Here is a 56,666-nt window from a genome sequence, read left to right on the forward strand (position 1 = left end):
GCCCTGAGGGGCGGGCGGCTGCTGAGGCTGGCTCCACTGCTGCTGCTGGGGCTGCTGGGGCTGCTGGGGCGGCGGCTGCTGAGCCGGGAACTGTGCGGTCGGCTCCTGGCCCCTGATCTGGGTCTGGCCCTCGTCAGGGGTGGGCGCCTCAGCGGCCGGTGCGAGGGTTGCCCCACACGCACCGCAGAAGGGCTGGCCCACCGTCGTCGCCGTACCGCATTGCGGGCACTGGCTCATGGTGATGACTCCGATCGTTGTGTCTCTCGCGACAACTGTTCAGTGACAGCACCCTAATGGTCCCCGGGTGCGGGCGCGCGCAGGCGCTGTCGTCGCGTCCGCGATACCCGGATCCGCGGGATTCAAACAACCAGGAGCAGGAGTCAGTCGGTGCTGCCCCGCAGCACGACCTCGCTGATCGCCGTGACGTCCCACAGCGGCGGACCCTTGTGGCCGCTCACGGACACGATGCGCATGCGGATCGTGCCGGTGACGGCGTCGTCGATGCGCATCACCTGCATGTCCGTGGTGTCGCGCAGCGTCTGCTCGACGGTGGTGCCGTCGTCGAAGAGCCACTCCACCTTGGTGATCTTGCGGTTGCGGTCGTACCAGTTGGCGCCGGGGTCCAACTTGGCGTAGCCGTTGATCATGCCGACCTCCTTGATCGTCGCCTCCTCGGGCAACGAGAAGGTGACGGTCCGGCCGGAGGCGTCCCCGGCGATGCGGTACGCCGTGGTGGGCGAGCCGTCGAACATGTTCGTCAGGGGGTAGGCGACCCGTTTGCCGTTGACGTCGGTGCCGGGACGGCGCGGCTTGGGGCCGGAGGCGGTCGCTCCGGCGCCGAGGTCGACCGCGTCGGCGTCCTCGGGCGGCGGAATCGTCGGGGAGGGGTCCGTGCTCTCGGGAGCCGAGGGGGAACCGCCGTCAGTGGCGGCCTGCGACGAGTCGTCGTTACCGCTCGTGTCGGTCGAGTCGTCGCCGCGGGTGCCGAGCCAGACACCGATGCCGGCCGCGATCACCATGGCCAGCAACAGCGGCACCATCCAGACCAACGGTGAGCGTTTGCGGCGGTCGGTCCCGGAGCGGTGGCTGCCACCCGCGTCGGCAGGCTCGGCGGGCGGTTGCCAGTCAGGAGCGAACGTCTGGTCGGTGTACGCCCGATCGGCGAACGGCTGCACCGCTGGGGTCTCGTCGTCGCGGATCCGGGTGGCGTTCTGCTCGGGCGAACGCGTCGGCACCTCGTCGGCGAACAATGGCGGGGGAGACGGGGCCTGCGGAGGAGGCGGAGGCGTCGAGTACAACGGGAAGCGCGAGCCGGTCGCGGCATCGGGTTGTACGGCGGGCAGGCGCACCGACGTCTTCTCTGCAGGGGACTCGTCGCCGTGTCCGCCGGCCGCCGGTGACGGGGCGACAGGCGCGCCACAATTCGTGCAGAAGCGGCCCGGGCCGAGGCCCGCGCCGCAGTTCTTGCAGAAATTCATGTCTCTCCCTCGGACTGTCGCGCCGAGAATCCTAACCGAGGACGCCGCTCAGGCCTCTCGTCGGGCCAACTCGGACTTCCACTCGCGGAAGCCCTCCTCGGTGCGACCGCGGCGCCAGTAGCCGGAGATCGAGACGTCTGCCCTGGGAATTCCGCGCTCCTTGAGGAGCAGCGGGCGGAGGCCGTGCATGACGGCGGCGGCCTCTCCGTGCACGAAGGCCTGCACCGTCCCGGGCAGCCATTCGAGGTCGCGGACCGCCTCGACGAGGGGTGCCGCCGTGCCGGCGCGCTCGTCGGGTACGTCGTGGGACGGCGCGCCACGGAGCACCCACGTCACCTCGACGTTCTCACCCTCACCGAGCTCGATGACGTCGTCCTCGGCGGCGACCTCGACCAGGACCCGGGCCACGGCGTCGGGCGCCAGCGCGTCGAGCGCTGCCGCCACCGCCGGCAGGCCGGCCTCGTCGGCGACCAGGAGGTGCCAGTCGACGTCGGCCCGGGGTGCATAACCGCCGCCCGGTCCGTTGGCGAGCAGTTCGTCGCCGGCTGATGCGGTGGCCGCCCACGGACCGGCCACACCCTCGGTGCCATGCACGACGAAGTCGATGGACAGCGTTCCGGCCGGTACGTCGAGGGTGCGGACCGTGTAGGTGCGGACGACGGGCTGGTCCTCGGCCGGCATCGACCGGACCACCTGCATGTCGAAGGGTTCGGGGTAGACCACGCCGGGCTTGCGGAAGACCAGCTTCACGTAGCGGTCGGTGTCGGTGCTCTCGGCGAAGTGGGCCAGGTCGCCGGTGAAGTGGACCCGCACCAGGTGCGGGGTCAGCTGCTCGGAGGTGGTGACGGTGAGCAGGGTGGGGGCTGGCAAGGGATCTCCTGGGGCGAGCGTGCGACGCCTCGACGTGACCGGGTCACGGGGCGTGGGGACACCCTCGTTCTATCCGACCGGGCGAAACCTGTCGGGCAGAGGTCAGCGGATCATCGTGCTGGCGTCGACCCGGCCGACGACCTTCGGCAGCTTGCGCACGGCCTGGGCCAGCTCGCGCAGGTCGTTGCCCAGCAGGGCCTGCGGACCGTCACAGAGCGCGACCTCGGGCTTCGGGTGGACGTCGACGATCACGCCGTCGGCGCCGACCGCGATGCCGGCCCGGGCGAGGGGTACGACGAGGTCCTTGCGCCCGGCGGCGTGGGACGGGTCGATGATGATCGGCAGGTGACTGGTGGCCTGCACCACCGGGACGGCGGAGATGTCGAGGGTGTTGCGGGTCGACGGCTCGAACGTCCGGATGCCGCGCTCGCAGAGCACGATGTCGAGGTTGCCGCGCTGGGCGACGTACTCGGCGGCCATCAGCCACTCCTCGATTGTCGCGTTCATGCCGCGCTTGAGGAGCACCGGCTTGCCGGCCTCGCCGACCGCCTGGAGGAGTCCGAAGTTCGCGGCGTTGCGGGTGCCGATCTGCAGCATGTCGGCGTACTCCGCGACCACGGGGACGTCGCGGGCGTCGACCACCTCGGTCACCACCGGCATGCCGGTCGCCTCACGCACACCGGCGAGGATCTCGAGGCCGGCCACGCCCAGGCCCTGGAAGGCGTACGGCGAGGTGCGCGGCTTGAACGCACCGCCCCGCAGGATCGTGGCGCCGGCGGACTGGGCCATGCGGGCCGCCTCGACGGTCTGCTCGGCGGACTCGACGGCGCAGGGGCCGGCCAGGAACGTGAACGAGTCGGGGCCGATCGGGACACGCCTGCCCTCGGGGCCCACCCAGACGGTCGAGCGTTCGGCGTGGTGCTGCCGGCTGACCAGCTTGTAGGGGTCGGAGATGCGGTGCACGTCGGCGACACCCCGGAGGGTGCGCAGGTTGAGGTGGTGGAACGACTCGATGTCGCCGACCAGGCCGATGATGGTGCGCACGACACCCTTGGACACGAAGGCCTCGCCACCGACGCCTTCGACCCGCGAGACGACCCGCGCGATGTCTTCGTCGGTGGCGTCGGGGGACATGACGACAACCATGAACTGAGAGTAGTGGCGGGCCCCGGTGCCGTCAGGGAGTATTCAGGATGCGGAACCGAGTCGTGACCTGCCGCCGATGCGCTGCTCGGCCTCGGCCTTGATGTCCTCCAGGTCGTGGGTGAGCATCCGCCGGGTCGCGTCGAAGCTGAAGCCGCCCCAGATGTTCCACATCAGGGACTCGGCCCGGTTGCGCTCGCCGATGTCGATGTTGGCGGTCAGCAGCAGCTTGGTGCGCTCGCCGGTGTGCGACTGCAGCGAATAGGCGGTGCGGATCCGGTCGTGGCCCAGCCTCGTCTCGTGGATCGTGCGGTGTGGCGCCTCGGCCACGGTGACCTCCAGCTCCTCTACGCCGTGGTGGCCGAACATCGTCCGCTTCTCGCGCCACGTGGTGCCAGCGGCGTACGGGCCGTCGCTGGTCAGTTCGACCGAGTCGACGCTGCGGAGGATGTGGTCGGCGTGGACCAGGTCGGTGAGCACTTGCCACACCGTGTCCGGATCGGCCTCGACCTCCGTGTTCAGGTGGATCACGTGTCCAGTCATGATGACCTCCTCGTGACTCCCATGGTCCTCTTCGGGCACCGGGCTGTCGAGGCCACGGCGACCCTGCCGGCCCCTGCAGCCACCGAACAGTCAGCAGGTTCTGGGGCACCGAAACATGCGGACTGTTCGGTAACGGGGGTCAGACGGCGATGTGGGTGACCTCGGCCTCGATCTTGCGGCGCGGCATCAGCTCGACCACCAGCATCGCCGCGAAGACCAGCAGCCCGCCGGAGAGAAGTCGCGCGGTGAGGTGCTCGCCGCCGGCCAGCACCGCGAAGACCGCGGCAAAGACCGGCTCCATGCTCATGATGATCGCGCTGCGCGTGGGAGGCAGGTGGGCCTGCGCCCAGGTCTGGCCGGCCATCGCGAAGGCGCCCGCGCCGAGCGCCATGTAGACGATGCTGAGCCAGTCACGGCCGTTGTCCGGCAGGGTGATCCCGTTCGGCACCGCGCCGAGGAAGCAGACCGCCGAGATCACCGCGAGCTGCACGATCGCCATGCCCATCGCCTCGTCGGCGTTCGACCAGGCACCGAGCCCGACGATGTGGAGCGCGTAGATCAGGGCCGCGATCAGCGTGATGCCCTCGCCGTACCCGAAGGCGAGCCCGCCGGGCTGCAGGGTCAGCAGGGCGATGCCGCCGATCGCCATCGCGACCGCCACCCAGGTCAGCCTCCCGATGCGGGTGCGGAGCAGTACGGCGGCCAGCAACGGCGTGCACACGACGTACAGCCCGGTGATGAAGCCGGAGACCGACGCGGCGGTGTGGGCCAGCCCGACGGTCTGCAGCACCTGTGCGCCGGCATAGAGCACACCGAGGACGACGGCCTGCCGGCGTGACTGCGCGGAGAGGCGGCCGAGCGCCTTGGGGAAGATCAGCAACAGCGCGACCGTGGCGATCGGGAAGCGCACCGCCAGGAAGTCGAGGGCACTGATCCGCTCCGAGAGGTCCTTGATCAGGAAGAACGTCGAGCCCCACATGGCCGTCATCGCCAGCAGGACGACGGTGGCCAGCCGGGCGGTTCGGGTCTCGTTCACGCCCCGTCCCCGGCGCGGGCCTGCTCGCGCAGCTTCTTGAGCAGGTCGGCGTCGGGGTTGCCCGGGTCGCGGGAGCCGGGGGTCTCCAGGATGAACGGCACGCCGGAGGTGGCGGGGTGCGCGAACAGGTCGCGGAAGGAGTCCTCGCCGATGTGTCCGGCGCCGATGTTCTGGTGGCGGTCCTTGAAGGCTCCGCGCACGTCCATGGAGTCGTTGGCGTGGATCAGGCGGAGTCGGCCGGGCCCACCGATCTCGACGATGCGGTCGACGGTGGCCGCCGTACCGCCCTCCTCGTCGAGCGGTGCCCCGGCCGCGAAGACGTGGCAGGTGTCGAGGCAGATGCCGGCCTTGGGATGGAAGTCGAGTGCGGCGAGGTAGGGCTGGAGGTCCTCGACGCCGGCGCACAGGGAGCGGCCCTGGCCGGCCGTCGGCTCCAGCAGCAGCCACGGGGCGTCGTCGTCCTCGATCGCCTCGAGCAGGGGGAGCAGGCCCTCGCGGACCTGGCGCATCGCCGCGTCGTACTTGTCGCTGCTGTCGGTCGGGTCGACGAACGAACCTGTGTGCACCACGACGCCCTCGGCGCCGATCTCGGCGGCCCGCTTCAGGTTGTGGGCCACGGTGGCCACCGACTTCTCGTACGTCGCGAACGTCGGCGAGCCGAGGTTCACCAGGTAGGGAGCGTGGATGAACGAGCGCGTGCCGCTCTCGGCGCAGGCCTCCCGGAACGCCTTGTCCTGTGCCGGATTGCCGGCGCTGGCGGCCCAGCCCCGCGGGTTGCCGACGAAGACCTGGAGCGTCTCGTAGCCGAGCTCACGGGCATCGGCCAGGGCTCCCGCGGCGAGGCCCTTGCCGACCGCGACATGGGAACCGACGGGGTTGCGAAGCGCGGCGTCAGACATGCGGCCAAGGCTATCCGTGGGCCCACCACGCTGGTTGAGGAGGTTGCGGTCCCCGGTGGTTGAGGAGATTGCGCAGCAACCGTTTCGAAACCATCAGGGCGTCAGACGATGGTGATGGTGACCGTGCTGCCCCTGGGGACCATCACGCCGCGGCCGGGCGAGGTGCTCAGCACGTAGCCCAGGCCGATGTAGTTCTCGTGGTGCTCGACGTTGACCTTGAACCCGGCGTCCTCGAGGGTGTCGCGGGCCGCGTCCTGGCCCATGCCGACCACGCGGGGGACCTCGATCAGCTCGGGCCCCTTGGAGACCTTCAGCTCGACCGTGTCGTCCTTGAAGAGCTCGCCGGTGCTGGGGCTCTGCGAGATGACGTTGCCCTCGGGCACGTCGTCGTCGTACTCCTCGGACCGGTCGACCTTCAGGTCCCTCTTCGAGAACCAGGCCTCGGCCTTGTCGGCGTCCTTGCCGGTCCAGTCGAGCAGCTTGATCGGCCGCGGTCCCTGGCTGAGGTAGATGTCGACGGTCGCGCCGGGCTTCTGGGAGGTGCCGGGCTTCGGGTTGCTGCTGATCGCCTGGCCCGCGGGGATGGTCGGGTGGTAGCGCGGGATCGACCGGCCGAACTCGAGATGCGCGTCCTGGATCGCCGCCTGGGCGTCGTCCTCGGACCTGCCGCGCACCTTCGGGACGTCGTACCGCTCCTTGCCCAGCGACAGCACGACCGTGACCGTGCCGTCGTCGAGCACCCGGTCGCCGGGGCCGGGGTCTGTGCTGATCACCGCGCCCTTGGCGACGCTCTCGGAGTATTCGGGGTCGCCCTCGGCGTACTCCAGGCCAGCCTTCTCGATCTTCTGCTTAGCCTCGGCGGCGGTGAGCTCGAGCACCCCGGGCGCCGTCGTGTAGCGGGCGACGCCGAACCAGTACGCGCCTCCGCCGATGACCAGTGCGGCGACCAAGGCGAGCACCAGCAGCAGTGGACCGCGTCGCCGGCGCGGCCGGTCTCCGTCGTCGTCCCGCTCGCCCTCGTTCCACGGCGGTACGCCGGACGGGTCGGCCGGTCGAGCAATGGGGGGCTGGCCGCCGGCTTGAGCGGCCATCACCTCGTCGCGGTCGATGTGGCTGGTCATCGGGAACTGCTCGACGGGCTGCGCCGGCCGGATCTGGGTGTCGGTGGCGCTCGGACCGGCCTGCTCCAGCGGGTCCTGGGCGGTGTCCTCGCGGAACTGGTCCTCCTCGAGCGCGCGCGCCGACGGAGGTGCGAGGTCGGCGACCAGCTCCGGGTCGTCGACGACGCCCTCGGCCAGCGCCTGGGCCACCCGGTGCACCTGGTGCAGCAGCACCCGGGCGTCCGCTGGCCGGTGCGAGCGATCGCGTGCGGTGGCGCGGGCCACCAGCGCGTCGACGTACGCCGGGATGCCGGGCACGCTGCGCGACGGTGGAGGGACGTCCTCGTGCACGTGCTTGTAGGCGACCTGGATCGGCGACTCGCCCTCGTGCGGCTTGCGGCCGGTGAGCAGCTCGTAGAGCACGACCCCGGCTGCGTAGACGTCGGCGCGGGTGTCGGCCCGGCCGTCGACGACGAGCTCGGGGGCGAGGTAGGAGACGGTCCCGATCAGCACCCCGCCGGTCGCCGTGTGCTGCGTGTCGGCGCTGATCGCCTTGGCCAGGCCGAAGTCGGCGACCTTCACCCGGCCGTCGTCGGAGATCAGCACGTTCTCGGGCTTGATGTCGCGATGGATCAGCTGCGCCTGGTGCGCGGCGCTGAGCGCGGAGAGCACCGGCTCGATCAGCGCAAGCGCCTTGCGCGGGGCCATCGGCGCTTCCTTGCGGATCACGTCACGCAGGGTGTGGCCCGGGACGTACTCCATGGCCAGGTAGATCGTGCCATGGTCGCGGCCCTGGTCGTAGACGCCGACGACGTGGGGGTGCGAGAGCTTGGCGGCGTGCCTGGCCTCGCGGACGAACCGTGCCGCGAAGTCCTCGTCGTCGCCCATGCCGGGGTGCATCACCTTCAGCGCGACGGTGCGGTCGAGGCGGTCGTCGTGGGCCTCGTAGACCGAGGCCATGCCGCCGCTGGCGATGCGCGGCCCGACGCGGTAGCGGTTGTCGAGGAGTCGCCCGATCAACGGGTCGCTGAGGTCCCGTTCGTTGCGTGGCTCCACTGCTCGACCTCCGTGCACGGCTGGATGGGGAAGGATCCGCCGCACCCAATCCTACGGAACCCGGCGTGATCCGCCCCGCCACCGCTCATTCCGGCGTGGCGATGTCAGGGGTTGCCGGACCTCTCGAGGCGTCGCTGGATGGCCTGCACGTTGTCGACGTACGCCTTGGTCTCGCCGTACAGCCCGTGCTCGCGGACCGCTCCGAGGCCCTGGTAGTAGGCCCCGACCTGCTGCCGCCGGGTCTTCGTCATGTCGTCGAGAAGGTCGAGCAGGAGTACGCCGGCCAGCACGTTGTCGTGGGTGTGGCGCAGCTTGAGCGGGCGCCCGGCGTAGAGCGACATCCACTCGCCGGTGTCGGGGAGGACCTGCATGGCGCCGATCGCGTCCGCGCTCGAGACGTGGTGCATCTGCCAGCCCGACTCCTGCCAGGAGACGGCCAGCGCGAGGTGCGGGTCGACGCCGTGGTTGCGGGCGGTGCGCTCGATGATGTCGCGCACCTTCGCGCGGCTGGGATGCCCGGGCCTCGCGGTGCTCTTCCGGGGAGTGGCCCTGGCGGGCTTCCCGGCCTTCTTCGCGTGCTTCGTCTCGTGGGTGCCGGAGGTGGACTTGCCCGCCTTGGGCCGCTCGCCCTTGGGCAGGGCAGCGAGTACGACGGGGATCCGGATGCGGTCACCGACCTGCAGTGCGGCGGAGGGTCCGAGGTCGTTGAGCGAGATCAGCTCGGCGGTCCAGGCGTGGTACCTCACCGCGAGCTCGGTGGCGGTGTCGCCGGAGCGCACCGTGTGGCCCACGACCTTGCGACCGGCCGGAAGGTCGTCGTCGGCCAGCGCGGGGGCGGCGGTCGCGATGAGTCCGGCGGTGACGGCTCCGGCGGTCAGGCGGGAGAGCCAGCGCAGGGGACGGCGGGAGGTGCGGACGGGGAAACGGAACGTGGGTCGCAGGCGACTTCGGGCGGGGGTGGGGAAGGTCATGACGACTGGTCCCTTCGTCGAACTGCCCGGCGCCCGGAGCTCCGAGTGCCCCGTGGGTGGCGGTCGGGCAGCCACACGACGGTAACCGCAGGTATCCAAGTTACTCAAGTGGCAGGTGTGACTGGTGGGTCGAAATCGCGGAAGGGATTTCCGTCAACCCACCCGGGATGGAAGAGTTGGCGGAATGAACGACGCCGCCGCTTCCGGACCTGAGCTGGACACCCTCGTCGACGCCTGGCTGGACTGGTCGGAGACCGCCACAGCCCTCGGTGTCAGCGTCAACAAGGTCCGCACGATGATCCGCGAGCACGAGCTCGCCGCCGCCGTACCCACGCCGGGTGCCGGCCAGCAGGTGCCCGCCGCCTTCGTGCAGGAGGGCGAGGTCGTCAAGGGCCTGCCCGGCCTGCTCACGATGTTCCACGACGGTGGCTGGGACGACCGGGAGTGCATCGAGTGGATCTACACCGACGCCGACCTGCCCGGGCGCCCGATCGACGCACTTCGTGAGAACCGCGGCTCCGAGGTCAAGCGCCGCGCCCAGGCCATCGCCCTCTGAGAGGTAGACCCGTGCGGCTGAGCAGGTCCCAACGGCAGATTCTCAGCCTGATCGCGTTCGTGGTGGTCGCCGGGCTGTGGTGGTGGTCGCAGCAGGGTTCGAGCGACACCGACAATGACGGCGGTACGACGACCGGCCGCGACTCCCAGACGTCGAGCTCGCCGCGCAGCACCCCGCGGGCCGACAGCAGCGGGGCCGACAACGGCTCGGGCACCTCGTCGGAGGTCGACCCCGAGTCGGGCCTGCACTGGATCAGCGCGAGCGACCTGCCCGCCGAGGCGCAGCAGACGCTGGACCTGATCGACGACGGCGGTCCCTACCCCTACGACCGTGACGGTGTCGTGTTCGAGAACCGCGAACAGATCCTGCCGCAGCAGCAACAGGGCTACTACCACGAGTACACCGTGCCGACGCCCGGTGAGGACGACCGCGGCGCCAGGCGCATCGTCACCGGTGACGACGACGAGTTCTTCTGGACCGCCGACCACTACGACTCGTTCGAGAGGATCGACCGATGAGCGGACTGCACTCATGAGTGGCTTGGCAGGAATTCTCGCCGGTCACCACGCGACCGGGGTGTTCACCTGGCACGCGGGCTTCGAGGTCGACGACGTCAGGCACGCGGTCGAGCACGCCGGCTGGCAGTTCGGGCACGTCGACGGCTGGGTCGCCACCACGAAGGCCGAGGTGCTCATCGCGCTGGGGGAGTCCCTGGCCTTCCCCGACTACTACGGCCGCAATTTCGACGCGCTGGCCGACTGCCTGGCCGATCTCGACCGCGACGTCGTGTTGCTCTGGGACGGCTGGAGCACCCTGGCCCGCGCGGACTCCACGGCCTTCGACATCACGCTCGACGTACTCACCGAACGTGCGCAGGCGCCTGGGAAGTTCGTCGTGCTGCTCCGCGGCGAGGGACCCGAGCTGCCAGCCGACATCGCGTCGCTCGACTAGCTCTCGCGGCGTCCCTTTGCTGGTTGAGCAGGGCGTTCTGCGCCCGGTGCCTCTCGGTGGTTGAGGAGGGCGTTCTGCGCCCGTCTCGAAGCCGTCGTGCGCCGATCGCCTCGCGGCGACTAGTGCGCGCGCTGCGTGACCGCCGACGACAGGTCCCGCAGGGCGACCTTCGCCTCGTCGAGCAGGTCGGCCTTCTCGAGCGCCTCGAGTGAGAGGCGCGACAGCTCGTCGATCATCGCCTCGACCTGCTGGTCGGCGCCGGACTCGATGATCAGCGCGCGCAGGTCCTCGACCTGGGCGGGCGAGAGCGCCGTGCCCAAGGCCTCGTCGAGTACGGCGGCGCGTGCGGCAGGCACCCCGTCGAGGGCCAGTGCGACGAGCACGGTGCGCTTGCCCTCGACCAGGTCGTCGCCCGCAGGCTTGCCGGTGACCTCGGGGTCGCCGAAGACGCCGAGCTGGTCGTCGCGCAGCTGGAACGCCTCACCGAGCGGGAGGCCGAAGCCGGTCAGCTCGGCGAGCACGTCGTCCGAACCACCGGCCAGGGCCGCACCCACGTGCAGCGGGCGCTCGATGGAGTATTTCGCCGACTTGTAGCGCAACACCGTCATGGCCGTGTCGACGTCGGCGCGGCCGCGGGCCTGCACCGAGACGTCGAGGAACTGGCCGGCCACGACCTCGGAGCGGCAGATGTCGAAGACGTCGAGGGCGGGGGAGACCTTCTCGAGCGGCAGTCCGCAGCGCCGCAACAGCTCGTCGGCCCAGGTCAGCAGCAGGTCGCCGAGCAGGATCGCGGCGGCAGCGCCGTACTGCTCGGGGTCGCCGGTCCAACCGGCCCTGCCGTGCTCGGCCTCGAAGGCCCGGTGCGTGGCAGGGCGTCCGCGGCGGGTGTCGGAGGCGTCCATGAAGTCGTCGTGCACGAGCGCGCTGGCGTGCAGCAGTTCGAGCGCGGCGCAGGCACGCAGCAGTGAGCGTTCCTCGTCCGGAGTCGGCGTGGCCACCGCGCGGTAGCCCCAGTAGCAGAACGCGGCGCGGAACCGCTTGCCTCCGGCGACCGCGAGGCGGGCCTCGGCAAGCAGCCGCGCGGCATCGTCGCCGAGGGGCGCCAGTCGGATCGCCTGTTCGGCGAGGAAGTCGTCGATCACGGCCTGGAGGCCGGCCCTGAAGGCCGCAGGGTCGAGGGGATCCGCAGTCACGCCATGAGACTAGTCATCGGGTTCTGCTGGGTGGACGGCGGCCACCCAGCGCACAGGTGGAACCTAGACTTCCGCCATGGACCAGCAATCGCCGCGTGGCATCGGGCAACTCATCCGTGAGGGTGAGCGGTCGTTCTCGTTCGAGTTCTTCCCTCCGAAGGACGAAGCCGGCGAAGCGCAACTGTGGCAGGCGATCCGCGAGCTCGAGCCCTACCGGCCGACCTTCGTGTCGGTGACGTACGGCGCCGGCGGTACGACGCGCGACACCACCGTGGCGATCACCGCACGCATTGCCCGCGAGACCTCGATGGTCCCGATGGCCCACCTCACCTGCGTCGGCCACACCGTCGACGAGCTCCGCGAGGTGCTGAAGTCGCTGACCGAGAGCGGAGTGCGCAACGTGCTCGCGCTGCGCGGCGACCCGCCGGGCGGCCCCGGCACCGCGTGGGAGGCCACCGAAGGCGGCGTCAACTACGCCTCCGAGCTGATCAGCGTGATCAAGGAGATCGCCGACGTGAGCGTCGGTGTCGCGGCGTTCCCCGAGGGTCACGTCGACGCGGCCAGCCTCGATGACGACGTGGCGGTGCTGCGCGCCAAGCAGGACGCCGGTGCCGAGTTCGCGGTCACCGAGATGGTGTTGCGCGCGGCCGACTACTTCGGGCTCGTCGAGCGGGCCCGGGCCACCGGCGTGGAGATCCCGATCATCCCCGGTGTCATGCCGATCCTGAACATCAACTCGATGCGGCGCATGGTCGAGCTCTCCCGTCGAGAGCTGCCGACCGAGGTCGTCGACCGTTTGCGCCCCTTCGAGGAGGACCCGGCCGGGCTGCGTGCCGAGGGCATCCGCATCGCCACCGAGCTGTGCGAGGCGATGCTCGACGGAGGCGCCCCGGGGCTGCACTTCTACACGCTCAACCGCTCCAAGGCGACCCGCGAGATCTTCGAGGGCCTGCGCATCACCGTCTGAGCAGCCTGCAGCGTCTCGAAGCCGCGCATCACCAGCGGCCAGTACTGTCGTCGCATGGATCGCACAGTCACCGTCACCGGGCAGGGCACCGCCACCGCCGTGCCCGACAGCTCCGTGGTCCGCGTGGCGATTGCGCAACGCGCAGCCACGGTCGCGGCGGCGTTCCGAGCCGTGGCCGACGGGGTGGCCGTGGTGACCGCACGTGCTGCGGACTTCACCGAGCAGCGCCGCATCGCCTCGCGTGACCTCAACGTCTGGCCGGCCCACGACAACGAGGGACGCCAGTCCGGGTTCGAGGCCCGCCACGCCCTCGAGATCGGGTGTGCCGACCTCGAGTCCGCGAGCGCCCTGCTCGAGGCGCTGGTCGAGGCCGCAGGTGACCGCCTCCTGGTCGAGGGCGTCTCGCTCGAGGTCGCCGACCGGGCAGCGGCCGTGACCGCGGCCCGCGAGCTGGCGTACGCCGACGCGGTGGCACGGGCAACGCATGTCGCCGAGCTGGCCGGTGCCCGTCTCGGGCCGGTCGTGTCCGTGACCGAGGGCGGTGGCTTCCCGGGCCCGCTGGCCGGACTGCGCGCCGCCAAGGCCGATATGGCGTTCGCGCCGGGGGAGGCCTCGATCGGCGTCACCCTCCAGGTCTCCTGGCAGCTCGAACTCGACTGACGTCCTGCGTCCTGGTCGCCGGGGGCGCCGCACCGCAGGACGTCCCGCACAATGTCCTGCGTCCCGGTCGCCGGGGGTGCCGCACCGCAGGACGTCCCGCACGAGGTCAGGCCGGTCCGACCTCCTGGGCGACCAGGGCGGCGGAGAGCCCGACGAACGGTATGCCCGCCCCAGGGTTGGCGTGCGCGCCCGCGGCGTACACCCCGGGCACCGGCGTGGTGGTGGAGAGACGTTCCTTCAAGGTGCCGCGGCCCTGCCAGAGCACGCCCATCGGCGACCCGCCCCACTGTTCCACCTGGGTGCGCGGTGAGCGGTCGACCCGCACCTCGACGTACGGCCGCAGGTTGATGCCCTTGCGCACCAGCCCGAGCACGATGTCCTCGGCGAGGAGTCCGCGTCCGAAGAGCGTCACCGCCTTGCCGCCGTCGGGGGCGGTGCCGCCGGTGCGCACGACGATCATCGGGTCGCCGTGGAAGACGGACTCGGGCGGCAGGTCCGGCACGTCGCCGGTGAGCCCGAGGTGGCACACGACCGGCGGGATGGCCGGCATGGTGCGGCGTACCCGCTCGGCCATTGTGGGCAGGCGACGCGGGTCGGAGGCGCAGACCACCACGTCGGCGTCGATCTCGCCGGCGCTCGTGGACACCGCGACCGCGCGTCCCTCGCGCACGACGATGTCGGTGACCGCGGTGTCGAGCAGCACGGTCACCTTGCGGGTGGCGAGGCGTTGGGCGAGTACGCCGGACAGGCGGCCGAGACCGCCGTCGATCGTCCAGGCGCCGAACCGCTGCTCGACGTACGACACCATGCCCATCCAGGCCGGCACGTCGCGGGCGTCGTGGCCCTCGAAGACGAAGGGGTGCGCCGCGAGCAGACGGAGCCGGTCGTCCTTGAACGACTTCTTCAACCGCTTGGCCAGCATGTCGCGGGTGAAGATGCGCGACGTGGTCTCCTTGGCGGCGATCTCGGGGATCCACGGCCGCTCGAGGAAGTCGCGGCGGATCATCTCCCAGTCGTCGGCGAACCCCTCGACATAGGCAGCCCACTGGTCGCCGAGGCCAGCACCGAGACCATCGAGGGCCTCGATCTGCGCGGCCCGCGAACTGCCGGGGAGTGCGACGGTGGTGTCGTCCTCGAAGTGGTGGGTCCGGATGATCGGCTGCTGCACGAGGTCGACCTCGCGCTCGAGCGGGCGACCGGTCTTGCGGAACAGGTCGCGTACGACGGCCGGCAGCAAGGTTGCCGACGGGCCCGCGTCCCAGGTGAAGCCGTCCTTCTCGACGACGCCCATCGCGCCCCCGAGCTGCGACATCTGCTCCACGAGGGTCACCTCGTGACCGAGCTTGGCCAGCCGAGCGGCCGAGGCCATGCCTGCGAAGCCTCCACCGATCACCACGACGCGCGCCATGTGCCGACCCTAGACGAGACATTCCAAGGGGACGTGCCGGGCTCACGGTGCCCCCCATCCCGACCGGCGGCGTTGTCCTCGACTCGACGGGACTCGATCCCGCCTTCGCTCATCCGCCTTGCCGGATCGGGCGCGGATGCCCCGCGAGCTGATCCGGCACCCCTTGGAACATCTCGTCCAGTGGTGGAGGCGTCGCGACCCTCAGGCAGTCGGTCCCTGGGTGCGCACGTCGGCGACCTTCGCCATGGCGCCGCGCAGCTCCTCGAGCCAGTCCTGCTCGTGCTGCCCGACCAGGCGGACGCACCAGGCCAGGGCGTCGGCGCGTGAGCGGGCCACGCCGGAGTCGACGAGGGTGTCGAGGACCAGGCGCTGGGGCTGCCGCAACCGGGTCATCACCGGGACCGCGACGTGGGTCCACAGCTCCTCGTGTTCGCCGACCCGGACGCCCCACGCGACCTTGCGCTCGAAGCGGTGCTCGGCCTCGCGGGCAATCTTCATCCGTGCCTTGCGGGTGTCCTCGCGGAACCCGGCGGCTCGGCCGGCGCGCGCCTCGGCGGCCTCGGCCTCCGAAGGTGCGTCGTCGCCGGACGTGGTCTCGATGTCGGGGATCGTGAGAACGACCGTGATCTCCTCGCGGTCGATCGTGGTGCGGGCAGGCTCGGCCTGCCACTCGTCGGGGAGGCGGCCGGCGAACCAGCCGCGGACCCGCTCCCTGTTCTCATCTGTAATCATGTAATCAAGATTACAACCGTGCGCCAAGGGCGTGGCCGATCGGTTCCGCGGCGGAGTGCGGTCGTGCTGGCGCGCAATGAGGATGTCGAGCAGAACCGGTCAGGCGTACGCCGGCGGCCGGGGCTCCCGACCCTTCCAGCGTCGCCAGAACTTCCGGATCAGCCTGGCCACGAAGTAGAGCATCACCAGTCCCAGCACGAGGAACACTGCGGCGATGATCGCGGCGGCTTCGGGGTTCTCGATCGCGAACCACACCACGCCCAGCACCGCGAAGTCCTCTCCGACGCTGGCGGCGATGTTGGTGACCGGCTCGGGGGAGGAGTTGATCGCCATCCGGCCGCCCATCTTCACCAGGTGCGAGGCCAGGGCGCTGCCGCCACCGACGACGCCCGCGACCGCACCGTTGAGGGAGTCGGCCTCGCCGGCGACCAGGACGCCGAGCACGGCGCCGACGGTCGGCCGGATGCCGGTCGAGATGGTGTCCCAGGTGGAGTCGATGAGCGGGATCTTGTCGGCCACGAACTCCATCGCATACATGAAGCCGGCGATGCCGAGCACTTCCCAGCGACCCAGCACATGGGGGATCCCGTCGGCCCCGAGTCGCTCCGAGATGCCGAGCACCAGCACCACCAGGTAGCTGTTGATGCCACTGGCCCAGCCATTCGAGAACACCAGCGCGAGTGATTCCACGAGACGGACTCTAGTGGCCCCGGAGCCTGACGCCGGGTATTCGCGCCCGTACGCCGGGGTGGCACGCGCGGCCACTCCGACGTACGCGCGTCGAGTCGAGAACTACGGCCCCTCGACTGCGTCGGCCTGCGCCATGCACCCGGCCTGGTCCACGCCGTTCGACGTGCCGGTGATCGGGAGGGACCACACGCAGCCGTCCTTGTCGGTGGGCGGCGCGGGGATGTCGAGCTCCGGGTCAGTGACCAGCGAGGTGAGGTCGTCGATCGGCGCGTTCCAGTCGGCCGCCTCGACGGAGGATGCCTTGACGACCTCGGTGGCCGTCACCACCAGCGTCTCGGAGCGGACGTCCTCGACCATGTGCGAGAACCACAGCTTGTCGGGGTCGAAGGTCGCGAGCTTCTTGTTCGGCACGACCGCCCACCCGTCGCCGATCCGTCGCAGGGCCATCGTCTGGCTGATCACCGTGCGCCCGTCGACGTCGAACGTCTCGCAGGCGACGGAGTAGTCACTGGCGAGCTCGGCCTGGCAGTAGGTGTCGCGGTCGCCCTCGGCCTCACTGCGCGCGTGCAGCAGGCTGATCCGGAACTCGCGGCCGGCCATGGTGTAGTCGACGGTCATCTGGGAGGCCTTGTCCCAGAACTTCTCCGGCAGCGCGGTGCCCTGGCTGTCGGTGACGCTGCGCACGCCGTCCGGCAGGCCGGGCGTCGTCTTCGCGAACACGACCCGGGCGTGCTCGTCGATGATGCGCGGCATCTGGCTCGCGTCGTAGTCCGGGCTGCCGGCGACCACCTTGTTGCCGGAGGACCCGTTGCCCGAGTCGACCAGCTGCGGCACGGTCACCGCGCCGATCGTGGCCAGGGCAGCGGCACAGACGCCGCCGGTGATCGCCCGGCGGCGACGGAGAGTACGGCGACCGCGGGTGATCGTGTCGTCGGGAGTGAGCTGGAACGGCGGCTCGTCGCTGTTGACGTGGTCGCGGACGAGGGTGTGGAGGTCGTGCTCGGTCATCGGAGCTCCTCGGTCAGGGCGAGTTCGGGAAGGTGGGCGCGCAACGTCTCCAGTGCCCGGGAGGTCTGTGACTTCACGGTTCCCTCGGCAACGCCGAGGGCCTGCGCCACATCGGCGACCGACAGGTCGTCGAGGAAGCGCAGCGCGATGATTGCCCGCTGGCGGTCGGGCAGCAGCCCGAGCGCGTGGCCCACGTCGAGCGGCGTCGAGTGGTCGTCCGAAGCCTTCTCGGGCAACTGGTCGACGACCGACTCGGGCTTGCGCCGCCGCAGGTGCGACAGGCACTCGTTGACGACGGCCTTGCGGGCATAGGCGTCGCGGGTCTCGGGGCGGATCCGCGACCATGCGGCGTACACGTTGACCAGTGCGAGCTGGGTGACGTCCTCGGCGGTGTGCCAGTCGCGCACGACGAGGTACGCCGTACGACGCAACGCGGGACCGCGCGCGATGAAGTAGTCGGTGAACTCGCGTTCCCGGCGGTCACGACGCATGGGGTGCCTTCCGGTGTGGAGAGGTTGACACCCTGACTACGTCACGAGCGGCCGACGAGGTTCGCATGAGGGGCCGAGAATATTCCTGGGAGCCACCGGTGGCACGAACTCGAACGTCATGCCGAGGAGCCAGAGCAGCAACAGCACCACGGGCAGGTGGAAGAGGAACTGGAGGAACGTGAACCCCACCAGGTCCCGAGCACGCAGGCCGAGCACCGCGAGCAGCGGGAGCATGAAGAACGGGTTGACCAGGTTGGGCAGTGCCTCGGCGGCGTTGTAGATCTGCACCGTCCAGCCGAGGTTCATGTGCACGTCGGTCGCCGACTGCATGACGTACGGCGCCTCCACGAGCCACTTGCCGCCGCCCGACGGGACCAGGAGTCCTAGCAGCGCGGTGTAGAGCGCGATCACCACGGCGAACGCCCCGCCACCGCCGATGTCGGTGAAGAGCTCGGCGAGGTGGCCCGAGACCGAGACGCCGCCGAACCCCTCGGCACGGGTGAGCACGGCAGCCATCGCGGCGTACAACGGGAACTGCACGAGCACGCCGGCCGTGGAGGGGACGGCCTTCATGGTCGCGTCGAGGAACTTGCGTGGCGTGCCCTGGAGGACGAGGCCGAGCACCAGGAAGACCATGAGGTAGCCGTTGAGGCTGCTGACCACCGTGAGCACGGGCAGGTCGACGAACTGGAGCACCAGCCAGCCCAGCGTCAGCAGGCCGATCAGGATCGGCAGGATGCGGGAGTGCTCGAGCCACTCGCCGGGGCGGGTGCGGGCCTCGGTCTCGGCCACCGTGTCGTCGAGGTCGACGCCCATCTCCTCGGCGGTCCTGATGGCCTGGCCCTGGGGCGCGGAGAACCACGAGACGGCGACCGTGAGTGCGATGAGGACGGCGGCCAGGGTGAGCGACTGCCAGGTGAGGATGGTCGCGCCGAAGTCGAGCACGCCGGTGATCTCCAGCAGCTCGGGCGGCAGGGACTCGGGCGTTGCCTGCAGCTGCGCCGCCGAGGACGAGAGGCCCAGGGCCCAGACCGCGCCCAGTCCCATGTACGCGGCGGCGCCGAGTGCGCGGTAGTCGACGCGCAGGTCGGTACGCCGTGCGATGGCGCGGGCGAGCAGTCCGCCGAAGACCATGCTCAGTCCCCAGTTCAGCATCGAGACCAGGCAGGCGAGCAGCGCCACGAAGGCGACCGCCCCGCGTGCCGTCCTGGGCACGGTGGCGATTCGTTCGATCAGCCGGGCGACGGGCGGCGAGGACGCCACGATGTAGCCGGTGAGCACGACCATCGCCATCTGGAGTGTGAACGCGGTCAGGTCCCAGAATCCGTCACCGAACGTGCGGGCCACGTTTGCGGGGCTGGCACCGTTGATCATCGCAGCGGCGCAGATGATCACGACCCCGGCGAGGGCGAAGACGTAGGCGTCGGGGAACCACTTCTCCGTCCACGCGGCGCTTCTCTGGGCGAACCGGGCCAGGCCCTTTTCCTGGGCGGGTGCAGCGGGTGACGTGCTCATGAGGGGAGCCTCCTGGGTCGGGGACGACCCTGAGGCTAGTGGAGCCTGTCCCTGCCGCGGCCGGCAGGCAAGGGCCTGGTTCGAGACGGTGGCCGACACCTGCCAGTGCCGAACCACGCCAGCGGGAACTCCTTCCGGAGCGGGTGCGCTGGCACCCAAACTCCTCGGCAGTACGACGGTTCGATCCGGATCACCTCCGACTCCCGGGCATGCGGCCGTCTCGACACACATGGGGAGAAGCATGAAGAAGCGCCTTGCGGTCACCGCCTCGTTGGCGGCGTCGCTCTGCCTGGTCCTGACGGCCAGCCCGCAGGCCGTCGCCGACGACAAGGACGAGATTCCGCAGTCCACGTTGGTCTCCGCGCCGGACTCGATCGCAGAAGGCGTCACCCTCGGCGAGGCCAGGGCCGCCGTCAAGGGTGACGCGGTGAGGGAGGCGCGGCTCGAGAAGCTGATCGCCACGCTGCCGGCCGACTGGCAGAAGCACCGCAGCAGCGCCCTGCGCCACCTGGGCCTCGACGCCACGCAGTGGACCGACGCGATCTCCGGGGTGATCAACCCCGACGACTACGAGTGCACCGAGAGCCCGTTCAACCAGTGGGTGTCGGCGGAGGTCGGGAAGATCGGCCAGGGTGACCTGATGGTGCTCAGCCTGTTCGGCGTGCTCGACTTCCCGACGTACGACGCGCTGATCTACGAGACCGACGCGACCAAGCAGTACTTCGGCACCCACGGTGAGTACAACAAGGTGCTGCCGCGCGACTTCGGCACGCTGCAGGACTTCTGGGACATCAAGTCGTTCGACATCCAGCTGCTGGCGATGCACGGCGAGATGTTGAAGGACCGTGCCCGCGTGGCCCGCGCGGCCACCCTGCTGCTCGGCGTAGAGGGCGACGAGGCCCTGGAGTTCGCCGACCTGGTCATGGAGATCCTCAGTGCCAATCCCGTCCTCGACGGCGGCGAGCACCCGATCTTCACCCTCAACGCGTTCGCCTTCACCGCCGAGGGCGACCCCGACCCGGTGGTCGACGGCGTGCCCGACAAGATCGTGATGGGCGACGGCGTGCTCACCGCGCTGCACGAGATCGGGATGTCGCAGGTCAGTGGCCGCTCGGTGCTGTCGCACGAGTTCGGCCACCATGTGCAGTACGAGAAGGGCCTCTTCGAGTCTGACCTCACCGGCCCGGAGGCCACCCGGCGTACCGAGCTGATGGCCGACTCGTTCGGCAGCTTCTCGACCTCGCACGAGCGCGGCCTCGCGTTCAGCCACAAGAAGTACCTGGAGGCGCAGCGCGCGTCGTACGAAGTGGGCGACTGCAGCTTCGACTCCGACGGTCACCACGGGACGCCGAACCAGCGCATGCGTGCGGCGAAGTGGGGCTACGAGAAGGTGCAGGCCCTGGCGAACCCGAACCGCATCACGCCTTCGGCGAAACTGGCCAGGCAGTTCGACCGCTTCCTGCCCACCCTGGTCTCACCGGACGCCTGACCCCCGTCGTCCGGTGACGGGTGTGGGTTCGGCCTGCAGGCCGGACCCACACCCCTTCTCTAGTTCTTCAGCACCCGGGCAAGCGTCTCGTCGTCGCGCGCGACCACGGCGGTGCCGTCGTCCAGCGTGATGATCGGGCGCTGGATCAGCTTGGGGTGCGCGGCCAGCGCGGCCACCCAGTCGCCGCGGTGTGCGTCGTCCTTCGGCACGTTCTTGAGCTCGAGCTCCTTGGCGATCGGCTCGTTCATGCGGGCGATGTGCCACGGCTCGAGGCCCAGCTTGGCCAGCACGTCCTCGATCTCGGCGACGGTCGGCGGGTCGTCGAGGTAGCGACGCTGGGTGTATTCATTGCCGGCCTCGTCGAGCGCGCCCACCGCCGTACGGCACTTCGAGCAGGCCGGGTTGATCCAGATCTCCACTGTCACTCCACCTCGATCTCGGTCGCGCCGGTCATCGTGACCAGCTCGTCGTACGTCGTGCTGAACACCGCCGCCGGGTGGCCCGCGGCGGCCCACACCACGTCGTACTTGCGAAGCCAGGGGTCGATGTACGTCGGCACCGGCGCGGGGTGGGCGATGGGGGAGACCCCGCCGATCACCTGGCCCGTGTGGTGCCTGACGAAGTCGGGCTTGGCGCGCTTGAGCGGCCCGGTGGTTGCCTCGACCTTGGCCGTGTCGACCCGGTGGGCGCCGCTGGTCAGGATCAGCACCGGGCTGCCCTCGGAGTTGAACAGCAGGCTGTTCGCGATCGCGCCGACCTCGCAGCCGAGCGCCTCGGCGGCCAGAGCCGCGGTGTGCACCGAGTCGGGGAGTACGACGATCTCGCCGGTGCCGCCCTTCTCGGCCAGGACCGCGCGGAACTTCTCGATGGAGGGGTGTTCTGCCATGTCGGAGACCCTACTCAGCGGGCGGGCAGCGCCCGGCACAGTGTCCGGGGGAACGATGGCACGGAGGCGACGTCGGCGCAGCCAGCTGCGGTGCCCGACGCGACGGCGTTCCAGCGGTCCCCGGTGAAGTGGGCGAAGAACCGGGTGTGCGTGCCCTTCCCGACGCAGCCCGCGGGAGGAGTGGAGCCGTCGACGGACTGGCATCCCGTCATGACGGCGTCGACCTCGGCCACCATCCAGCTGCCCTCGCACGCGAGTACGTCGACCTGCTGTTCGGGCGGGATCTCGACTCCCTGCAGCAGGGTGCCTGTCCACGCGGGGTCGCAACGGTCGTTCGGTGGGTAGCAGCCGACCTGGTGCTCGCAACGCACGTACGACGGCCCGTTGCCCGGTTTCCATTCGACGGAGTTGTCGGTGACCAGCGTGCGGCCGTCCAGCTCCGGGATGTCGACCGACAGCTCATGGGGCTGCATCTTCGGGCAGGCATGGGCGTCGTAGTCGAGTGTCGCGGCGAGCGACTGGAACGTCGCGGTCAGGAAGACCGCGTGCTTCTCGGCCTCGACGGTCGCCTTCGGGTGCCGGGCACATCCCGGTGCCCCGGCAGGCAGGTCGAGGGTGACCGTGACCCTTCCGGGCCCGCTCTGCGTGAGGGCTGTGATGTCGGCTGCGTAGGTCACCGGACCGGAGGGTCGGTCGGTCATCCCCGTGGGGCCACCGGTCGCCGGGTCATCGGCATCGGTCGCGGTGCCACAGGCGACGAGGACGGGAACCAGCAGGGCCGAGGCGAGCAGCCCGAGGCGGGACAGGGTCATGGTCGAAGAGCCTAGGTAGTCCCGAGGGTCGGGCGCATGAGTCGACGTACTCACCTGTTGCGCGACTGTCGGTGTCAGCCGTCGGCATCGCACTTAGACTCCGCTTCGTGGTCAACGACTTCACACGTGGCTTGGCGATGATGCGCAAGCGTGACGCACAAGTGCGGGAGGACGGATTCGGGTTGGTCAGGTGCGTCGCCGCCGATCACGTGGCGGAACTCAGCGGCGCCTACGCCGCCGAGAGCGACCACGGCTTGCGCTGCTGGCTCCTCGAGTTGCTCGGTGACGCCCGCTCACCCGAGGCGCTCCCCGTGTTCGCGGGCGCGCTGACCAGCCCAGACGAGTCCATCCGGTACTGGAGCGAGAAGGGCCTGGAGAAGTTGGATACCAAGGAGGCTCGGCGATTGCTCTGGGAGCACCGGCATCGCCACGCGTAGTACACGGCTACTGCCGCGATCCGTGGGCAAGTGCACGACAGTAGTGAAACGACGGCTCTGTGGACGAGGCCGAGGACACTGCCGAGAGTCGAGAGCATCAGATCGAGATTGTTCAGGGCAGCAGACGACCAAGGACCTCCGCTCGCAGGCGTCCGCTCATGCCGATGAGAGAGCGCCAGCGTCTTACCGCAGAGGGTCACCGAGCCGCCGCCGCGGAGCCGTGACTCAGCTCCCGGGAGCACTCGATCGCCGCCATCGAGTCATCGCTGGCGGTCAGAGGCACACCGCGACGCCGGCGAGGTGGCTGGTGGAAGCTAGCCCTCAACTAATCAGCGGGAGAATGTGGTCCCTGATGAGCGTCCTCGACGCAGGTGTGTCGGACACCCTGGTCAAGGTCTGGCGGTACGACGACGGAAGCGTGACGGGCGCTGATCGAAGGTCACGCACCCAATCCACACCGACCCGGTGGCCGTCAGTTGAAGGCTCGGTCACGACACCGATGGCTTTGACGAGCATGGTGCGGAAGTCGTTGTTCATCTGCTTCGCGACGAGCACGTCGCCGTGCTCCATGAGGTCGAGGTTCGGGGCTTGCTTCTGGTAGCTCGGGTCCGACTCCATGTTGTGCCAGCCCAAGACCCACTCGCCCGCTTCGATCCAGTCGGCGAGCATCTCCCGTGCTCCGTCGCCGTGCCAACCACCGTGAATCGTCCCCACCATGAAGTAGTTGGTCATGCGGGCATCACCTCGACAGTCTCACCGGTCTCTGTGCAGAGTCGATGCTACCGGCCGGAATCGGGCGTACGCGTAGCCTCGCGAACGTCCGCAACTGCCGCATTTCGCGCTGTCTTGCCGATGAGCGAGCGGCGGACTAGAGGCCAGCTAAAGCGCCGCGAGTCGCTGGGTGAGGGAGTGGCACAGGTCCGCGGTCGCGCTGGCGTCGAGGTCGTGGGTGACGGCTCCTTCGATGGCGAAGGTGACGACCGCTACCTCGGCAAGGCGTCGAGTTTCCGAGAGCTCGATGGTCAGCTGGTCCTCGAAGAGGGCTTCCATCTTCCTATGGAACCTGGAGTGCCACTCCGCGATCCGCGGCGACCGTGCCACGCGGGCGTGCACGGTGGCAACCAGGTGACGCACTGGCCGCAGGTTGTCGACGAGCCACGCGAACTGTTCCGCCAGGGGTTGCTCGGCCACGGTTGTGTGCTGCTCGAGGAGCAGGTCCAGGTACAGGTCGGCGACAGCAACGAACAGCTCATCCTTCTCGCCGAAGTACCAATAGAGGGTGTTCGGCGTGAGTCCGGCCGCGGCGGCGATCTTGCCCATCGACGCGCCGTCATAGCCCTCGGAGACGAACAACGAACTCGCCGCGGCGACGATCTCGTCGCGCTTGGCTTCTTTGGTCTGGTCGTGGCGGATACGTGGCACACCTCATCTTGACAGCCATTCAAGAGCGCCGGCAATATCTCTTGTATGCCAATCAAGAGGAGGCTGTCATGAGTGACCGTCGAGAGCTGTTCTTCCCGTCCGGCGAAGATCGGTGCCACGCATGGCTGTACGTACCCGAGGGTGCGACTGAGGCGACCCCAGCACCCGTCCTGGTGATGGGACACGGTCTGGGAGCCATCAAGGAGATGCGCCTCGCCGCGTTCGCCGAGCGCTTCCAGGCCGAGGGGTACGCGTGCCTGGTGTTCGACTACCGCCACTTCGGGCAGAGCGGGGGCGAACCGCGGGAACTGCTGAGCATCCCCCGGCAGCGGGAGGACTGGCGGTCTGCGGTGGCGTTCGCGCGCACCCTGCCCGAGGTCGACCCCGACTCCGTGGTGGCCTGGGGAACCTCGTTTGGTGGCGGACACGCCATCGTCACCGCCGCCGACGACCCCTCCATCGCGGCGTCGATCTCCCAATGCCCCTTCACCGACGGGTTCGCGGCATTGATGAAGATCCCGCCGAAAGTGGCTGCTCGCCTGACCGGCGCAGCGGTCCGCGACCTGTTCGCAACGGCGATCGGACGCGAACCCGTGCGGGTGCCGGTCGCCGCCCGCGCCGGCGAAGTCGGCCTGATGAGCGCAAACGACGTCTCCGAAGGAGTGTTGGAACTGCTCGAAGCCTCCGGCCTCACCGAAGCCGAGTACAGGTCCCAGGTCCCGGCCCGCATCGGGCTCGCCGTGCCACTCGACAGACCCGGACGGCGAACCAAGGACCTCACCAAGCCAGCACTCTTCTGCGTCTGCGACGGCGACACCGTTGCCCCGGCGCCGGCCACACTGCGGCACGCCGCCAACGCACCCAGGGGAGAGGTCCGCCGCTACGACGCCGGACACTTCGACATCTACATCGGCGACGACTTTGACCGCGTGATTGCAGACCAGATCGCGTTCCTGCGGCAGCACGTGCCGTCGCGTCTCAACACGTCAACGCCCGGTAACGACGCCTAGGAGCGCGGGCCGGCTAGCTCCTCCAAAAGAAATGACCGCACATGCCGCTGATGGTGCACGGGCCTTCCGATCAGCGGGCGGCCTAGCCGCTGCGCAGAACCTGGTAGATCGTCTCGGATGACGGGGCAGGGCGAGGAACGTCGTTCCACCGAATTTCAAGCGCCTTCATGGCAATTGCAGCCTTGACCTCGGCAACGTCCACGTCGTCCTGGAAGAACGCGATCGACAGGCCGTTTCCAGTCGCCTCGTCGACCAAGTGGTAGGCGTTCAGTACTCCTGGGACGGTCTTGGCCGCGTCGATCACCCACTGGCGATCATCGTCTGGCATGGGCTCCCAAGACTGCGATTCGTGCGAACACGGGTTTCACCTCCGTTGATCTCTGGGACATCAGCATGCCGCGATCACCAAGGCGAGGTCTTGCGTTCTGCCAGATGCGCCCGAGTCTGCCGCGGACAGCGCGCACCCTGTCGATGTGCGGTCGCCTGCTCACCCCTGCGGCTGCCGAAGGCAATCAGCTTCTCCGGCACCTCGGCGCCGAAGCGCTGGGTGGATTCCACAACGTCGTGTAGGAACTGCAACCGCTGCTCGTGTTTACCGCAGGTCAGTTGCCTCCAATAGGGACAGAGACCCATAGCGAGTAGAAGACGACAGTTGTGGTCGCTACTCCGAAGGCTCCCGCGATCAAACTCGAACCCAGGAGGCTGTTGTGTTGATGGGTTCTCCAACCTAGGAATGCCATTGCCAGCGCGATACCGAGTTCCAGCAATGTGAGACCGCCGGGTCCGGCGACACCAAAAAAAGGAGTTCGCCAAGGGAGGGCAGTAGCAATCAGGCAGATGCCAAACGCCAGCCCATTGGCAGCGAAGCCTGCGGCTCTCTTCACAGTGCACTTAGTAGGCGACGTGAAGCCAAGACATGTCCCCGGATCCTTCAGATGAGTATCCCGAGTGTGAGGCTTCGATCGAGCGGTTGTCTGGCGAACGGCAAATTGTCATCCGGTGGAGGCCAAGGTCCCGTGTCGCGCCCAACGGTGCTCATCATTCTTGAGGGCAGGATCGGTGACAACGCACTGTTACGCCTCCTCGTTCCGGTACCCCAGCACAGCGCGTGTCATCTGGTTACGGGTGTCCAGGAGTTCGTCCAGCGCAGTATCGAGGTCGTCGGCGGTCACCTTGAGAGCATTCTCGATCGACTCGTCACGGTCGGCCGCCACGACCGCCGAGCGTCGGAGGAGTTCCTTCAGGAAGGATGCGGTCACGCCATCGGTCCGATCAAGGACGGCGTCGACGCGACTCAGATCCACGTCAAGGGTGCTGCGGTACAACTCAACGAGTCGGCGACGCGACTCGCGGTCGGGCACCTCGATGTGAACCGCCTGATCGACACGACCGGGCCGGGATGCCAGAGCGGGCTCAAGGAGGTCGGCGCGATTGGTGGTGAGCAGGAAGACGACGTCGGCGTCTTCGTCGAGGCCGTCCATCTCGTTGAGCAAGGTGAAGAGCAGCGGGGTCTCCCCGCCGTAGCGGCTGCGCTCTTCAGCGATGAGGTCGACGTCCTCGATCACGATCATCGACGGTTGCAAGGCTCGCGCCACCGAGCATGCCTCGCGGATTCCGTGGAGGGACTCGCCGGTGAGCTCAACCACGGTGGTGTCGACCAGTTCGCTGACCAGGTAGCGGACCGAGTGTGTCTTGCCGACCCCCGGAGGTCCATAGAGCAGCAACCCGCGCTTGAGGTGTTGCCCGGCCGTGCGTAACCGTGCGCTGTTGCGTGCGACTCCCACGACTTGACGTCGCAAGTCCTCGAAGGTCTCCGCAGGCAGGATGAGTTCGTCGGACGACATCGTGGGTCGTTCCTGGAACCGCAAGAGTGAGTCGCGCTCCCCGAACATGCTGTGACCGAAGGAGACCACGTGGCCGCGGTACACGTTGTGCTTCAGTGCCAGGTCACGCAAGCGGTGTCCTAGCTGCTCACCGAGGGTTGGGGCAGTCGAGATGATCTCGACGGTCACCTCCATCGAACCGTCCTCAGGGTCCGGGCCCCGGAGAAGCAGTGCGGTCCGTTCCCCGCCGTCCTCGAACAGCACCACAGCGATGCTCAGGCACTCGCGTGTCTGCCCGGCGGGTCCACTGGGGAGGCTCATGCGTGTGACGTTTCCCGGGCGTGGACCGTGTCGTCCGAAGCCGTCGCTGTCACTCAGCAGATCCGCGAGGCCAAACGGTCCGCGGTGCCGATGATCGGCGACTCCGACGACGGTGGCGGCGTCTCCGTGCTCTTCCAGGACTACGTCCAGGGCGCCCTGCACATTGACATGCTCATACGCAGGCCATCTCTCGCGGGTGATGGGCAGGTTCTCGGTGGGGACCTCGAGATGGTCAGCGATCACAGACCGGAAGGTGGGCTGGTCGAAAGCGCGGGCCTGTGCCACGAAGCGGCGTACGAAGTAACGCCCAACGCGAGCGACGTCGGAGAACTGAGGTCCTTGACCGTCACCACCTGGCGCGACGTCGGACATCACGGAGACATGCATCACCGGAGCGTAGACCGAGGTCGAGGGCATTGACCTTCGAATGCAGGAAGAGCGTCACCACAAACTGCGCACATCATGCCGTGATCCGCGCGCGGCGGCGGGCAGCATGCCGACCCACCCGCAGGGTCCGACTCGTCGCGCTTCCACATGTCGCCTCGTGAGTAGCAGCAAGTTGCGCTGCTAGCGGCTCTTCACAACGAAGCGCTCGACCACGATGGTGCGTTGCTTCACGTAGGCCTCACGTCGGAGGTCATCGAGGGTTCGGATGCCGCCCAAGAACTCTTCGCGCCCTTGGTCAGTGGCCGGAAATGCGATCGTTTCGTCGGGATGTACCTCGCCGAGTGCAGTTTCTTGGGCCGCCAGACGGAACGACTCGGGGTTGGATGCCACGCTTCCCTGGCTATCGAGAATGACAAGAGCATCGTCCATTGCCTCGAGGCCCTGGATGTAGTCAGCGGGGTCGGCGTCTGGTGAGATCGTGATGATGAACCGAACCTCGTCCCGGTCGCGCACTGCTGCCCCCCACGCCTCGGCCACGGTCAGGGTTGCCGTGAGTTCACGCCAGTCCGCATCCTCCGCGTCGACGTCGACTCGCTCATCGTCCGGAGCTTCCTCGTCGCCGTTCATGGCGTGACGGCCTGCTGCAGTGACCTGGACGTCAACGACGGAGCCCCGAACGATCCCGTCGGCCACAGGCGCGGGATCCGCCCCGTCAATGATGATCTCCTGGCCGGGCAGGTAGTCGGTGAGGTCCTCGGCGTAGATGAGGGACTCAGTGCCCTCGCTGGCGCCGGCCATCGAATGGAAGAGGGCGGTGGTCGCGTCTTCGTCTGTCAGCTCAGGCTTGGAGTCGCTGGCACAGCCGGCGGTCCAGGTGAGGGCACAGCCCGCCAGCGCGGTGGCGACGAGTGCTTTCCTGCTCATGGTGTTCCCCTTGGATATGGGGTTGAGGTCGGGGTGGAACTGGGGATGAGACGTGGCCAGGTCGCCGTCGGTTCCCCGGGCCATCAGCACACCCGCTGACGTGAGCGCGAACGTGGTCTGAGTAGGTGCCCGAAGGCAGTGGGTACGTCGCAAGCATGCACCCAAATGTTGCCGGCCCCACGCGATCCTTGCAGCAGTTCACTTTCTCGTGGCGGCAATGGCATGGCTCTGGGCGTGGCTCGACGCATCGGCGTCGTGAAGCCGCCGCCAGGAGTGGACGGGGCCTTCTGTCGGCGAAATCTCGTGAGTTCAGGTCGGTCTGAGCCGACTGTCGGTGGTCAGTCGTAGGTTCGATTCAGGTCGCTCGACGCGGGTCTCCGGAAACCAGTTCCACACGGTTTCGGACAGAGGTTGACGCGTTGTCGGGGGCCGGGTGTACCTTTGACTTGTTCGAACAAATGTTCGATCAAGCCCGGCGGAGGCGACCTCGACCCCCGCCTCCGCCGGGATCACACAGCAGGGCACCAGGGGTCGAGAACGAGGGGTCGAGAAGCACACATCAGCAGGGGTCGAAACCGTCACGAAAGCTCTGGGGAAGGAGCAGGACATGCGTCGGTACGACGACCCCGTGGAAGTCCGTAGGGGAATGGTGGGACAGGCCGGCCGTCAGGTGGAGGCTCCCGAGCAGTTCCTCTGGCGAGGCAAGTTGTGGAAGGTGCGCGACGTCGTCGCGCACTGGGTGGAGACCGGGCCGTGGTGGCAGTCGGCCGGCGTCCGCGCCGTCATCGGCAGCGACGACGACGGAGCCGAGGGAGACCTGGCCACGCTCGGGGCCGACCTGCTCGCCGAGCGCGAGATGTGGCGGGTCGAGGCCGGCAACGGCATGACCGGCGGGGGAGTCTTCGACCTCGCCTTCTCGTGGGCCGACGGCAACTGGCAGCTTCTCGGCTGCGCGGACTGAAGGAGCGACGACATGAATCCCTACTGTCTCCCCGCCACCACCCACTCCTACCTCGAGCGGGCCGCCGAGTCCCTGCGTGAAGCGATCACCGCGACCGAGGTGCCCACCCGCTATGCCTGTGCGCACGTCGCGGCGTTGCGGGCGGCCGCCGCGCTGATCGCGGCCAAGGCTGTGCCGACACCGACGACCAGCCGCCGCCGTGCCCAGAAGAACGCCTGGGTGCTGCTCACCGAGGTGGCCCCCGAGCTCGGCGAATGGGCGGCGTTCTTCGCCGCCGGTGCCTCCAAGCGGGCCGCCGCCGAGGCCGGTTCGACCCGTGCCGTCACCGAGCGCGAGGCCGACGACCTGGTCCGCGAGTCCGACCGGTTCCTGGCCGTCATCGAGCAGTCGCTGGGCCTCTCCCCGCACGTCCCGGTCGAGCGCCAGCTGCCCTGGCGCGCCGGAAACGCGCATTCGATGGAGCGTGCCGGCACCCTGGACGAGCGAGCTGGGAGAAGTGCCTGACCCGTTCGTCCATCTCCACGTGGCCTCCGGCTACTCGCTCCAGTACGGCGCAAGCCATCCCCACGTGCTGGTCGAGCGCGCCGTCGAACAGGAGATGGACACGCTCGCGTTGACCGATCGCGACGGCACCTACGGCGCGGTCCGGTTCGTGAAGGCCTGCCAGCGGGCGGGCGTCCGTCCGGTGCTGGGAGTGGACCTGGCGTATGCGGCTTCATGGTCGCCTGGTTTCGAGATGGTTCCTGAGGAGGTCGCGCAGCGTCGTTCTCGACCAGCGGGTTCGTCACGGACGCCGGTGCGGGGCGGGGCGTTCCGCGAGCAGGGGCTGCCCCGGGCGGTGTTCCTGGCCTCGGGCAAGGCTGGGTGGGGGGCGATCTGCCGGCTCATCTCGGCCACCCATCTGGCCGGCGAACGCGGCCGACCGGTGACCACGCCCGAGCTGATCGCCGAGCACCTCGGCGACGACGTACTGGTGCTGCTCGGACCGTCCTCGACCCTCGGCGATGCGGCCACCCTGCGTCGTGACGACCACGCCCGCGACGTACTCAACCGCTGGCGCGAGGTCGTCCCGGCCGGCAACCTCCTCGTCGAGGTCACCTCCCACCGGCTGCCCGGCCACGGTCCGGGCTCCTCGGCCCACGCTGCCCGCATGGCCGGGGCGGCGCGGGCTGCCGGGCTGCCGGTGCTGCTGACCAACGCGGTCCGGTACGCCGACCGACTCGACGCGCCGACCGTCGACGTACTCGATGCTGCCCGCACCCTGGTGCCCCTGGGCTCGGCAGGGCTGTCCCGCATCGGACCGGGCGGGTTCCGCGGCAACGCCGAGGGCTTCCTCAAGTCCGGCAAGCAGATGCACGACGTGGCCGACGAGATCTGCCGGCATGCCGGACTGGGTGATCGGGAGGCTCGCGACCTGCTGGCGCGCACTCGGCAGACGGCGGACCGGTGCGTGCTCGACCCGAAGCGGGATCTCGGTCTGGGTGAGGTGCACTTCCCGGAGTTCGAGGTCGTCGGGTCGGGGTCTCGATACGGTCGCAGAGCGACCTACTCGACCAACGAGAGGGAGCGCTCCTCGACCGCCGAAAGGGAGCGGCACTCGACTGGCGAAAGGCAGCGGTCATCGACTGCCGAGATCGCCGACGCGGAGCTGCGGGCGCGGTGCGAGTCCGCGATCGGACGGCGATATGGGAACGCACCACGGCAGCGCATCTGGAAGCGGCTCGACGACGAGCTCGAGATGATCCGCGAGCTCGGCTACGCGTCGTACTTCCTCACCGTCGGCGACGTGGTCGACCTGATCCGCGAGATGGAGGTGCGGGTGGCGGCGCGCGGCTCGGGCGCCGGCAGCCTGGTCAACTACCTGCTCGGCGTCTCCGGTGTCGACCCGATCCGCCACGGCCTGCTGATGGAGCGGTTCCTCTCGCCGCTGCGCCAGGACCTTCCCGACATCGACGTCGACGTGGAGTCGGCGCGACGGCTCGAGGTCTACGACGCGATCCTCGACAAGTACGGCGGCGAGCGGTGTGTGGCGGTCTCGATGATGGACACCTACCGGGTGCGCCATGCGGTGCGCGATGTCGGGGCGGCGCTCGGCATGCCGCCCGGCGAGACCGACGCGATCGCCAAGGCCTTCCCGCACATCCGGGCCAGGGACGCCCGCATGGCGCTGAAGGACCTGCCCGAGCTGCGGGCCAGCGGGTTGGGGGAGGAGCGCCTCGACCTGATGTTCCGACTGGTCGAACGACTCGACGGCCTGCCTCGCCACATCGCGATGCACCCGTGCGGCGTACTCCTCTCCGACGCGACCCTGCTCGACCGCACGCCGGTGGAGGCCAGCTGGTCGGGCTACCCGATGAGCCAGTTCGACAAGGACGACGTCGAAGACCTCGGCCTGCTCAAGCTCGACGTGCTCGGCATCCGCATGCAGTCGGCGATGGCGCACGCCCTCACCGAGATCAAGCGGGTCGACGACGTCGAGATCGACCTCGACAACGAGGCGGAGGTGCCCTTCGACGACGACCAGACCTTCGAGATGATCAGCGAGTCCAAGACGCTGGGGGTCTTCCAGATCGAGTCGCCCGGGCAACGCGAGCTGGTCGGCAAGTCCGGCATCGAGTCCTTCTCCGACATCATCACCGACATCTCGCTGTTCCGCCCCGGGCCGGTCAAGAGCGACATGATCACGCCCTACCTCAATGCCAAGCAGGGCTGGAAGATGCCGTCCTATCTCCACGACGACCTCAAGCCGATCCTGTCCCAGACCCACGGAGTGGTGGTCTTCCACGAGCAGGTCATCGAGATCATCGCGCGGTTCGCCGGGGTGACCAACGCCGAGGCCGATGAGAAGCGGCGGGCGCTCGGCGACACCGAGGGCATGGCCGACACCAAACTGTGGTTCTTCCCGCGCTGCCTGGGGCTGGGCTACACCACCCGGGTCGCCGAGCAGATCTGGAAGATCCTCGAGGCCTTCGCGTCGTTCGGCTTCTGCAAGGCCCACGCGGCGGCGTTCGCGCTGCCGACCTACCAGTCGGCCTGGCTCAAGGCGCACTGGCCGGCGCACTTCCTCTCCGGCGTGCTCACCCACGACCCCGGCATGTATCCCAAGCGGCTGATCCTCGATGACGCCCGCCAGTTCGGCATCACCGTGCTCGGCCTCGACGTCAACCGCAGTGAGAAGGCGTACGTCGTCGAGAAGCTCGACGACGGCTACGGCATCCGGCTCGCACTCGCGGAGGTGAAGGGCATCAACGAGGGCGAGGTCGAGCGCATCATCGCCGCCCGGGGCGGACAGGGCGGTGAGCTGCCGGTGCCCTACCAGTCCCTGACCGACTTCTGGCACCGCGCCCACGTCTCCCGGCCGGTCTGCGAGCGGCTGGTGCTGGCCGGCGGCTTCGACGACCTCTACGGCATCGGGTCGCCCCTCGTCGTACGCCGCCGCGGCACGGTGACCCGTCGTGACCTGTTGCTCCAGGTCGCCGAGCTCGACCGGATCGCCCGGTCGGTGGCCCGTTCGTCGACCCGCGGCCGGGGCCTGTCCTCGAAGGGGCTGAGGCCCGCGGCGCGCACACCCGCGCAGGAGCGGGCCGACCAGGCCGCCGAGCGCAGCAGCAGCGACCCGCTGGTCAGGGAGGAGGCTCCGGCCGTCGAGCGCCACGCGCTGGCCTCGGCCGGGGTGTGGGCCAAGGCGGCCGCCCAGTCGAGGGCGACGAAGAGCCCGCGGCCGGTCACCAGCGTCCAGCTCACCCTCGAGCTGGGCGACGAGCCGGGAGAAGAGGCCAGCGGCTTGCCGGAGATGAACGTCGAGGAGCGCATGAAGGCCGAGCTCGAGATCCTCGGCCTCGACGTCAGCGCCCACGTCGTCGACGACTACGCCGCCTTCCTCGACGAGCTCGGTGTGGTCCGCAGCAAGGACCTGCTGTCCCAGCGCAGCCGGTCCGAGCTGCTGGTCGCGGGGGTCAAGGTGGCCACCCAGACTCCGCCGATCCGCTCCGGCCGACGGGTCATCTTCCTGACCCTCGACGACTCCACCGGCCCGGTCGACGCCACCTTCTTCGAGGACGCGCAGGGCCCCTACGCGGCCACGGTCTTCCACTCCTGGCTGCTGGTCGTGCGCGGCGAGCTGCGGCGTACCGGCCGGCGCGGGGTCTCGGTCCGCGCCACCGGTTGCTGGGAGCTCCCCGAGCTGTACGCCGAGTGGCGGGCCGGAGGCGTCGAGGCAGTGTGCGAGACGATGGCGCAGGTGCCCGGCGGGTTCGAGAGCACCGGCCCCAAGCGGGTCCTCGTGCACACCAGCGGGTTCCGGATGTCGCCGTACTCCGACATCAAGCCGGCCGGCGAGCAGACCCGCGACGTGGCCCGCAAGCTGTGGCACCGCAGCCCCGGGAGTGCCGGATGAGAACCTCCGTCGCCAAGACACGCCAACCAGTGCAGGGCTTCCGGCCCCGACCACCAGGACCCCGACCACTAGTCTGGGAGCCATGTCTGCCAGTGAACGCCGAGGCGCCACCCGCACAGCTGTCGTCTGGGAGTCCCTGCGCGACGTACTCGCCACCCCTGGCGACGTGCTCGACATCGGGGGCGGCACCGGCGGCTTCGCGGTGCGCGTCGCCGAGCTCGGCCACCGCGTCTCCGTGGTCGACCCCAGCCCCGACGCCCTCGCCGCGCTCAGCAGGCGGGCCCAGGAGTTCGGCGTCGCCGACCGGGTCACCGGCCAGCAGGGCGAGCTCTCCGGGCTGCTCGACGTGGTCGGCGAGGCCAGTGCCGACGTGGTGCTGTGCCACGGCGTCCTCGAGATCGTCGACGACCCGGCCGCCGCACTCGCCACACTGGCCCGGGTGCTCCGCCCCGGCGGCACCCTCAGCCTCCTGGTCGCCCAGCGCCATGCGGCCGTGGTGGCACGGGCGATGGCCGGCCACTTCGCCCAGGCTCGCGCCGTGCTGGCCGGCGACTCCACCGGCAAGGCCGGGCACCGGTTCACCAGTGACGAGCTCACCGCACTGCTCGACGGTGCCGGCTTCGCGACCCGCTCGATCCACGGCGTCCGGGTCTTCGCCGACCTGGTTCCGGGCTCGCTGCTCGACCTCGAACCCGGTGCCACCCAGGCGCTGCTCGAGCTCGAGCAGGATGTCGCCACCCGCCCCGAGTACCTCCCGCTGGCCACCCAGGTGCACGTGCTCGCCACGCACTGACTCGAGTCGAGTGCTCAGGTGGTCACCAGAGCGACCACCTGAGCACTCGACCCAGGGAGCGTGGTCGCGATGAGCGACCGCACCGATCTCTCCGCCGGCTGCCACCTGCTGCACGTCGACATGGACGCGTTCTACGCCTCCGTGATGATCCGCGACCGCCCCGACCTGGCCGACGTACCCGTCATCGTCGGCGGCGGCCACCGCGGCGTCGTGCTCTCGGCCAACTACCCGGCCCGGGTGCACGGGGTCCGCTCGGCGATGCCGATGACCCGGGCCCGCCGCGCCTGCCCGCAGGCGGTGGTGATCAGCCCCGACTACGACGCGTTCAGCACGGTGTCGTCCTCGGTGATGGAGACGTTCCGCCGGATCACCCCGCTGGTCGAGGCGATGTCGCTGGACGAGGCCTTCCTCGACGTCAGCGGCGCCACCCGGCGACTGGGCTCACCATTGCGGATCGCGGAGATGCTCCGCGCCCGGGTGTACGACGAACAACGCATCACGTGCTCGGTCGGCATCGCCGGCTCGGTGTCGGTGGCCAAGCTGGCCAGCCGGCGCGCCAAGCCCGACGGCGTGGTGGTGGTGCCCGACGACCAGGTGACCACCTTCCTGCACCCGCTCGACGTCGGAGAGCTGTGGGGCGTGGGGGAGAAGACCTCCGAGATGCTCCATCGGCTCGGCCTGAACACCGTTGGCGACCTGGCCCACACTCCGTTGCGCACCCTGCAGCGCGCGGTCGGCACCGGCTTGGGCAGCCAGCTGCACGACCTGGCCTGGGGGAGCGATCGGCGGGCGATCACCCCGCGCCGGCACACCGACGATCCCGACAAGAGCATGGGAGCCGACGAGACGTTCGGTCGCGACACCGACGACCGCGAGCTGATCCTGCGCGAGGTGCTGCGGCTCTCGGCCAAGGTCGCCGGCCGCATGCGCACCGCCAGGGTGGCCGGTCGCACCATCACCCTGCGGGTGCGCTTCGCCGACTTCACCACGATCACCCGGTCGAAGACGCTGCCCGAGGCGACCGACGTCACCCAGGAGATCCACCGCACCGCGACACGGTTGTACGACGCCCTCGGCCTGCAACGTGCCCGGGTGCGGTTGGTCGGCGTACGCGTCGAGGGGTTGGTGCCGCGGCAGAGCGTCCACCGACAGCTGGTGCTGGGGGAGCGGGAGCACGGCTGGGCCGAGGCCGACCGGGCCGTGGACCGGGCCGCGTTGCGCTTCGGATCTGCCGTGGTGCGCCCCGCCAGCCTGATCGGAGGCGCATGAAGAATGAACAATTTTGCCCTCCGGGTACCACCTTTGCGCTGCGCTGCCTAGACTTGGTGCAAAGACCACAGGTCCGTTGCGATCAAGGGAGGAAACGTGCCGCTCTCGGAAGAGGAACTTCGTCTGCTCGAGCAGATGGAGCGCGCCCTTGTCGAGGAGGACCCCAAGTTCGCCTCGACGCTGCGCGGCACCTCGTTCAGGCGTGCGGCGCGACGCCGCGCGATCCTCGCGGGTGTCGTCTTCGCGGTCGGAATCGCCGTGCTGATGTCCGGTGCGATCTTCCAGATGATCCCGGTCGGCGTGCTCGGCTTCGTGATCATGCTGGTCTCGGCCACCTACGGCCTGACCACCCTGCGCGGTCGTGCCGCCCCCGCCTCCGGTGAGGGCGACGTGAAGGAGACCCGCCACGGGTTCGGTGTCGTCGACGGCGGCAGGGTGCACCGGCCGAAGGCTCGTCGTGGTCGTTCCTCGGCTCCGTTCATGGAGCGTCTCGAGGAGCGGTGGCGTCACCGCCGCGACAACGGCGGCCTCTGACCCGTCGCAACTCCGATCGATCGACCCGTCGTGGGAACGTGTCGACGCACGCCCCGAACCTCCAGCGGTTCTTCACCGGTGACCTGCCCTGAGCGCGGCAAGCCGGCGGACCGTTCAACATGCAGTTCTTACCAGGGCGCGCATCCGTGAGCGTGCGTCGTACGACGCGTTGACCGAACTGCATGTTGAACGGTCCGTTCGCCGCGGGGGCGACAGTGTGAAGAACTCGCGAGAGGTGGGTTCGCGCCGACCCGTCGCGAACTCGCTGGAGGACGCCAGCGGGTGCACCTCGGGTCAGAACTGGCGACAGGTCACCATGAACTGGCGACGGGTCGCCGCGAACTGGCGACGGGTCAGGACATCTGGTCGATGGGACCGGTGCGGTGCCGGCGTCCGGCTGCGGCGCGAGCCGAGGCGCTCGACGGGGCCGGGGAGAGCAGCGACGCCGGCAGCCAGTCCGCGCGCCAGCGAGCGCGCTGGGTGACCCCGCCACGCAGGGCGCCGATGCAGTGGTCGAGGTGCGAGCGGGCCTCGTCGACCTCCATCAGCGTCGGCGTGGCCGCATAACGGGACTGCTCCAGGGCGGCCACCAGCGCGGTCAGCGACCGCATCGCAGCCGGGTTGGTCTCCGGACCGGTCGGCGGGATCACTTCGCTCGCAGAGCTGACCTCGGCACCGAAGAACTCGGCGATCTCGCGCCCGGTGGCCCGTGGGGAGCGGCCGGACGGCCAGGCACGGCCGACATCGACGACCACGTCACGCAGCTCGACCCACGCCACCTCGGCCGGGTCGCCGCCCGCGTGCCAGCGACGGGTGGCACGGGTCCGGCGCAGCATGCGCGGGGCCAGCGCGAGCCCGATCAACAGCAGCAGCCCGCCCCCACCCCAGAGGAACGGGATGACGGAGAGGCCGTTGTCCTTGTCGCCGTCGGACTTCTTGTCCTCCTGCTGCGGCGCGGTCGACGGCTGGTTCCCGGAGGGCCGGCGCGTCGGTGCGGAGGAGCTGGTCTGGTTGCTCGGGTCGTTGTCGGGGTTCTCGCGGTCGATCCGGTCGTTGGTGTACGACGGTACGGAGCCGATGTGGGACGACGGGGTCGGCTCGAACTTCACCCAGCCGGCGTCCTCGAAGTAGAGCTCGGGCCAGGCGTGCAGGTCCTTGGAGCTGAATTCGTACTCGCCCGATGACAACTCGTCGGCCTGGAAGAAACCGACGGCCACCCTCGCCGGAATGTCCACGGACCGCGCCATCACCGCCATCGCGGAGGCGAACTGCTCGCAGTAGCCCACCTTGTCCTGGAGGAACTCCACCAACGCGTCGTTCCCGTTGCCCGGGTCGGGTGTCGTGGAGTAGCGGAAGTCCCCGCCGCGGAAGTAGCGCTGGATCGCCTGCGCCTTCTCGAAGTCTGTGTCGAAGTCCTTGGTGAGGTCGTGGGCCAGCTGCGTGACCTCGTCCGGGATCTGGGGAAGGGCCGTGAAACGCGTCTGGATGCTGGACGGCGGAGCCCCCGCGTCGGCGAGCTCCTGCCCGCTGAAGTCGGGGATCAACTCGGTCAGGGAGTAGTTGAGGCCTCGGGTGTCCTGGTCCTCGTCGGCGGTGTAGAAGTCGAGGATCTCCGCGTCGTAGCGCCATTCCGAGCCGGCCTCGATCGAGGCGACGTACATCGGCGTCGGCAGCCACCACGACTTGAGGTTGTCGGAGATGGAGATCTTCCAGTCGCGGGTCCGCGTCGGATAGACGTTGCTGAGCCCGATCGGGTACGGCATCTCGCCCGTGGCACCCTGGTCGCCCTCGAGGTCGCGGTTGCCGGGCGTCCAGGCCTGGCCGGTGAACGTCGTCAGCACCGAGGTGCGGAGGTACTCCGGCGCCGGGCCGGGGGAGTCGACCCGGACCAGGGGTACGTCCGCGCCCTGCACGAGGTCGCGCTTCAGGTCGGTCATCGGGTTGGTGATGCGGACCTCGCGGTCGCCGTCGCCGCCGGGACCGTCACCACCGATGAGGTTCAGGTCGAGCGTCGGGATCAGCAACGGCACGAACAGGGCCAGCGCGGTGGCACTCGCACCCAGTGCGACGGGGTGCCGGCGGGCATCGCGTCCGCCGAACACCGACATGCGTTCGGCGTCGACCGGCGCACCGAACTGTCGACCCCAACGCGAGATGCGGCCGCCCTCCTGGAGGGCGAGCATCATCAGGAAGCCGGTGACGGTGAGCACGAAGACCAGCCAGTTGACCGACTTGTCGAGAATGCTGACCGGCAACGTGTAGATGATCAGCAGCGGCAGTCCGGCGACGGGAACGCGGGCCAGGGTCACCGCGCACAGGTCGACCAGGACATGACAGACGAGTCCGCCGAGGACCAGGACCGGCCCCACCTCACGCACGTGCGTGGGCACCGGGGCGGCGTACTGGCGCATCGCCTCCAACGAGTCGGCGAAGGCCTGCGCGGCGGCGGTCACGGATCCTCCGGTGGGGATCACCGACGTGCCGTAGACCGCATTCGCGAAGAGGAGTACGCCGAGCAGCTGGGCCGCCACCACGACGATGATCGGGAACCGCACCCACCGGGTGAGCACACCGATCGCACTGATGAACGGGATGCCGAAGAAGAGCGCCGGCAGGTAGGACGTGGAGGCCTGCACGAACCCGCCCCACGACCACAGGGCGAACCACGACGTGACGGCGGTGGCCATCACGAGTGGCAGGGAGACAGCGGCGTGCGCGCGCCCGGTCATGACTCGGCCCCGCGGGTGAAGCCGGTGAGACCGGTCAGCGGACGGGCGGAGGGGTGGCTCTCCAGCGGGATGTCGGCGCCGGTGATGGCGCGGCGGCCGAGCTCCTGCCAGAGGCTCGGCAGTCGGTCGGTGGGTCCGCAGGAGACCGCGCGCCAGCCGAGTGCGTTGAGCCAGTCGGCGGTGGCGGCGGTGCTCTTGCCGACGGTGGAGCGCGGGGCCCGACCCCACGCGTCGACGTCGAGGGCGATCGCCATCGGCGAGGAGCCGTGCAGCCTCATGCGGCGCAGCACGGCCTGGTCGTGGTCGTCGAGACCACCGAGCACGCCGACCAGCAGGCTGGAGTGGGTGGAGTCGCCGAGCCAGTCGGTGGCGAGGTGCGAACGCTGGGTCGGCGCGATCACGGCCAGCGCCTCGAGGAGGGGACCGGTGTTCTGCGCGGAGCCGCGGTCGTGCCAGGCCGTGTTCGGGTCCTCGCCCTCGGCGGTGACCAGGCGGACGGTGAACCCGCGCTGCGTCAGGTGCACGGCGATCGATGCCGCCGCGGAGACCGCAGCCTCGAGTGACGAGGCGACCCCCTGCCCCCGATGGGCGGTCAGCCGGTTGTCGATGAAGACCGTGGCCCGCGACTGCCAGGGCTGTTCCTCGCGACGCACCATCAGCTCGCCGACCCGGGCACTGCTGCGCCAGTGGACCCGGCGCAGGTCGTCGCCGCGGCGGTACTCGCGGACGGTGACGTCCTCGGCGCTGCCGGTGGCGAACGCGCGCGGCCGGTTGTCGCCGGAGCCGGTCCAGGCCCCGGACAGTGGAATCGTCGGCAGCGCGACGGTGCGCGGGGTGACGGTCACCGGCACCGTGGACTGGAAGGCCCGGCCCAGCTCGACCAGGCCGAAGGGGTCACTGACGCGGACCGTCATCGGGCCGATCTCGAACCTGCCGCGCACGTCGGAGCGCACCTGGTAGGTCACCCGACGGTGCACGTCGTGGCGGATCCCGTCGACCACGAACCGTGGCCGGGTGCCGAGCACGAACGGCACCTGGTCCTCGAGGAGCAGCAGGCCGGTCCGCGTGCGGCCCTGGTTGTTGAGCTCGAGGCTGACCTGTGCCGGCTGGCCGGCGGCGACCAGCTGCGGACCGACCGTGCGCACCAGCGACAGCTGGTAGCGACTGCGGCCGATCAGGAAGGCCGCGATCAGCGGCAGGGCCACCAGGAGCACGCCGACCCTGGTCAGGGCCCCCTGTCCGAGCAGGATCGCGCAGACCACGGCTGTCGTGCCAGCGGCCAGGAACGCCCTGCCCCGACTGGTGAGTCCTGCGAGTCCCGTGCGCATCGTGTGGTCTGCTTCGCTCTCGTCAGGCCGTCGGAACCGGTACTGCGGCGACCAGCGAGTCGAGGATGGCGCCGGTCGTGCGGCTGCTCATCGCGGCCTCGACGCTGGGCAGCAGGCGGTGCGCGAGCACCGGCCGGGCCATTGCGTGGACGTCGTCGGGCAGCACGTAGTTGCGTCCGTGCACCGCGGCGTACGCCTTGGCCGCACGGATCAGGTGGAGGGACGCGCGCGGCGAGGCCCCGAGGTTGAGGTCGGGGGTGTTGCGGGTGGCCGTGGTCAGTGCCACCGCGTAGCGCAGCACGGCGTCGGCGCAGTGGATGCCGTTGACGATGCCGATCATCTTGCGGATCTCGCTGGCGTCGGTGACCGGCTCGAGGTCGTCGAGCGGGTTGCGGCTGGTGTGGGAGGCGAGCATCGCGATCTCGGCTGCGTGCACCGGGTAGCCCATGGAGATGCGGGCCATGAACCGGTCGCGCTGCGCCTCGGGGAGCGCGTAGGTGCCCTCCATCTCGATCGGGTTCTGGGTGGCGATCACCATGAACGGCGACTCGAGCTGCCAGGTGTTCCCGTCGACGGTGACCTGGTGCTCCTCCATGCACTCCAGGAGCGCGGACTGCGTCTTGGGGGAGGCCCGGTTGATCTCGTCGCCGACCACGATGTTGGCGAAGATGCCGCCGGGCCGGAACTCGAACTCCCGCGTGTCCTGGTTGAAGATGCTGACCCCGGTCACGTCGGAGGGCAGCAGGTCCGGGGTGAACTGGATGCGGCGCACCGTCGAGTCGATCGACCGGGCCAGCGCCTTGCTCAACATCGTCTTGCCGACACCCGGGATGTCCTCGATCAGGAGGTGGCCCTCGGCAAGCAGCACCGTCACCGCCGTGGTGACCACCTCGGTCTTGCCCTCGATGACCGCGTCGATGTTGTCGCGCACCTTCGCTGCCACCCGCGCGACGTTCTCGACGTCACCTGTTTCCGCCGCCACCGCGTGCCTCCACGTCCCTGTTCGCGGGCGCTCCCGAACCGGCGCCCCGTTCCCCGACCAGTCAAGCGTATGTCTGGTTGTCCATACCTCAGACGACGCGGGATCGGGATCGGTTCGTGACCTGCGCGGTTTTCTCCACCTTTTCCTCCACTTCGCTCCACCACCGCGCGCCGATCTGCTCCACCGGCGCACCACCGAAGTCGGCTCCCGGCCCGAAAAGTGGCGCTGACCTGCGCAAACGAGATGGCCACCGGTTTCCCGTCGTACGACGACCGCCCGGCCACCTGGTCGCTGTACGGCCCAAATCGGTGGGAGAAACGCGCGGGGAATGGTTGACGGTGGATGAGAGTGGAGTAATGTGGGGCGAAGTGGAGGACAGTAGGACCTGACAGGGGAGGTGCCGGATGTTTTTCGGCACCTACACGCCCAAGCTCGACGACAAGGGCCGCCTGTTCCTCCCGGCAAAGTTCAGGGACGACCTGGCCGAGGGGCTTGTCGTCACGCGGGGGCAGGAGCGCTGCCTCACCGTGTGGTCGATGGAGGACTTCAGCCGACTGACCGACCGGCTCCGCGAGGCGCCGGTCACCAACAAGGGCACTCGTGACTACGTCCGCATGCTGTTCGCGGCGGCGTCACAGGAGGTTCCTGACAAGCAGGGCCGGATCGGCATTCCGTCGGTGCTGAGGGAGTACGCCTCCCTCCGCAAGGACGTGATGGTGATCGGGGCGATGAACCGGATCGAGATCTGGGACCCCGCCTCGTGGCAGGAGTACTCCGAGGAGCAGGAGCAGAAGTTCTCCGAGCTCAGCGACGAAGTGTTCCCCGGCATCTGAGCCAGCAGCACCGGCACGACGACGAACTCAACAGCTGGATCGCAGGACGAGGTCTCGAGCCCGCTCCCTGACTGTCATCTGGGGTCACTTCCCCGATTCCAGACGGCAACTTCCCCCTTCGAGGGGAGCGGGCAGGGACCTGGCCCTGCGATCCAGCACCCGCAGCACCAGCACCACACGCAATCAATGAGCCAGGGGTCGAACCATGAGCATGAGTGTCAGCGGCACGCCGCACGCGACACCTCGGGTGCGCGACCGGGCCCGCGACGTGGTCGCGTTGATGGCCTTCTCCGCCGGGGTCTCGGTGACCCTGACCGTCGCGCTCCTACTCCTGATGTCACTCGGTCGGTAGGCCAGGGATTCCATGACCAGCCCCCGCCACGTCCCGGTCCTCCTGGATCGGGTCGTCGCTCTGATGTCGCCTTCCCTCGATCGGCCCGGCGCCACGTTCATCGACGCCACCCTCGGCCTCGGCGGACACAGCGAGGCCGTGCTCGAGGCCTGCCCGCAGGCCCGGTTGCTCGGCATCGACCGAGACCCCAACGCCCTGGCCATGGCCGGTGAGCGACTCGCGCCGTACGGCGACCGGGTGACGCTCGTGCACGCCGTGTACGACGAGATCCCGCGGGTGCTCGACGAGCAGGGACTGGACCATGTCGACGCGGTGCTCTTCGACCTCGGGGTCTCCTCGATGCAGCTCGACGTCCGGGAGCGCGGCTTCGCCTACGCCCAGGACGCGCCGCTCGACATGCGGATGAACGACACCGAGGGCCCCACCGCCGCAGACGTGCTCAACACCTACCCGGTGGAGGAGCTGACCCGCATCCTGCGCGACTACGGCGAGGAGAAGTTCGCCCGCCGGATCGCCCAGCACATCGTGCGCGAGCGCGAGAAGGAGCCGTTCACGACCTCGGCCCGACTCGTCGAGCTGCTGTACACCGCGATTCCGGCACCTGCCCGGCGGACCGGCGGACACCCCGCGAAGCGCACCTTCCAGGGCCTGCGCATCGAGGTCAACGACGAGCTGAACGTGCTGCGCCGTGCGATTCCGGCCGCGATCGACGCGGTGGGAGTGGGCGGTCGCGTGGTCGTCGAGGCCTACCACTCGCTGGAGGACCGGCTGGTCAAGCACGCGTTCACGGCGGCCACCAGCACCGACGTACCGCCGGACATGCCGTTCGTCCCCGCCGGCCACGAGCCCACCTTCCGGACCGTCACCCGCGGCGCCGAGAAGGCCCGTGAGCCCGAGCTCTCCGACAACCCGCGGGCCGCATCGGTCCGCCTTCGTGCCATAGAACGACTTCGAGACACAGGAGCCTCCTCATGAGCAGCCCTCTTCCCCAGAGCCGGGTTCGTGTCCAACGCATTGCCGAGGCCGCGGTCGAGCGCGCCCGTCTCAGCGTCGTACCCCGGCTGCGCACCCGCACCCCGCGGGTGCCGTTCGTCACCCTGGTCAGCCTCCTGCTGGTGGCCGGCGTGGTGGGGCTCCTCATGTTCAACACCAACATGCAGCAGAACTCGTTCGCCGCCACCGACCTCGAGCAGCAGGCCAGCGAGCTCACCGCCCGCGAGCAGGGACTCCAGATGGAGCTGGAGGAGCTGCGCGCGCCCCAGCGCCTGGCCGAGGAGGCCCAGCGCTACGGCATGGTGCCGGCGATGAATCCCGCGTTCATCAAGCTGCAGGACGGCAAGGTGATCGGCAACCCGATCCCGGCCTCGGCCGCCGACGCGTACGACGTGCGCCCGCCCGAGGCCCGCAAGCCGAAGGCGCTCGACCCCGACCCGGTGATCATCAAGGTGAAGCGGAAGACCGCGGCGGAGCGGCGTGCCGAGGCAAAGCGGAACAGCGGCTCGGGTAGGAATGACTCGTCGACCACCAGCCAGGGAGACGGGAGCACCCGTTGAGCCTTCGACCCCAGACCACACGGGCACCGGCCCGCGGGTCCGCCCTGTTCCGGCTGCGGTTCGGCTTCGTGGTGATCGCGATGGTGCTCTCCGCGTTCGGTGCCCGGCTGCTGCAGCTCCAGGGCATCGACCCGCACGCGTACGCCGCGATGGCCGCACGCGAGGGTGTCCAGACCGTCGACCTGCCCGCCGCGCGCGGTGCCATCGTCGACCGCAACGGGGTCGAGCTGGCCAGCACGGTCGACGGGTTGCGGATCATCGCCGACCCGCAGATGACCGAGGAGAACGCCGGACCGATCGCGTCCTACCTCTCCCAGGAGCTCGGCATCGACTACTTCGCGACGCTGGGCAGGCTCCGCAAGGACGACACCCGCTACCAGTACATCGCCCGGCGGGTGCCCTCCACCAAGGCCCGCCGGGTCGTCGACGCGCTCGAGGAGAAGGGCTACAAGGGACTCACCACCGAGCGTGACCCGATGCGCGACTATCCGGCCGACGACATCGCCGCGAACCTCATCGGGTTCCTCGGCGAGGACGAGGCCCTGGCCGGCTTCGAGCGCACCTTCGACAAGCAGCTCTCCGGCGTCGACGGCGAGACCACCTACGAGGTGGGTGGCGGCAACCGCATCCCGCTCGGCACCAACAACACGGTCAAGCCGGTCGACGGGCAGGACCTCCAGCTCACCATCGAGCGCGACGTGCAGTTCTTCACCCAGCGGGTGCTGCGTGAGGCGGTCCGCGGCGCCAAGGCCGACTCGGGCACCGCGATCGCGATGAACGTCGAGACCGGCGAGATCCTGGCCGACGCCGACTACCCGTCGTACAACGCGAACGAGCCGCTGGAGTCGCCGAAGCGCAACCTCGGCTCACGGGCCACCAGCGACCCCTACGAGCCCGGTTCGGTGGAGAAGGTGCTCACCTTCGCCTCACTGATCGACGCCGGCAAGATCACCCCGCGCACGCCGATCACCGTGCCCCCGGTCCTCGAGAGCCAGGGCGCGCCGATCCACGACCACTGGGACCACGAGACGATCCACCTGACCGCCGCCGGCGCACTGTCGAAGTCCTCCAACATCGGCACCGCCCTGTCCGCGCGCCAGTTCACCCCGGAGCAGCTGCACGCCTACCTGACCGCGTTCGGCCTGGGCCAGCGCACGAACATCGGGGTGCGTGGCGAGAGCGGCGGCCGGCTCCCCGACCCGTCCTCGTGGGGGCAGCTCGGCCAGGACAACATCGCGTTCGGCCAGGGCCTGAGCGTGAACGCCGTCCAGATGGCGGCGGCGGTCAACACCATCGCCAACGGCGGCATCCACGTCGACCCCAACATCATCAAGGGCTCGGCGGTCACCGACGACGGCACGAAGGTCGGCACCTCCACCTCGACCACCCGCCGCGTCGTCAGCGAGGACGCCGCACGGCAGACCTCCGAGATGATGGAGCTGGTCACCGACCCGGTGGACGGCATCGCGCCGACCAGCGCCATCACCGGCTACCGGGTGGCTGGCAAGACCGGAACCGCCCAGCGCGTCGGCAAGGAGTGCGCCTGCTACGACGGCACCTTCACCGTCTCGTTCGGCGGGTTCGCGCCGGCCGACGCCCCGCGCTTCACCGTCTACGTCGTCATCCAGAACCCGCGCAACGGCCAGGGCGGTGGCGCGGCCGCCGGCCCGGTGTTCCGCAAGGTGATGACCTACCTGCTGCGCAAGTACGGCGTCGCCCCCACCGGCACCAGCCCCACCACCCTCCCGGTCGAGTGGTGACCTGCGACGGTGACGTCGCGGAGGGCCGGCCAGCGCTGCGCGATAGCCTCGCGCCGTGGTGAGCGACAAGGAACTGAGGGCGACGCGGCCCGCTGAACCGCGACAGACCCCGCTGTCGGAGGTGGCCGGCTGGCTCGGCGTCGAGGCGACCGATCAGTCCGCGGTCACCGGCATCTCCCTGAGCTCCCACCGGGTCCTGCCCGGCGACCTCTACGCGGCCCTCCCAGGTGCGCGCGTCCACGGGGCGTCGTACGCCGCCGACGCGGTGGCGGCGGGTGCCGTGGCGGTGCTGACCGACGAGGCAGGGGGAGCGCTCCTGGCCGACCTCGACATCCCGGTGCTGGTCGTCGACGAGCCGCGGGCCCGCCTCGGTCGGCTGGCCGCGCGCCTGCACGACGAGCCGGCCCGGAGCATGCGGATGATCGCGGTCACCGGCACCCAGGGCAAGACCACCACCACGCGCCTCGCCGAGGTGGCGCTGCAGGGCGCGGGCGTGCACGCGGCGGTGATCGGCACCGTCGGCACGCGCCTCGACGGTGACGAGATCAAGACCTCGTTGACCACGCCGGAGGCGCCCGACCTGCACGGCCTGTTCGCGATGATGCGCGAACGCGGGGTCGAGGCCTGCGCGATGGAGGTCTCCAGCCACGCCCTCGTGATGGGGCGGGTCGACGGCGTCGTGTTCGACGTCGCGGTCTTCACGAACCTGGGTCGCGACCACCTCGACTTCCACCACGACGTGGAGAGCTACTTCGCTGCCAAGGCGTCGCTGTTCACGCCCGAACGTGCCCGCCTCGGCCTGGTCAACCTCGACGACGAGCACGGTCGACGCCTGCTTGCCGAGGCAACCATCCCGATGCGCTCGTTCAGCCTCGTCGACCCGAAGGCCGACTGGCGGGCCGTCGACATCGACCTGGCCCCCGACGGCTCCTCGTTCACGGTGGTCGGCCCGGGCGACCTACGTGTCCGCACGTCGGTGCCGATCCCCGGCGACTTCAACGTCGCCAACGCGCTCGCCGCGATCGCGGCCACCGCCGAGGTCGGGTACGACGTCACCACGGTCGCCGGCGCGATGGCCCGGGGGAGCGGCGTGCCGGGACGGCTCGAGCAGGTGGCTGTGCCCCACGGCTACAGCGTGGTCGTCGACTACGCGCACAAACCGGACGCCGTCGAGGCCGCACTGCGCACCCTGCGGCCACTGACGGACGGGCAGCTGATCATCGTGATCGGGGCCGGCGGCGACCGCGACACCGGCAAGCGACCCGTGATGGGCGAGATCGCCGCGCGGCTGGCCGACGTCGTGATCGTCACCGACGACAACCCACGCTCCGAGGATCCCGCGGCGATCCGGTCCGAGGTGCTGGCCGGCACGACAGCAGGCCCTGCCGAGGTGCTCGAGATCGGCAACCGCCGCGAGGCCATTCGCGAGGCACTGGCCCGGGCCCGCTTCGGCGACATCGTGCTGGTCGCCGGCAAGGGCCACGAGACCGGCCAGGAGGTCGACGGAGTGGTGCACCCCTTCGACGACCGCGAGGTCGTCCGCGAAGAGGCCACCCGATGATCGCCCTCACGCTGGCCCAGATCGCCGAAGCCGTCGACGGCGAGGTGGCCGGCGACCCCGCCGTGGTCGTCTCCGCCCCTGCCTTCCTCGACAGTCGGCAGGTCGAGCCCGGCGGACTCTTCGTCGCCGTCGTCGGCGAGCGGGTCGACGGCCACGACTACGCCGCCGGTGCGGTGGCGGCCGGTGCCGCTGCGGTCCTCGGCTCCCGGGCCACGGACGTGCCGACGGTCGTCGTCGCCGACCCGGTGGTCGCCCTGGGTCGGCTGGCCCGGCACGTGCTCGACGCGCTGCCCGGCCTCACCGTGCTCGCGATGACCGGCAGCCAGGGCAAGACCGGCACCAAGGACTACCTGGCCCAGGTGCTGGCCGCGGCCGGACCCACCGTGGCCACCCTCGGCAACCTCAACAACGAGCTCGGGGTGCCGCTGACCGCACTGCGGGCCACCACCGACACCCGGTTCCTGGTCGTCGAGATGGGTGCCCGGGGCATCGGCCACATCACCTACCTCTGCGACGTCGCACCGCCCACGATCGCGGCCGTGCTCAACGTCGGGACCGCCCATGTGGGGGAGTTCGGCTCGCGCGAGGCGATCGCGGTGGCCAAGGGCGAGATCCTCGAAGCGCTGCCCGCCGACGGGGTCGCAGTGATCAACGCCGACGACGAGCTGACCTCCGTGATGGGCTCGCGCACGGCCGCCCGGGTGGTCCGCTTCGGGCTCTCCGGTGCCCCCGACGTCACCTGGCACGACACGACGTACGACGACCTCGACCGCGCGTCCGCCGTACTCGAGATCGCCGGTGAGCGGCATCCGGTCACCCTGCGCCAGACCGGGGAGCACCAGCTCCACAACGCAGCCGCCGCGGCGGCCATGGCCCACGCGGCAGGACTCTCGGCGGTCGACATCGCGACCGGGCTGTCCGCGGCGACCAGCCTGTCGCCGTGGCGCATGGAGCTGCACGAGCTGCCCGACGGACCGGTGGTCGTCAACGACGCCTACAACGCCAACCCGGCCTCGATGCGCGCCGCGATCTCCGCGCTGCTGGCCATTGCCGGGCGTCGCGGCGGGCGGAGCATCGCCGTGCTGGGGGAGATGCGCGAGCTCGGAGCCGGTGCCGAGGGCGACCACCGCGACCTGGGGGAGCATGCCGCCCGGGCCGGCGTCGACGTACTGCTCGTGGTCGGCGAGGCTGCCCGGGCCGTGCTCGAGGGAGCGGCGAACGTCACACCCGGCCCCTCCGCGGCGTTGTACGTCGCGGACCGGGCTGCCGCTCTGGCATGGTTGCGCGAGAACATGGTCGCCGACGACGTCGTGCTCGTGAAGGCCTCGCGCGGGGCGGCGCTCGAATGGATCGCGCAGCAGTTGGGCCCTAGAGTCACACGCCGGTCCTCACCGGACCAGCCAGCACAGGACACCGGGCCGGAGCCCGAACACGTGGAGGAGAAGCAGGAATGAGAGCGATCCTGCTCAGTGGAGGGCTCGCGCTGCTGCTGTCCCTGATCGGCACCCGCTACGCGATCAAGGTGCTGTCGGCCAAGGGCTACGGCCAGGAGATCCGCGAGGACGGCCCGACCAGCCACCACACCAAGCGGGGCACCCCGACCATGGGTGGCACCGTCATCATCTTCGCCAGCGTCATGGGCTACGCGTTCGCCAAGCTGGTCACCCAGGACCTGCCCTCGGCCTCCGCGCTGCTGCTGCTGTTCCTCTTCGTCGGGCTCGGCCTGGTCGGCTTCCTCGACGACTTCATCAAGATCTACAAGCAGCGCAACCTGGGCCTGCGCAGCAAGGCGAAGATGATCGGGCAGACCCTGATCGCCCTCGTCTTCGGTGTGCTGGCGCTCTCTCCCTGGCTCGAGGACGACCGTGGACGCACGCCCGCCTCGACGCACATCTCGTTCATCCGCGACACCGGCTTCGTGCTGCCCTCGATCCTCGTGATCCTGCTGATCTGGGTGATCGTGACCGGCACCAGCAACGCGGTCAACCTCGCCGACGGGCTCGACGGCCTGGCCGCGGGGGCGTCCGTCATGGTCTTCGGTGCCTACACGCTGGTCAACATCTGGCAGAACAACCAGTGGTGCGGGCAGAACGACATCACCTACGGCCGCTGCTACGAGGTGCGTGACCCGCTCGACCTGGCCGTCATCGCCGCGGCCATCACCGGCGCCTGCTTCGGGTTCCTCTGGTGGAACGCCTCGCCGGCGCAGATCTTCATGGGCGACACCGGCTCCCTGGCCCTCGGCGGCGCCCTCGCCGGCCTGGCCATCCTGACCCGCACGGAGCTGCTGCTGCTGATCGTCGGTGGGCTCTTCGTGGTGGAGACGCTCTCCGTGATCATCCAGGTGAGCGTCTTCAAGGTCAGCCGCGCCAGCGGCCTGTTCCGCTCGGTGTTCCGGGTCAAGGCCGGTCACCGGGTGTTCCGGATCGCGCCGATCCACCACCACTTCGAGATGATCGGCTGGGAGCAGGTCACCGTCGTGATCCGCTTCTGGATCATCACCGGTCTCTGCGTCGCCACCGGCCTCGGCATCTTCTACGCTGAATGGGTGGCCGGTACGTGAACCTCGACGCCCTCGGCCGTCACGACTCCTGGCAGGGGGTCCGCGTGGCCGTCGCCGGGTTCGGCGTCTCCGGTTTCGCGGCCGCCGACAACCTGCTCTTCCTCGGTGCCACCGTGATCGCGATGGACGAGAAGCCCGACGGCAAGGAGGAGAAGGCCGAGCTGTTGCGCAGCCTCGGCGCCGACATCCGCCTGGGTGCGGGCACCACGGCCACCCTGCCCGACGACGTCGACCTTCTGGTCACGTCGCCCGGATGGCGTCCGGACGCCCCACTGCTGGCCCAGGCGGGGGAGCGCGGCGTACCCGTCTGGGGCGAGGTCGAGCTGGCCTGGCGGCTGCGCGACCCCGCCCACGCGGCGCCCTGGCTGGCGGTGACCGGCACCAACGGCAAGACCACGACCGTGCAGATGCTCGACTCGATCCTGAAGGCGGCCGGGCTGCGCAGTGTCGCGGTCGGCAACGTCGGGCTGCCGATCGTGGAAGCCGTCATGGACCCCGAGCCGTACGACGTGTTCGCCGTCGAGCTCTCCAGCTTCCAGCTGCACTACACGTCGTCCATGCGGGCCGAGTCGTCGGTGGTGCTCAACCTCGCCGAGGACCACCTCGACTGGTACGACGGCGACGACCCGATGGCCGACTACGCCGCCGACAAGGGTCGCATCTACGAACACGTGCAGAAGGCCTGCGTCTACAACCTCGCCGACCCGGCCACGGAGGAGCTCGTCCGCGAGGCCGACGTCGAAGAAGGCGCCCGCGCGATCGGGTTCACCCTCGGCATGCCTGGCGTCGGGATGCTCGGGGTGGTCGAGGACATGCTGGTCGACCGGGCCTTCATCGAGCAGCGCGGGAGCAGCGCCGCCGAGCTCTGCACGATCGCCGACCTCGCCTCGCCGGCGCCGCACTTCGTGGCCAACGCCCTCGCCGCCGCGGCCCTGGCCCGGGCGCACGGAGTCTCGCAGACCGCCGTCCGTGACGGGTTGCGCGCCTTCCGGCCCGACGGGCACCGCATCGCCCTGGTCGCCGTCCACGACGAGGTCGAGTGGGTCGACGACTCGAAGGCGACCAACCCGCACGCCGCCCAGTCCTCGCTGCAGGCCTATGACCACGTGGTCTGGGTGGCCGGAGGGCTGGCCAAGGGGGCCCGGTTCGAGGACCTCGTGAAGAAGGTGCACCCGCGCCTGCGTGGCGTCGTACTCCTCGGAGCCGACCGCCATGTGATCGCCGACGCCCTTTCGCGACACGCACCGGATGTGCCCGTCATCGAGATCGGTGCCGGGGAGACTGGGGCGCAGGATTCACCCATGGACGAGGTGGTGGCTGCCGCCGTGGGCCTGGCTCAGCCGGGCGACACGGTGCTGCTGGCACCGGGCTGTGCCTCCATGGACATGTTCGCCAACTACGGCGAACGCGGAGACAGGTTTGCAGAGGCGGTTCACCGCCACGTCGCACGACAGGAATGACCGGAGGGGCACAGGTGGCCAGTACGACGACCGAGCGTGAGTCGGCTGTCGGGTCGCCGGCCCGCCAGTCCCGTCGTACGCAGTCCCGTCGTCGTTCCGGCCCGGCCCGGTTCATCGAGGCCCTGGCCGACCGGATCAGCCTCATCCGCGGCGCCCTGGACCGGCCGTTGACGTCCTACTACCTGCTGCTCGGTGCGTCCGCACTGCTGCTCACCATCGGGCTGATCATGGTGATGTCGGCCTCGAGCGTCTACTCCTACCGCGAGAACGGCGACTCCTACGCGGTCGTCAAGCGCCAGCTGATGTGGGTGGTGATCGGGCTGCCGGTGGCGTTCGTCGCCTCCCGCATGCCACAACGGTTCATCCGCAAGATGGTCTGGCCGGCACTGTTGGGCTCGATGCTGCTGCTGGCGCTGACCCGCACGCCGCTGGGCCTGACCCGCAACGGACAGACCAACTGGCTGGCCGTCGGACCGATCGCGATCCAGCCCTCCGAGATCGCCAAGCTCGCGGTGATCCTCTGGGCCGCGCACGTCTACGCCAACAAGCAGCGTCGGCTCCCCGAGCTGCACCACGTGATGATGCCGGTGGTGCCGGGCATGGGCCTGGTCATCGCCCTGGTCCTGCTCCAGCGCGACCTCGGCACGGCACTGGTGCTGATGGCGATCATGCTGTCCATGTTGTGGGTGGTGGGGGCCCCGGCGCGGCTGTTCGCCCTGGCCATCTCGGTGGTCGGCGTGGGGGCGTTCTACCTGGCCACCACCAACGAGGAGCGCCGCGGCCGGCTGCTCAACTTCGTCGACCCGTTCAAGGAGTACCACGACGCGGGCTGGCAACCGGCCCACGGACTCTATGCGCTGGCCACCGGCGGCTGGTTCGGTCAGGGCATCGGAGCCAGCCAGCAGAAGTGGGGCGACCTGCCCGAGGCGCACACCGACTTCATCTTCGCCGTGCTCGGTGAGGAGCTCGGCCTGGTCGGCACGCTCCTGGTGCTCTCCCTCTTCCTCACCATCGCGTACGCCGCGATCCGGGTGGCCACGCACACCCGCGACCCGTTCGTGCGCTACACGTCCTTCGGCATCACCATCTGGCTGCTCGGCCAGATGATCATCAACGTCGGCATGGTGCTGGCCATGCTGCCGGTCGTCGGCATCCCGCTACCGCTGGTCTCCTATGGTGGTTCCGCACTGCTGCCGTCGCTCGTCGCGCTGGGTCTACTGATCGGGTTCGCCCGGTCCGAGCCCGACGCTGCCAAGGCGCTGGCGGCACGCAAGCGAAACCGCTCGGCCGGGCTGTCGGCCGGTTCAACTCGTCGAGGAAATTGATGCGCGTCCTTCTCGCCGGCGGAGGTTCTGCCGGCCACACCTCACCCCTGCTCGCAACCGCCGATGCGCTGCGCCGCCTCGACCCGGCCACCGAGGTCACCTGCCTCGGCACCCGTGAGGGCCTCGAGGCCCGGTTGATCCCCGAGGCCGGGCTGCCGCTGGAGTTCGTGCCGCGGGTGCCGCTGCCCCGTCGTCCCGGCAAGGCCCTGCTGCGTACCCCGGGCAAGCTGCGCGCCGCACGCGCCGCGGCCCTCGAGGTGATCGACCGGGTCCGTCCCGACGTCGTGGTCGGGTTCGGCGGCTACGTCTCCGTCCCGGCCTACCTCGCCGCACGCAAGCGGCACGTGCCGATCGTGGTCCACGAGGGCAACGCCCTGCCAGGCATCGCGAACCGTCTCGGTGCCCGTCTCACCACCCACGTGGCCACCTCGTTCCCCGACAGCGAGCTGCGCCACGCGACGTACGTCGGCCTGCCGATCCGGCGGATGATCGCCACCCTCGACCGCCAGGCCCTGCGCGCCGAGGGCCGGGCCACCTTCGGCCTCGACCCCGACCTCCCGACGCTGATGGTCACCGGTGGATCGCAGGGCGCGACCAGCCTGAACGACTCCGTCGCCGCGGCCGCCCCGGCCTTCGCCGCGGCCGGCGTCCAGGTGCTCCACATCGTCGGCCCCAAGCACACGCTCGCCCAGCCGCAGACCTCGACGCCGTACGTCGTGGTCAACTACGTCGACCGCATGGACCTCGCGTACGCCGCCTCCGACGCGGTGCTCTGCCGCTCGGGCAGCAACACCGTCACCGAGGTCTCGGGCGTCGGCCTGCCCGCGATCTACGTCCCGCTGCCGATCGGCAACGGCGAGCAGGCACTCAACGCCCGGCCGGTGGTCGACGCCGGAGGTGGGCTGCTGGTCAGCGACGAGGCACTCACGTCCGAGTGGATCTCGGCCACCGTCCCGGCACTGCTCACCGACCCGGAGCGGCTGGCGCAGATGGGCGCCGCCGCGGCACACGTGATCCCGCTGGACGCCGACGAGAAGCTGGCCCGCATGATCCTGGAGGCCGCGCGATGAAGATCCCGGTTCCCGACGTGCTCCTGCCCGCCGACCAGCTCGGCCGGGTCCACTTCATCGGCATCGGCGGCGCTGCCCTGTCCGGCATCGCCAAGATCATGGCCCAGCGCGGCCTCCACGTCACCGGCAGCGACGACAACGACACCCCCTTCCTCCCTGCCCTGCGCGCACTCGGTGTCACCTGCCACCTCGGGTACGCCGCCGAGCACGTCGGTGACGCCGACACCGTGGTGGTCACCACCGCCGCGCGCGAGGACAACCCCGAGGTGCTCGAGGCGACCCGCCGCGGCCTGCGCATGCTGCCCCGGTCGGCCGGGCTGGCGTCCGTGATGGCGGCCAAGCAGGTGCTGGCCGTGGCCGGCACCCACGGCAAGACCACCACCACGTCCCTGCTGACCATGGCCCTGCTTGAGGCCGGCGCCGACCCGACGTACGCCATCGGTGCCGTGCTCGTGCAGACCGGCAGCAACGCCCACGACGGCGCCGGACACCTGTTCGTCGCCGAGGCCGACGAGAGCGACGGTGCGTTCCTGGTCTACCGGCCACGTGCCGGCATCGTCACCAACGTCGAGGCCGACCACCTCGACGTGTGGGGCACCGAGGAGGCCTACCGCGCGGCGTTCGTCGAGTTCGTCGACACCCTCGACACCGACGGATTCCTGGTCTGCTGCGTCGACGACGAAGGAGCCGCGTCCCTCGCTGACCTGGCACGCGACAAGGGCCGCGAGGTGATCGGTGTGGGCGAGTCCGCGGCGGCCGACCTGCGGGCCGTCGACCTCGTCTTCGAGGGCAGCAGCTCACGCTTCACCGTCGTGCAGGGTGACGAGACGCTCGGCACCGTCGAGCTCCAGATCCCCGGACGCCACTACGTCCTCGACGCACTGGCCGCGCTGGCCCTGGGCCTGAGGCTCGGGTTCGCCTTCGACGCGCTGGCCGCGGGGCTGGCCGGCTTCACCGGGTCGCGCCGCCGCATGGAGCGCAAGGGCGAGGTCGCGGGGGTGCGTGTCTACGACAGCTACGCGCACCACCCCGTCGAGATCGCCGGCGACCTCCAGGCCGCGCGCGCTGTCGCGGGCAAGGGCCGGCTGATCGTCTGCTACCAGCCGCACCTGGTCTCCCGCACCCGCATCTTCGGTACGGCGATGGGGGAGGCCCTCGGCGTCGCCGACGAGGTGGTCGTGCTCGACGTCTACGTGGCCCGCGAGGACCCCGACCCCGACGTCACCGGACGGCTCGTGGCCGACGCGGTCCCGCTGCCGGCCGAGTCGGTGCGCTTCATCCCCGACCGGGTCGACGCGGCGGCCGTGCTCGTCGAGATCGCCCGACCCGGCGACATGGTCCTGACCCTGGGCGCCGGTGACGTCACCGAGGTCGGTCCGCAGGTCCTCGAGCTGCTCGCTCCCCGGGAGGGAAACGGCAGTGCTTGAGTCCTTCCGCAGGGACCTGCCGGAGGAAGAGCTGAGCCGCCGGCGGTTCGCGCGCAGGCAGTGGGCTCGGCGATGGCTCCGGCTGCGCCTCGTGGTGATCTCCGCCGTCCTGGCGCTCGCCCTGGTGGTCGGGGTCTGGCTGGTCTACTTCTCCTCCGTCCTCGCCGTGAAGGGCGTCGACGTCGAGGGCAACAAGCTGCTCACCGAGGAGCAGGTACTGGCCGCTGCCGACGTACGCTCCGGTGAGCCGTTGGCCCGCGCCGACATGGGCGCGATCAAGGACCGGCTCGAGGACCTGCCCGCCGTGGCCTCCGCCGACGTCTCACGCGAGTGGCCCGACCGCATCCTCGTGCGGGTGACCGAGCGGGTCGCGGTGGCCGTGGTCGAGCGCGGGGGCACCTACCGGGGCATCGACGCGACCGGGTTCGCGTTCCGCAGCTACCCGAAGATGCCCGGGAACCTGCCGCGGCTCAAGGTCGACGACGACACCGTCGACGAGGCCGTCGCCGAGGGCGCCAACGTCCTGGCCAGCCTGCCGACGACCATCGCCCGCAAGGTCGACTACGTCGAGCTGCACACCGTCGACCAGATCTCCCTGAAGCTGCGCGACGGCCGCACGATCGTGTGGGGGAGTGCGGAGCAGTCCGAGGACAAAGCGAAGGTGATCGCCATCCTGCTGCGCCAGAAGGCCGACGTGTACGACGTCTCCGTGCCCGGTCAGCCCACCACCCGCTGACCCGGTCTCCCTCCCCGCCCGACACGTCCTTGACGTCTCCGTGGCAACCGGATCCCCACGGAAACCTCTGGGAGTCTCGGAAATTTCTGCGTGTCGGGCGTGTCCAGCGTGAATGTCCGCACTGGTCTGCCTACTGTCTTCGACAACGAGAGGTTGACATAACTATAACCCTCCAGTTCAGGGTTAAGGTTTCAGGTCGACTGATCGGAACTTCCCCAACGAGCACCACCGCCAGTCGCAACCCGGCTGGCACAGC

General features: G+C 69.7%; 53 protein-coding genes and 1 pseudogene. 27 read left to right on the forward strand and 27 right to left on the reverse strand.

Going from position 1 to position 56,666, the window contains the following annotated elements; all coding sequences use genetic code 11:
* From ASD66_RS25210 to ASD66_RS09665, 9 genes and pseudogenes are all read right to left on the reverse strand, one after another.
* Positions 1-237, reverse strand: a pseudogene (locus tag ASD66_RS25210) (hypothetical protein); the annotation flags it as partial.
* Positions 238-380: 143 nt separating this feature from the next.
* Positions 381-1,478 (reverse strand): zinc ribbon domain-containing protein, encoded by a 1,098-nt coding sequence (locus ASD66_RS09630; protein ID WP_156388621.1) that lies wholly within the window; start codon positions 1,476-1,478, stop codon positions 381-383.
* A gap of 48 nt (positions 1,479-1,526) precedes the next feature.
* A complete protein-coding gene (locus tag ASD66_RS09635) occupies positions 1,527-2,348 on the reverse strand; it encodes a siderophore-interacting protein (RefSeq protein WP_056890809.1) in 822 nt (273 codons plus the stop codon).
* Between the two features lie 102 nt (positions 2,349-2,450).
* Entirely contained in the window at positions 2,451-3,494 is a 1,044-nt protein-coding gene (gene aroF, locus ASD66_RS09640) for a 3-deoxy-7-phosphoheptulonate synthase (protein WP_056890810.1), read from the reverse strand.
* A gap of 42 nt (positions 3,495-3,536) precedes the next feature.
* On the reverse strand, positions 3,537-4,034 hold the full coding sequence (locus tag ASD66_RS09645; protein ID WP_056676693.1) for an SRPBCC family protein: 498 nt from the start codon (positions 4,032-4,034) through the stop codon (positions 3,537-3,539).
* Between the two features lie 139 nt (positions 4,035-4,173).
* On the reverse strand, positions 4,174-5,070 hold the full coding sequence (locus ASD66_RS09650) for a DMT family transporter (RefSeq protein ID WP_235530030.1): 897 nt from the start codon (positions 5,068-5,070) through the stop codon (positions 4,174-4,176).
* Positions 5,067-5,969, reverse strand: a complete 903-nt coding sequence (locus ASD66_RS09655) for a deoxyribonuclease IV (protein ID WP_056890811.1) — start codon at positions 5,967-5,969, stop codon at positions 5,067-5,069. Before ASD66_RS09655 ends, ASD66_RS09650 begins: the two co-directional genes overlap by 4 nt.
* A 101-nt stretch (positions 5,970-6,070) precedes the next feature.
* The gene (gene pknB / locus ASD66_RS09660; protein WP_056890812.1) at positions 6,071-8,125 is read right to left on the reverse strand and encodes a Stk1 family PASTA domain-containing Ser/Thr kinase; all 2,055 of its coding nucleotides are present in this window, start codon (positions 8,123-8,125) and stop codon (positions 6,071-6,073) included.
* A gap of 104 nt (positions 8,126-8,229) precedes the next feature.
* Entirely contained in the window at positions 8,230-9,096 is an 867-nt protein-coding gene (locus ASD66_RS09665; protein ID WP_056890813.1) for a LysM peptidoglycan-binding domain-containing protein, read from the reverse strand.
* Between the two features lie 184 nt (positions 9,097-9,280).
* Between ASD66_RS09665 and ASD66_RS09670 the strand changes: the two genes are divergently transcribed.
* The 3 genes from ASD66_RS09670 to ASD66_RS09680 are packed head-to-tail and all read left to right on the forward strand — an operon-like array spanning position 9,281 to position 10,603.
* Positions 9,281-9,652, forward strand: coding sequence for an Rv2175c family DNA-binding protein (locus ASD66_RS09670; RefSeq protein ID WP_056676705.1), 372 nt, complete (start codon positions 9,281-9,283; stop codon positions 9,650-9,652).
* Between the two features lie 11 nt (positions 9,653-9,663).
* Positions 9,664-10,170 carry a ribonuclease gene (locus ASD66_RS25215; RefSeq protein ID WP_235530031.1) on the forward strand — a complete coding sequence of 169 codons (507 nt, stop codon included), beginning with the start codon at positions 9,664-9,666 and terminating at the stop codon, positions 10,168-10,170.
* A gap of 13 nt (positions 10,171-10,183) precedes the next feature.
* Positions 10,184-10,603: a barstar family protein gene (locus ASD66_RS09680; RefSeq protein ID WP_082599427.1), complete on the forward strand. Its 420-nt coding sequence runs from the start codon at positions 10,184-10,186 to the stop codon at positions 10,601-10,603.
* Between the two features lie 119 nt (positions 10,604-10,722).
* Here the strand turns inward: ASD66_RS09680 and ASD66_RS09685 are convergent, their stop codons facing one another.
* Complete coding sequence (locus tag ASD66_RS09685; protein ID WP_056890815.1) at positions 10,723-11,796, reverse strand: polyprenyl synthetase family protein; 1,074 nt, start codon at positions 11,794-11,796, stop codon at positions 10,723-10,725.
* Between the two features lie 76 nt (positions 11,797-11,872).
* Between ASD66_RS09685 and metF the strand changes: the two genes are divergently transcribed.
* Both metF and ASD66_RS09695 read left to right on the forward strand, forming a co-directional pair.
* Positions 11,873-12,763, forward strand: coding sequence for a methylenetetrahydrofolate reductase [NAD(P)H] (gene metF / locus ASD66_RS09690; RefSeq protein ID WP_056890816.1), 891 nt, complete (start codon positions 11,873-11,875; stop codon positions 12,761-12,763).
* Between the two features lie 54 nt (positions 12,764-12,817).
* Positions 12,818-13,423 (forward strand): SIMPL domain-containing protein, encoded by a 606-nt coding sequence (locus ASD66_RS09695; protein ID WP_056890817.1) that lies wholly within the window; start codon positions 12,818-12,820, stop codon positions 13,421-13,423.
* A 106-nt stretch (positions 13,424-13,529) separates the two neighbouring features.
* Here the strand turns inward: ASD66_RS09695 and ASD66_RS09700 are convergent, their stop codons facing one another.
* The 6 genes from ASD66_RS09700 to ASD66_RS09725 all read right to left on the reverse strand — a co-directional run bounded on the left by ASD66_RS09700 (position 13,530) and on the right by ASD66_RS09725 (position 19,267).
* Entirely contained in the window at positions 13,530-14,831 is a 1,302-nt protein-coding gene (locus tag ASD66_RS09700; RefSeq protein WP_056676719.1) for a phytoene desaturase family protein, read from the reverse strand.
* A 201-nt stretch (positions 14,832-15,032) separates the two neighbouring features.
* Positions 15,033-15,563 (reverse strand): hypothetical protein, encoded by a 531-nt coding sequence (locus ASD66_RS09705; protein ID WP_056676722.1) that lies wholly within the window; start codon positions 15,561-15,563, stop codon positions 15,033-15,035.
* 99 nt (positions 15,564-15,662) lie between these two features.
* Positions 15,663-16,253, reverse strand: a complete 591-nt coding sequence (locus tag ASD66_RS09710) for a DUF4126 domain-containing protein (protein WP_056890818.1) — start codon at positions 16,251-16,253, stop codon at positions 15,663-15,665.
* A gap of 102 nt (positions 16,254-16,355) precedes the next feature.
* Positions 16,356-17,261 carry a hypothetical protein gene (locus ASD66_RS09715; protein ID WP_056890819.1) on the reverse strand — a complete coding sequence of 302 codons (906 nt, stop codon included), beginning with the start codon at positions 17,259-17,261 and terminating at the stop codon, positions 16,356-16,358.
* Entirely contained in the window at positions 17,258-17,752 is a 495-nt protein-coding gene (locus ASD66_RS09720) for a SigE family RNA polymerase sigma factor (protein ID WP_056676731.1), read from the reverse strand. Before ASD66_RS09720 ends, ASD66_RS09715 begins: the two co-directional genes overlap by 4 nt.
* A 36-nt stretch (positions 17,753-17,788) precedes the next feature.
* Positions 17,789-19,267 (reverse strand): short-chain fatty acid transporter, encoded by a 1,479-nt coding sequence (locus ASD66_RS09725; protein ID WP_056890820.1) that lies wholly within the window; start codon positions 19,265-19,267, stop codon positions 17,789-17,791.
* A 241-nt stretch (positions 19,268-19,508) separates the two neighbouring features.
* On the opposite strand from ASD66_RS09725, the gene ASD66_RS09730 reads away from it, so the two are divergent.
* On the forward strand, positions 19,509-20,756 hold the full coding sequence (locus tag ASD66_RS09730; protein ID WP_056890821.1) for a hypothetical protein: 1,248 nt from the start codon (positions 19,509-19,511) through the stop codon (positions 20,754-20,756).
* A gap of 59 nt (positions 20,757-20,815) precedes the next feature.
* On the opposite strand, the gene ASD66_RS09735 is transcribed toward ASD66_RS09730, so the two are convergent.
* The 3 genes from ASD66_RS09735 to ASD66_RS09745 are packed head-to-tail and all read right to left on the reverse strand — an operon-like array spanning position 20,816 to position 22,454.
* A complete protein-coding gene (locus ASD66_RS09735; protein WP_056890822.1) occupies positions 20,816-21,175 on the reverse strand; it encodes an ArsC/Spx/MgsR family protein in 360 nt (119 codons plus the stop codon).
* Positions 21,176-21,177: 2 nt separating this feature from the next.
* Positions 21,178-21,642 carry a YbaK/EbsC family protein gene (locus tag ASD66_RS09740; protein ID WP_056891419.1) on the reverse strand — a complete coding sequence of 155 codons (465 nt, stop codon included), beginning with the start codon at positions 21,640-21,642 and terminating at the stop codon, positions 21,178-21,180.
* A gap of 14 nt (positions 21,643-21,656) precedes the next feature.
* The gene (locus tag ASD66_RS09745) at positions 21,657-22,454 is read right to left on the reverse strand and encodes a hypothetical protein (RefSeq protein WP_056890823.1); all 798 of its coding nucleotides are present in this window, start codon (positions 22,452-22,454) and stop codon (positions 21,657-21,659) included.
* Positions 22,455-22,561: 107 nt separating this feature from the next.
* Here ASD66_RS09745 and ASD66_RS09750 point away from each other — a divergent pair, with 107 nt between their 5' ends.
* Positions 22,562-22,891 (forward strand): HEAT repeat domain-containing protein, encoded by a 330-nt coding sequence (locus tag ASD66_RS09750; RefSeq protein ID WP_200949979.1) that lies wholly within the window; start codon positions 22,562-22,564, stop codon positions 22,889-22,891.
* 321 nt (positions 22,892-23,212) lie between these two features.
* On the opposite strand, the gene ASD66_RS09755 is transcribed toward ASD66_RS09750, so the two are convergent.
* Complete coding sequence (locus ASD66_RS09755; RefSeq protein WP_056676743.1) at positions 23,213-23,623, reverse strand: hypothetical protein; 411 nt, start codon at positions 23,621-23,623, stop codon at positions 23,213-23,215.
* A 147-nt stretch (positions 23,624-23,770) separates the two neighbouring features.
* A complete protein-coding gene (locus ASD66_RS09760; protein ID WP_056676747.1) occupies positions 23,771-24,313 on the reverse strand; it encodes a TetR/AcrR family transcriptional regulator in 543 nt (180 codons plus the stop codon).
* Between ASD66_RS09760 and ASD66_RS09765 the strand changes: the two genes are divergently transcribed.
* Positions 24,307-25,323 (forward strand): alpha/beta hydrolase, encoded by a 1,017-nt coding sequence (locus ASD66_RS09765; RefSeq protein WP_235530032.1) that lies wholly within the window; start codon positions 24,307-24,309, stop codon positions 25,321-25,323. The two genes, ASD66_RS09760 and ASD66_RS09765, sit on opposite strands and share 7 nt — an antisense overlap.
* 82 nt (positions 25,324-25,405) lie before the next feature.
* Here the strand turns inward: ASD66_RS09765 and ASD66_RS09770 are convergent, their stop codons facing one another.
* From ASD66_RS09770 to ASD66_RS09785, 3 genes are all read right to left on the reverse strand, one after another.
* On the reverse strand, positions 25,406-25,651 hold the full coding sequence (locus ASD66_RS09770) for a hypothetical protein (RefSeq protein ID WP_056890825.1): 246 nt from the start codon (positions 25,649-25,651) through the stop codon (positions 25,406-25,408).
* 745 nt (positions 25,652-26,396) lie between these two features.
* Complete coding sequence (locus tag ASD66_RS09775; protein ID WP_162254262.1) at positions 26,397-27,854, reverse strand: AAA family ATPase; 1,458 nt, start codon at positions 27,852-27,854, stop codon at positions 26,397-26,399.
* A 180-nt stretch (positions 27,855-28,034) separates the two neighbouring features.
* A complete protein-coding gene (locus tag ASD66_RS09785) occupies positions 28,035-28,862 on the reverse strand; it encodes a hypothetical protein (protein WP_156388622.1) in 828 nt (275 codons plus the stop codon).
* Positions 28,863-29,385: 523 nt separating this feature from the next.
* On the opposite strand from ASD66_RS09785, the gene ASD66_RS09790 reads away from it, so the two are divergent.
* From ASD66_RS09790 to ASD66_RS09815, 6 genes are all read left to right on the forward strand, one after another.
* On the forward strand, positions 29,386-29,739 hold the full coding sequence (locus tag ASD66_RS09790; RefSeq protein WP_082563518.1) for a DUF6504 family protein: 354 nt from the start codon (positions 29,386-29,388) through the stop codon (positions 29,737-29,739).
* Between the two features lie 12 nt (positions 29,740-29,751).
* Complete coding sequence (locus ASD66_RS09795; RefSeq protein WP_056676763.1) at positions 29,752-30,243, forward strand: SAV_6107 family HEPN domain-containing protein; 492 nt, start codon at positions 29,752-29,754, stop codon at positions 30,241-30,243.
* On the forward strand, positions 30,236-34,135 hold the full coding sequence (locus tag ASD66_RS09800; protein ID WP_056890828.1) for a DNA polymerase III subunit alpha: 3,900 nt from the start codon (positions 30,236-30,238) through the stop codon (positions 34,133-34,135). The genes ASD66_RS09795 and ASD66_RS09800 overlap by 8 nt, the downstream gene beginning before the upstream one ends.
* Positions 34,136-34,217: 82 nt before the next feature.
* Positions 34,218-34,928, forward strand: a complete 711-nt coding sequence (locus ASD66_RS09805) for a methyltransferase domain-containing protein (protein ID WP_056890829.1) — start codon at positions 34,218-34,220, stop codon at positions 34,926-34,928.
* A 69-nt stretch (positions 34,929-34,997) separates the two neighbouring features.
* Entirely contained in the window at positions 34,998-36,197 is a 1,200-nt protein-coding gene (gene dinB, locus ASD66_RS09810) for a DNA polymerase IV (protein WP_056891421.1), read from the forward strand.
* Between the two features lie 96 nt (positions 36,198-36,293).
* A complete protein-coding gene (locus ASD66_RS09815) occupies positions 36,294-36,731 on the forward strand; it encodes a DUF3040 domain-containing protein (RefSeq protein WP_056676773.1) in 438 nt (145 codons plus the stop codon).
* A gap of 353 nt (positions 36,732-37,084) precedes the next feature.
* On the opposite strand, the gene ASD66_RS09820 is transcribed toward ASD66_RS09815, so the two are convergent.
* Genes ASD66_RS09820 through ASD66_RS09830 form a run of 3 tightly spaced genes read right to left on the reverse strand, consistent with a single transcriptional unit; the run spans position 37,085 to position 41,770 of the window.
* On the reverse strand, positions 37,085-39,460 hold the full coding sequence (locus tag ASD66_RS09820) for a transglutaminaseTgpA domain-containing protein (RefSeq protein ID WP_056890830.1): 2,376 nt from the start codon (positions 39,458-39,460) through the stop codon (positions 37,085-37,087).
* Positions 39,457-40,788 carry a DUF58 domain-containing protein gene (locus ASD66_RS09825; protein WP_082599429.1) on the reverse strand — a complete coding sequence of 444 codons (1,332 nt, stop codon included), beginning with the start codon at positions 40,786-40,788 and terminating at the stop codon, positions 39,457-39,459. The genes ASD66_RS09820 and ASD66_RS09825 overlap by 4 nt, the downstream gene beginning before the upstream one ends.
* 22 nt (positions 40,789-40,810) lie before the next feature.
* Complete coding sequence (locus tag ASD66_RS09830; protein WP_056676780.1) at positions 40,811-41,770, reverse strand: AAA family ATPase; 960 nt, start codon at positions 41,768-41,770, stop codon at positions 40,811-40,813.
* Between the two features lie 404 nt (positions 41,771-42,174).
* Here ASD66_RS09830 and mraZ point away from each other — a divergent pair, with 404 nt between their 5' ends.
* The 13 genes from mraZ (at position 42,175) to ASD66_RS09890 (ending at position 56,410) form a co-directional block, all read left to right on the forward strand.
* The gene (gene mraZ, locus ASD66_RS09835) at positions 42,175-42,603 is read left to right on the forward strand and encodes a division/cell wall cluster transcriptional repressor MraZ (RefSeq protein WP_056890831.1); all 429 of its coding nucleotides are present in this window, start codon (positions 42,175-42,177) and stop codon (positions 42,601-42,603) included.
* Between the two features lie 205 nt (positions 42,604-42,808).
* The gene (locus ASD66_RS24415) at positions 42,809-42,955 is read left to right on the forward strand and encodes a hypothetical protein (RefSeq protein WP_156388623.1); all 147 of its coding nucleotides are present in this window, start codon (positions 42,809-42,811) and stop codon (positions 42,953-42,955) included.
* 12 nt (positions 42,956-42,967) lie between these two features.
* On the forward strand, positions 42,968-43,930 hold the full coding sequence (rsmH, locus tag ASD66_RS09840) for a 16S rRNA (cytosine(1402)-N(4))-methyltransferase RsmH (protein ID WP_056676787.1): 963 nt from the start codon (positions 42,968-42,970) through the stop codon (positions 43,928-43,930).
* Positions 43,927-44,508, forward strand: a complete 582-nt coding sequence (locus ASD66_RS09845) for a hypothetical protein (protein ID WP_056890832.1) — start codon at positions 43,927-43,929, stop codon at positions 44,506-44,508. The genes rsmH and ASD66_RS09845 overlap by 4 nt, the downstream gene beginning before the upstream one ends.
* Positions 44,505-46,268, forward strand: coding sequence for a peptidoglycan D,D-transpeptidase FtsI family protein (locus ASD66_RS09850; RefSeq protein WP_235530033.1), 1,764 nt, complete (start codon positions 44,505-44,507; stop codon positions 46,266-46,268). The genes ASD66_RS09845 and ASD66_RS09850 overlap by 4 nt, the downstream gene beginning before the upstream one ends.
* A gap of 121 nt (positions 46,269-46,389) precedes the next feature.
* The gene (locus tag ASD66_RS09855; protein WP_321163508.1) at positions 46,390-47,829 is read left to right on the forward strand and encodes a UDP-N-acetylmuramoyl-L-alanyl-D-glutamate--2,6-diaminopimelate ligase; all 1,440 of its coding nucleotides are present in this window, start codon (positions 46,390-46,392) and stop codon (positions 47,827-47,829) included.
* Positions 47,826-49,283, forward strand: coding sequence for a UDP-N-acetylmuramoyl-tripeptide--D-alanyl-D-alanine ligase (locus tag ASD66_RS09860; protein WP_082599430.1), 1,458 nt, complete (start codon positions 47,826-47,828; stop codon positions 49,281-49,283). Before ASD66_RS09855 ends, ASD66_RS09860 begins: the two co-directional genes overlap by 4 nt.
* A complete protein-coding gene (mraY, locus tag ASD66_RS09865; protein ID WP_056890834.1) occupies positions 49,280-50,392 on the forward strand; it encodes a phospho-N-acetylmuramoyl-pentapeptide-transferase in 1,113 nt (370 codons plus the stop codon). The genes ASD66_RS09860 and mraY overlap by 4 nt, the downstream gene beginning before the upstream one ends.
* Positions 50,374-51,852, forward strand: coding sequence for a UDP-N-acetylmuramoyl-L-alanine--D-glutamate ligase (gene murD / locus ASD66_RS09870; RefSeq protein ID WP_056890835.1), 1,479 nt, complete (start codon positions 50,374-50,376; stop codon positions 51,850-51,852). Before mraY ends, murD begins: the two co-directional genes overlap by 19 nt.
* Before the next feature lie 14 nt (positions 51,853-51,866).
* Positions 51,867-53,177: a putative lipid II flippase FtsW gene (gene ftsW, locus ASD66_RS09875; RefSeq protein ID WP_235530035.1), complete on the forward strand. Its 1,311-nt coding sequence runs from the start codon at positions 51,867-51,869 to the stop codon at positions 53,175-53,177.
* Complete coding sequence (gene murG / locus ASD66_RS09880; RefSeq protein WP_056890836.1) at positions 53,177-54,247, forward strand: undecaprenyldiphospho-muramoylpentapeptide beta-N-acetylglucosaminyltransferase; 1,071 nt, start codon at positions 53,177-53,179, stop codon at positions 54,245-54,247. Before ftsW ends, murG begins: the two co-directional genes overlap by 1 nt.
* The gene (gene murC, locus ASD66_RS09885) at positions 54,244-55,674 is read left to right on the forward strand and encodes a UDP-N-acetylmuramate--L-alanine ligase (protein ID WP_056890837.1); all 1,431 of its coding nucleotides are present in this window, start codon (positions 54,244-54,246) and stop codon (positions 55,672-55,674) included. The genes murG and murC overlap by 4 nt, the downstream gene beginning before the upstream one ends.
* Positions 55,667-56,410: a cell division protein FtsQ/DivIB gene (locus ASD66_RS09890; RefSeq protein ID WP_235530036.1), complete on the forward strand. Its 744-nt coding sequence runs from the start codon at positions 55,667-55,669 to the stop codon at positions 56,408-56,410. Before murC ends, ASD66_RS09890 begins: the two co-directional genes overlap by 8 nt.
* Positions 56,411-56,666 lie beyond the last annotated feature (256 nt).

It is taken from the genome of Nocardioides sp. Root151 (assembly GCF_001427925.1).
Taxonomy (GTDB): Bacteria; Actinomycetota; Actinomycetes; order Propionibacteriales; family Nocardioidaceae; genus Nocardioides.

Excerpts from the sequence above, each read along its gene's own strand:
- ASD66_RS09630 (WP_156388621.1), bottom strand. The coding sequence starts at position 1,478 with ATGAATTTCTGCAAGAACTGCGGCGCGGGCCTCGGCCCGGGCCGCTTC.
- aroF (WP_056890810.1), bottom strand. The coding sequence starts at position 3,494 with ATGGTTGTCGTCATGTCCCCCGACGCCACCGACGAAGACATCGCGCGG.
- ASD66_RS09645 (WP_056676693.1), bottom strand. The coding sequence starts at position 4,034 with ATGACTGGACACGTGATCCACCTGAACACGGAGGTCGAGGCCGATCCG.
- ASD66_RS09655 (WP_056890811.1), bottom strand. The coding sequence starts at position 5,969 with ATGTCTGACGCCGCGCTTCGCAACCCCGTCGGTTCCCATGTCGCGGTC.
- ASD66_RS09665 (WP_056890813.1), bottom strand. The coding sequence starts at position 9,096 with ATGACCTTCCCCACCCCCGCCCGAAGTCGCCTGCGACCCACGTTCCGT.
- ASD66_RS09670 (WP_056676705.1), top strand. The coding sequence starts at position 9,281 with ATGAACGACGCCGCCGCTTCCGGACCTGAGCTGGACACCCTCGTCGAC.
- ASD66_RS09680 (WP_082599427.1), top strand. The coding sequence starts at position 10,184 with ATGAGTGGCTTGGCAGGAATTCTCGCCGGTCACCACGCGACCGGGGTG.
- metF (WP_056890816.1), top strand. The coding sequence starts at position 11,873 with ATGGACCAGCAATCGCCGCGTGGCATCGGGCAACTCATCCGTGAGGGT.
- ASD66_RS09695 (WP_056890817.1), top strand. The coding sequence starts at position 12,818 with ATGGATCGCACAGTCACCGTCACCGGGCAGGGCACCGCCACCGCCGTG.
- ASD66_RS09700 (WP_056676719.1), bottom strand. The coding sequence starts at position 14,831 with ATGGCGCGCGTCGTGGTGATCGGTGGAGGCTTCGCAGGCATGGCCTCG.
- ASD66_RS09705 (WP_056676722.1), bottom strand. The coding sequence starts at position 15,563 with ATGATTACAGATGAGAACAGGGAGCGGGTCCGCGGCTGGTTCGCCGGC.
- ASD66_RS09715 (WP_056890819.1), bottom strand. The coding sequence starts at position 17,261 with ATGACCGAGCACGACCTCCACACCCTCGTCCGCGACCACGTCAACAGC.
- ASD66_RS09720 (WP_056676731.1), bottom strand. The coding sequence starts at position 17,752 with ATGCGTCGTGACCGCCGGGAACGCGAGTTCACCGACTACTTCATCGCG.
- ASD66_RS09725 (WP_056890820.1), bottom strand. The coding sequence starts at position 19,267 with ATGAGCACGTCACCCGCTGCACCCGCCCAGGAAAAGGGCCTGGCCCGG.
- ASD66_RS09730 (WP_056890821.1), top strand. The coding sequence starts at position 19,509 with ATGAAGAAGCGCCTTGCGGTCACCGCCTCGTTGGCGGCGTCGCTCTGC.
- ASD66_RS09740 (WP_056891419.1), bottom strand. The coding sequence starts at position 21,642 with ATGGCAGAACACCCCTCCATCGAGAAGTTCCGCGCGGTCCTGGCCGAG.
- ASD66_RS09745 (WP_056890823.1), bottom strand. The coding sequence starts at position 22,454 with ATGACCCTGTCCCGCCTCGGGCTGCTCGCCTCGGCCCTGCTGGTTCCC.
- ASD66_RS09755 (WP_056676743.1), bottom strand. The coding sequence starts at position 23,623 with ATGACCAACTACTTCATGGTGGGGACGATTCACGGTGGTTGGCACGGC.
- ASD66_RS09770 (WP_056890825.1), bottom strand. The coding sequence starts at position 25,651 with ATGCCAGACGATGATCGCCAGTGGGTGATCGACGCGGCCAAGACCGTC.
- ASD66_RS09775 (WP_162254262.1), bottom strand. The coding sequence starts at position 27,854 with ATGCATGTCTCCGTGATGTCCGACGTCGCGCCAGGTGGTGACGGTCAA.
- ASD66_RS09785 (WP_156388622.1), bottom strand. The coding sequence starts at position 28,862 with ATGGCCCGGGGAACCGACGGCGACCTGGCCACGTCTCATCCCCAGTTC.
- ASD66_RS09790 (WP_082563518.1), top strand. The coding sequence starts at position 29,386 with ATGCGTCGGTACGACGACCCCGTGGAAGTCCGTAGGGGAATGGTGGGA.
- ASD66_RS09795 (WP_056676763.1), top strand. The coding sequence starts at position 29,752 with ATGAATCCCTACTGTCTCCCCGCCACCACCCACTCCTACCTCGAGCGG.
- ASD66_RS09805 (WP_056890829.1), top strand. The coding sequence starts at position 34,218 with ATGTCTGCCAGTGAACGCCGAGGCGCCACCCGCACAGCTGTCGTCTGG.
- dinB (WP_056891421.1), top strand. The coding sequence starts at position 34,998 with ATGAGCGACCGCACCGATCTCTCCGCCGGCTGCCACCTGCTGCACGTC.
- ASD66_RS09820 (WP_056890830.1), bottom strand. The coding sequence starts at position 39,460 with ATGACCGGGCGCGCGCACGCCGCTGTCTCCCTGCCACTCGTGATGGCC.
- ASD66_RS09825 (WP_082599429.1), bottom strand. The coding sequence starts at position 40,788 with ATGCGCACGGGACTCGCAGGACTCACCAGTCGGGGCAGGGCGTTCCTG.
- mraZ (WP_056890831.1), top strand. The coding sequence starts at position 42,175 with ATGTTTTTCGGCACCTACACGCCCAAGCTCGACGACAAGGGCCGCCTG.
- ASD66_RS24415 (WP_156388623.1), top strand. The coding sequence starts at position 42,809 with ATGAGCATGAGTGTCAGCGGCACGCCGCACGCGACACCTCGGGTGCGC.
- rsmH (WP_056676787.1), top strand. The coding sequence starts at position 42,968 with ATGACCAGCCCCCGCCACGTCCCGGTCCTCCTGGATCGGGTCGTCGCT.
- ASD66_RS09845 (WP_056890832.1), top strand. The coding sequence starts at position 43,927 with ATGAGCAGCCCTCTTCCCCAGAGCCGGGTTCGTGTCCAACGCATTGCC.
- ASD66_RS09860 (WP_082599430.1), top strand. The coding sequence starts at position 47,826 with ATGATCGCCCTCACGCTGGCCCAGATCGCCGAAGCCGTCGACGGCGAG.
- mraY (WP_056890834.1), top strand. The coding sequence starts at position 49,280 with ATGAGAGCGATCCTGCTCAGTGGAGGGCTCGCGCTGCTGCTGTCCCTG.
- murD (WP_056890835.1), top strand. The coding sequence starts at position 50,374 with ATGGGTGGCCGGTACGTGAACCTCGACGCCCTCGGCCGTCACGACTCC.
- murG (WP_056890836.1), top strand. The coding sequence starts at position 53,177 with ATGCGCGTCCTTCTCGCCGGCGGAGGTTCTGCCGGCCACACCTCACCC.
- murC (WP_056890837.1), top strand. The coding sequence starts at position 54,244 with ATGAAGATCCCGGTTCCCGACGTGCTCCTGCCCGCCGACCAGCTCGGC.